This is a genomic window from Thioalkalicoccus limnaeus, assembly GCF_041197575.1.
Taxonomy (GTDB): domain Bacteria; phylum Pseudomonadota; class Gammaproteobacteria; order Chromatiales; family Chromatiaceae; genus Thioalkalicoccus; species Thioalkalicoccus limnaeus.
Window position 1 is genome coordinate 1 of sequence record NZ_JBDKXB010000021.1, and the last position, 54682, is coordinate 54682.

Below are 54682 nucleotides of genomic sequence, written 5' to 3' on the forward strand. Positions count from 1 at the left end.
ACGCGAGCGGGATCGCCACCAGGCCGGCCAGCCAACCGCCCAGCGTCGGCCCGAGACCGCCCCACAGCGAGGTGAGCCAGATCAGGAACGCAGCAAAGGGGACGATCAGCCAATAGCGCAGCAGCACCTGGACCCGCGTCGGGCGCTCGGTTGGCACCGCCAGGCGCGGCTCGATGAGGCCGACGATCAACCAGGGCAGGCAGGAGACGAAGAGCCCTAACGCGAAACCTTGAAGGAAGCCGAACATGGGTCTGGCAATGTGGCCTCGGTGACATCCGGCAATCGGCCGGATTCTATCGGCTCGCGGCGCGCGCGGCGAGACGGGGATTACGGGCGATCATGGTCAGCGTGCGTCGAGCCCGGCTTCGGCAAGCGCGACGGCACGAAAGATCGCGCGGCCCTTGTTCATCGTCTCCTTCCATTCGAGCGCCGGAACCGAGTCGGCAACGACGCCGGCACCGGCCTGTATGTGCAGCCGCCCGTCCTTGATCACGGCCGTTCGGATCGCGATCGCGGTGTCCATGTTGCCGTTCCAGGACAGATAGCCGATGGCGCCGGAATACACCCCGCGTTTGACCGGTTCGAGTTCGTCGATGATCTCCATCGCGCGGATCTTCGGGGCGCCCGAGACGGTCCCCGCCGGGAAGGTGGCGCTCAGCACGTCGATCGCCGTGAGACCGCTGTCGAGCTCACCGACGACGTTGGAGACGATATGCATCACATGCGAATAGCGTTCGACGATCATCCGGTCGGTGACCCGCACGGTGCCGGTGCGCGCGACGCGGCCGGCGTCGTTGCGGCCCAAGTCGATCAGCATCAGGTGCTCGGCGAGCTCCTTCGGATCGGCGAGCAGTTCGCGCTCCAGTGCGCGGTCTTCATCCTCGGTGTAGCCGCGGCGGCGGGTGCCGGCGATCGGGCGCACCGTGATCAGGTCATCTTCGAGCCGGGTCAGGATCTCGGGCGAGGAGCCGACGATTTGGAACTCGTCGAGTTCCAGGAAGTACATATAGGGCGACGGATTCAAGCCGCGCAGCGCGCGATAGAGATTCAGGGGGCGCGCGTGGAATGGGATCGACAGGCGCTGCGACAAGACGACCTGCATGCAGTCGCCGGCCAGGATGTAGTCTTTGATGCGGTCGACAGCCTGTTCGAACGCAACCTCGGTGAAGCCGGAGACGAAATCCTCTTCGGCGACCTGCCGTGGCGGCTCCAATGGGGGGCGCGGGGTGCCCTGCTGCATCCGGGCGACCAACTCGTCGAGCCGCGCCTGGCCATCCTCGAAGGTTTCGCCGGCGGTCGGATCCATATTGAGGATCAGGTACATGCGGCCCGTCAAATTGTCGAAGACGACGATCTCGTCGGAGACCATCAACAGGATGTCGGGCGCACCGATCGGGTCCGGATTGGGGCAATGGGCCAGTTTCGGTTCGATGTAACGGATGGTGTCGTAACCGAAGTAACCGACCAGGCCGCCGGTGAAGCGCGGCAGCCCGGGCCGCTCGGCGACCCGGAAACGGCGCTGAAAGGCTGCGATCCAGGCCAATGGATCCGCAACCTCGGCCTCTTCGACGACCTGGCCTCGGTGTTCGACGCGCACCGCGTGGCCGTGGATTCGCAGGCAGGTCCGGCAGGGCAGGCCGATCACCGAGTAACGGCCCCATTTTTCTCCGCCCTGCACCGATTCCAACAGGTACGAATAGGGCCCGTCGGCGAGCTTCAGATACACGCTCAAAGGGGTGTCGAGGTCGGCGAGGACCTCGCGGACCAGCGGGATGCGGTTGTAACCCTGGTCAGCCAGATCGCGGTAGGCTTCGGGTGTCATCGAGTGCTCCAAGCAGCGGGCCGGCTGTCGGTGACGGCGGCTTAACTATCTTCTATCGGCGGTTGCACTTGTCTCGACCAGCCAATCCTCGAGCTCGGCGAGCGAATCGATCACGCCATCGGGCTTGGCCTCTCGGATGTCACGGCCATGGTTGTACCCGTAACTGACGCAGATGATCGTGAAGCCGGCCGCTCGCGCGGCCGTCACATCGCTGATCGAATCGCCGATCATCAGCGCCTGGTGGGGATCTGCGCCGAAATAGTCGGCGGCATGCCGCAGCGGCAGCGGATGGGGCTTCTTGTGCGGCAGCGAATCCCCGCTGACGACGAGCGAGAAATAGCGGCGGATCCCGAGGTCGGCGAGCAGCGGTTCGGTGAATTGCGCGGCCTTGTTCGTGACGCAGCCGAGCGGATAGCCCGCGCCCTTGAGGAAGTCGAGCCCTTCGCGCACGCCCGGGTAGAGCCGCGAGCGGTTCGACGTATTGGCGCGGTAGAGCTCCAAGAAGAGCGGATAGGCCCGCTCGTAATCGGCCTCCGGTGGCTCGCCGTCCAACTGGCCGACGAGCGCTCGGCGCACCAGCCGTTCGACGCCGTTCCCGACCCAGTTGCGCACCGCGGCCTCGCCGTGCCGCGGTCGGCCGAGCTCATCCATCATCGCGTCGACGCAAAAGGCCAGATCGGGAACGCTGTCGATCAGGGTCCCGTCGAGGTCGATCAGGACCATCTTCGGGTGAAGGCGGGATCGGCTCACCGGTTGACACCGGCCAGCGCGGCACGCATCTGCTTGATGATCGTATCGTAGCGGTTCGGATCCTCGGCCCGGCGGTGCCCGAAGATCCCCGACCCGGAAACGAAGGTGTCGGCTCCGGCGGCCTTGATCTCGGCGATGTTGTCGACCTTGACGCCGCCATCGATCTCGAGGCGGATCTCGCGGCCCGATGCGTCGATCATCTGCCGCACTTGACGCAGCTTGTCGAGCGCCGATGGAATGAAGCTTTGTCCACCGAAGCCGGGGTTGACCGACATCAGGAGGATCATGTCCAGTTTGTCGATTACGTACTCGAGATAGGTCAGGGGGGTGGCTGGATTGAAAACCAGCCCGCCACGACAGCCCTCGTTGCGGATCAGTTGCAGCGTGCGGTCGATATGCTCGCTGGCCTCCGGGTGGAAGGTGATGTAGGTGGCGCCGGCGGCGGCGAAATCCGCGACGATGCGGTCGACCGGCTTGACCATCAGGTGCACGTCGATCGGTGCCGTGACACCGTGCTTGCGCAGCGCCTCGCACACCAGCGGCCCGATCGTAAGGTTCGGAACATAGTGATTGTCCATGACATCGAAGTGGACGATGTCGGCACCGGCCGCGAGCACATTGTCCACCTCCTCGCCAAGGCGGGCGAAGTCGGCGGACAGGATCGAAGGGGCGATGAGGTCTTGAGCCATGGGGTCTCTCCGGAGGTGACAGCGGCCCTCTGGCCGGATCAGTCCCTGGGTAGCAGTACCAAAAGATGAGCGGCCAATGTAACCGAATCGTTGGAGATTTTCACGCGCGCACGCGGGCGGTCAGCGTGGCCACCACCGGCCGGCCGAGGACCATCCAACGCGCCGATAGGCGGAGGGGGAAACATGCAACGCAGACGACTCGGAACCACCGATCTCGAAGTCAGCGTCCTGTGTCTCGGGACCATGACCTTTGGCGAGCAGAACAGCGAAGCCGAGGCACATCGGCAGCTGGACGCGGCGGTCGCGGCCGGCATCGATTTCATCGACACCGCCGAGATCTACCCGGTCCCGCCCCGCGCCGAGACCCAGGGCCTGACCGAATCCTTCATCGGCACCTGGCTCGCGCGACGCGGTCGGCGTGATGACCTGATTCTGGCGAGCAAGGTTGCCGGCCCCGGGGACTGGCTGCCCTACCTGCGCGGCGGTCGCAACCGGCTCGATCGGGCCAACATCGAGGCGGCGCTGAACGAGAGCCTCGAGCGTCTACGCACCGATTACCTGGATCTGTACCAACTGCACTGGCCTGATCGGCAGACCAATTTCTTCGGTCGGCTCGGCTATCGGCCGCCCGGCCATGACGACAGTGTGCCTTTGCTCGAGACGCTCGAGGTCTTGCGCGATCTGGTCGCCAGTGGCAAGGTGCGCCATGTCGGCGTGTCGAACGAGACCCCGTGGGGGCTGATGAGCGCATTGCAGCTGGCACGGACGCACGGCTTGCCTCGCCCGGTGAGCATCCAGAACCCCTATAGCCTGCTCAATCGGACGTTCGAGATCGGGCTTGCCGAGATCGCCATGCGCGAGCGATGCGGCCTGCTGGCCTATTCGCCGCTCGGCTTCGGAACCCTGACCGGCAAATACCTCGGCGGGGCGCGGCCAGCCACGGGCCGCCTGACCCGCTTCGAGCGCTTCAGCCGTTATTCGAACGGCGAGGCCGAGCGAGCGACCGCCGACTATGTCGAGCTGGCGCGGCGCCACGGTGTGAGGCCTGCGCAAATGGCGCTGGCCTATGTCACGAGCCGACCCTTCGTCACGGCCACGATCATCGGCGCGACAAATCTGGAGCAACTGAACGAAAATATCGCGAGCCACGACCTGACCTTGTCGGAAGACTTGGAGCGGGAGATCGACGCGATCCACACCCGGCAGCCGAACCCGGCGCCATGACCGAGTCGAGCCTCGGCCGACTTCTCTCAAACCCCATCAATGCCTGGAGAACCGATCGATGATTAGGCGCGTTTCCGTTGTGGCCTGTGTCCTGTTTTTCGCGATGGCCGCGCAGGCCGAAACACCCAATCCGAGGGTCGCCCTCGACATCAGTATCGGCGGGGAGCCGGCCGGGACCCTGGTCCTCGAACTGCGCGCGGATGTGGTGCCTCGCACCGCGGAGAACTTTCGCGCACTGTGCACGGGCGAGGCCGGCGTTGGACAATCCGGCAAGCCCTTGGCCTACGCCGGGACACCTTTTCACCGGATCATTCCCGGGTTCATGGTGCAAGGCGGGGATTTCACGCGGCATAACGGGACCGGAGGCGAGTCGATCTATGGCCCCCGATTCCCGGATGAGAATTTCGAGCTGAAGCATACCGGCTTTGGCATTCTATCGATGGCGAACGCCGGGCCTGACACCAACAGCTCTCAATTCTTCATCACAACGGCGAAAACCTCCTGGTTGGATGGGCGCCATGTCGTCTTCGGTGAACTGGTCGAGGGCCACGATGTGTTGCGGGAGATGGACAAACAGGGCAGTCGCAGCGGCCAGACGCGAACGGCCGTCGTGCTGGAGTCGTGTCAAGAGCTGTGAGGCAAGGTCCGGTGTCTAGGGTTGTCAGGGTCGCGCCGCCGGTTGTGCTGGTTGCACGACCCTCGCTTCCCTATACTGGGAAACCGAGCGGGGGAGGGTGCTGGGCACCCCCTTTTGGTACCCGATGCGAGCGATGGAGATTTCCATGAAGAAGGTTGAAGCGATCATCAAGCCATTCAAACTCGACGACGTGCGAGAGGCCTTGTCGGCGGCTGGGATCACCGGGATGACCGCGATCGAAGTCAAGGGTTTCGGCCGTCAGAAGGGCCACACGGAGCTCTATCGCGGCGCCGAGTATGTCGTGGATTTCCTGCCGAAGGTCAAGATCGAGCTGGTGCTCGCCGATGACCAGATCGATGCCTGTCTCGAGGCGATCACGAATGCTGCGCGGACCGGCAAGATCGGCGATGGGAAGATCTTCATCAGTGATGTCGAGCGCGTGGTGCGGATCCGCACCGGCGAGGAAAACGAGGCGGCTGTCTGACTGGCTAGCCCTCCGGCTGCGTCGGTCGAGCCCGGATCCCGATCCGGCGATCCGGGCTCGCTTGGCCGTGGGGATGGTCCTCGAACCCGCACCCGGCGGAGCAGTTTGTCGAGTGGACACGGATTAGTCGCCGACGAATCCTTCCCGCGGTGGAGCGGCTTGTTCGGGCAGTCACCTTAGTTTTCGTCGAGTCTGAGATAGTCCCAGACGCGCTGCGTGAGGCCGATCTGGTCGGGTGGCGGCGTGTCCTCGATGAAGCGGCCGGCTTCGCGATTCAGCGTCAGGACCCGTTCGGCCGTTGCGGCGAGTTCCTGTTCGCCGAGGGCCTTGTACGCCGCAACGAGGATCTCCAACGCCTCCTCGACCGCGCTCGTGCGCTGAAATCGTTCGATCACGTGATTTGCACGGCCTGCGGCCGCGATGTAGGCGCCCCGCCTCATATAGTATCGGGCGACATGGATCTCGTTCTTCGCCAAGTTGTTGCGCAGGTAGAGCATCCGTTGGCGGGCATCCTCGGCATAGCGGCTGTCGGGGAAGCGCTGCACGAGCACCGAGAAGTCGTTGAAGGCATCGAGCGCGGAACCGGGATCACGTTGAGATGGGTCGGTCGGGATGAAACGGTCGAGAAACCCGACGCTGCGGTTGTAGTTGACGATCCCCTTCAAATAATAGGCGTAGTCCACGAACGGGTTCTGTGGGTGCTGTTTGATGAAACGGTCGGCGGCCACGATCGCGGCCTCGGGCTCATCGTTCTTATAGTGGGCGTAGGCGATGTCGAGTTGGGCCTGCATCGCGTAGCGGCCGAAGGGATAACGGGTCTCCAGCTTCTCGTAATATTCGATGGCGCGTTGGTAGTTACCCGACCGCATCTCCCTGGCCCCGGCGTTGTAGAGTTGCGTGACGTCCCAGCCCTCCGTTTCGTCGGCTTGACGGTTCAACCAGGCGCACCCGGCCAGGGATAGAATCAGCAGGGCGCTGACGATGATTGAGAAGATTCTGACCATGCTACATTCAGCTCGCGGAGACACCTTGGCAGTATACAGCAAGGCCTTGCCGGTGCGATCGGGTCGCGGCTGGGTCGCCATCGCTGCGAGTCCGATCGGTGGCTGAGGTCGGCCCAGCGCCGCGTGAGTTGCGAGTCGGTATCGCGCAAGCGGGTCGGCGGCTCGATCAGGTGCTCGCCGAGGCCTTGCCCGAGTTCTCGCGCAGCCGCATTCAGCGTTGGATCGAGGCGGGCCAGGTTCAGGTCGAGGGCCGCGTTCGGCGGTGTCGTGATCGGGTCCAGGTCGGTGAACGGATCCTGTGCGTGCCGACGAGTGACCCGGTCGGTGATGATCGGGCCGAGGCGATCCCGCTGACGGTGGTCTTCGAGGATTCGGACCTCCTCGTCGTCGACAAGCCCGCCGATCTGGTCGTGCACCCCGCTGCCGGGAACCCTGATGGGACTCTGCTGAACGCCTTGCTGCACCACTGCCCGGCGTTGCGCCACCTGCCCCGCTCGGGACTCGTCCATCGGTTGGACAAGGACACCACCGGGTTGCTGGTCGTGGCCAAGACCCTCGCGGCGCACACGGCGCTGGTGCGCCAGTTGCAGGAGCGCTCGATGCATCGTGAATACCGGGCGTTGGTCAACGGTACGATGCGTGCCGGCGGGCGGATCGAGGCCCCGATCGGCCGCCATCCGGTCCAGCGCAAGAGGATGGCTGTCGTATCCAGCGGGCGCCCAGCGGTGACCCATTATCGGATCCTCGAGCGTTTTTCCGCCCAAACGCTGATCGGTGTCCGGCTCGAGACCGGGCGGACCCACCAGATCCGTGTGCATCTCGCCCATGTGCGCCACCCGCTCGTCGGCGATCCAGTCTACGGGGGACGTCCGCGACGGCCGAAGGGCGCGTCGTCGACCCTGATCGCTGCGTTGCAGGGGTTTCCGCGTCAAGCGCTGCACGCGGTGGCCCTTGGCCTGACGCATCCACGCGATCGAACCTCGTTGCATTTCGAGGTCCCTCTCGCCGCTGATTTGGCGGCCTTGATCGATACGCTGCGCAAGGAGCAGAACCTCGATGTGGATCGAACCGGATTGGCCGGCGCCGGCTAATGTCCGAGCCCTGTGCACGACCCGGCACGGCGGGGTCAGCACCGAGCCGTTCGCGTCGTTGAACCTCGCCGATCATGTCGGCGACGATCCCGATGCCGTCGCCCGCAATCGCGCGATCCTGCGCGAACGGACAGCGATCCCCGCCGATCCGATCTGGTTGCGGCAGGTCCATGGCACCCGGGTGACCGATGCGGCGAAAAACGGCGCCGACCGGGAGGCCGACGCGGCCTTCACCGACAGCGCTGGGATCGTCTGTGCGGTGCTGACCGCGGATTGCCTGCCGCTGTTGCTGTGCGACCGCAGTGGTCTCCGAATCGCCGCCGTGCATGCTGGTTGGCGGGGCCTCGCTGCGGGTGTCATCGAGGCGGCTATCGACCGGTTTCCGGTAGACCCTGGAGGACTTTTGGCCTGGATGGGTCCCGCCATCGGGCCGCGCGCCTTCGTGGTCGGGGGTGAGGTGCGCGAGCGATTCCTGCACCAGGACCCGGCGGCGGCGGCGGCCTTCGAGCCGGCCCAGGCGGACCGTTGGCATGCCGATCTCTACGCGCTGGCCCGACGGCGCCTCGCGCTGCGCGGTGTCCGAGCCGTCTGGGGCGGCCGTTTGTGTACCCATGCCGATCCGGGTCGTTTTTTCTCCTATCGCCGCGATGGTCGGTGCGGGCGGATCGCCACGCTGATCTGGTTGACCGGTGGTGACCGGGCACGCGAACCTGTCGGACCCTAGGCCCGGTCGGTCGTATCGCGTGATGCCGTGCTTGACGCCCGGACGCCCTTCGGGTAAACCCTTAAAAGCGACTGAGGATACTGGGCGATCGAGCTTTGTCGAGGTGCGTCTTGTCTGATTGGAACATGCTGACCTTGGTCGGCGAGGACCGGCCGGGGATCGTCGCGGCCGTGACCCGCGCACTCTTCGATGCCGGCTGTCATCTCGGCGAGGCATCGATGATTCGGCTCGGGGGAAATTTCACCATCATGCTGATGGTGCGTGACGCACGACCCGCGATCGGCCTCGAGGAGGCCTTGGCGCCGGTGGCGGCCGATCTCGGCTTGCGCTGTCACATCGATCCCGTGTCCGGGGGGCCGCACCGCCATCTGGTGCCGAATATTCAGGTTCGGGTCGTTGGTGCCGATCGCGCGGGGATCGTTGCCGAGGTAACCGAAGCCCTTGCGGCGACCGGCTTCAATATCCTCGAATTGGAGTCGGATGTGTGCGGTGATCCGGATCAGCCCGTCTACATCATGCATATTCAAGGTTGTTCGACCGAGCCCATCGAGGACTTGACCGAAGCGCTAGCTGGGCTTCGACAACGCGGCATCTCGGTCGAGATCTCGCCGGTCGAGACCTTGATCGGCTGAAGCCGATGGCCGTTCAGCCGATCCTGCGCCTGCCCGACGAGCGCCTGAAGCAGATTTCGGAGCCCGTTGCCGCCTTCGACAGCGAGTTGCGGTCGCGGGTTGCTGGTCTCGAGGAGACCCGTTTGGCCGGTCCCGCCGCCGTCGGCATCGCGGCCCCGCAGACCGGCTGGTTTCAGCGCGTCGTGATCCTCGATGTGTCGTCGAAGAAGGGGATCGCGCACCATGGCCATCTGGTTCTGGTGAATCCCGAGATCGTACATTGGGAGGGCTACGAAATCGGGCGCGAGGGTTGTCTTTCGGTGCCCGATTACACCGGCAACGTGATCCGCGCGACGCGCATCCGCCTCCTGGCCCAGGATCTGGATGGCGAACCGCGAGAGCTGGAGATGGAGGGGTTCGAGGCACGCGCCGCGCAGCACGAGATCGACCACCTCGATGGCCTGTTGTTCGTCGACCGGGTCGTCAGTCGTCGGACCGACCTCTTCCGGCGAAAAGTGTATCGGGCCGGAGGTGCGGGCGATGATCGACAGCCGACCTGATTCGCCGGTTCAGCGAGCGCTGTTTCATGGCAAGCTACCGAGGAGGTCGGGACCGATGCCGGTTCGGCCACGGCCAGTCCATTTTCGCTGTTCCGACCCCATCTCTGCCAGAGTCTAGCTTGAGTCGGCCGATCGGCCGCAACGAACGCGAGTACCCCGTCATGAGGCAAAGCATCCGTATTCTCGTCGCCTTGTTGCTGGCGCTTCTGCTGGCCGGTGCCAGCTGGGCCCGCCCGCAGGAGGTCGCCCTTTCGGAGCTCTTTCCGAACCAACAGCATGCCCGGACGATACAGGTCATCAACAGTGTTCTGGAACGCCATCATTACCGGAAATGGGCGCTCAACGAAGAGTTCACCGGCGAGGTCCTGAACAACTATCTGGCGGCGCTGGACGCCAATCGGTCCTTCTTTCTGGCGCGGGACGTCGAGCGGTTCGAGCGCAATCTGAGGCGACTGACGGAGGAACTCAGGCGCGGCGATGTGGCTGTCGCCTTCGATATCTTCCGCCTGTACCGAATGCGTGTCGAACACCGTGTCGACCAGGCGTTGGGCTTGATCGGTCAGCCGTTCGATTTCGAGCAGGATGAGTCCTACGAGTTCGATCGGTCCAAGTCTCCGTGGGTGGTCCGCGACGAGGACCTCGACGATCTTTGGCGGCGGCGCATCAAGAACGATGCCTTGAGCCTGCGCCTGGCGGGCCGTGACGATGATGCCATCCGCGAGCAGTTGCGCAAGCGCTACGAAGGCTTGGCGCGGCGCGTCCGCCAGTTCACTCAGGACGACGTCTTCGAGATGTTCGCCAACGCGCTGGGTCAGGCGCTCGAACCCCATACGAGCTTCATGTCGGCGGCCTCGTCGGAGAACTTCGACATCAGCATGCGTTTGTCGCTCGAGGGCATTGGCGCGGTGCTGCGCGGAGACAGCGATATGACCGTGGTGCAGCGGACCATACCGGGTGGGCCGGCCGCCGAGTCGGGGCTGATCCAGGCCGGCGATCGGATCGTCGGTGTCGGTCAGGGAGAGGAGGGTCAGATCGAGGACGTCGTCGGCTGGCGATTGCAGGACGTGGTCGATCGGATCCGCGGCCCGAAAGGGTCGGTCGTGCGTCTGCAGATCCTGCCGAGGACCCTCGGCGCGGACGGGCCGACGCGCGAGATCAGGCTCGAGCGCAATCAGATTCGCCTCGAGGACCAGGCCGCGAAGGCGCGGGTCCTCGATCAACTCGAGAACGCCCCGGGTCTGCGTATCGGCGTCATCGAGATCAGCGCCTTTTATCGCGATTTTCGCGCCGAATCGGAGGGGGTGAAGGATTTTCGCAGTTCCACGCGCGATGTTCGCGGGCTGGTCGAGGATCTGACCCGGCAAGGGATCGACGGACTGGTCATCGATCTGCGCGGAAACGGGGGTGGATCCCTGACCGAGGCGACAGCCCTGACCGGCCTCTTCATCGACCAGGGCCCCGTGGTCCAGGTCAAGGATTCGGCTGGCCGTATCGAGATCGAGCGCGATCCGAGCCCCGGTGCCATCTATACGGGGCCGTTGGCGATCCTCGTCGATCGAGACAGCGCATCGGCCTCGGAGATCTTTGCCGGCGCGATTCAGGATTATCGACGCGGTCTGGTCATCGGTGAGCCGACCTTCGGCAAGGGTACGGTCCAGACGCTGATCGACCTCAACCGTTATGTTCCCGGCGGAAGCACCGACCTCGGTCGTCTGCGTCTGACGATGGCGCAGTTTTATCGGGTGAGCGGCGGCAGTACGCAACTCAGGGGCGTGGAACCCGATATCCTGCTGCCGACGGCCGAGGATATCGACCGGCATGGTGAGCGGGCACTCGACAACGCGCTCCCCTGGACGCGGATCGACGCGGTCGACTTCCCTGGTGCCAGCAAGACCAGTTTGAGGGAGCTGCGTGAGCGCTCATCCGAACGGGTCGCGCGAGACCCTGGTTTCGAGATGCTGGTAGCCCGAAATCGCACGCTGCGCGAGATCAGCGAGCAACAGCGGGTCTCGTTGCGCGAGGCCGATCGGCGGGCCGAGACGACTCGTCGCGAGCAGATCCTCGAGGAACAGAAGAACGCCTTCCTGCGACGGCATGGGATGACACCCGTCCCGGCCGATGAGGAGTTTCCGGACGAACGGTTGTTGGAAAAGGAGCTCGAGGTCATCGCCCAGATCCAGCTTGATGAAGCGGCTCGGATCCTGGCCGATGCCATTCTGCTTCAAGGGACCACCAGGACTCGCTCCGCGATGCGCGATTGACGCACCTGGCGTATGACCGGCCGTTTTTCGCGTCGCCCGGTGCGAGGCCCGTTTCCGTGCACCCGTGGGGCCAGCCGATGACGGGTGCTTCCTTGTGAGCGATGCTTACGCCGTCTTCCGGCAGCGGTTACGACGCTTGTCGGCTGTCTCCGATGTGAACCGCCTATTGCGATTCCGAATTGGCCTGGAAAAGGAAGGTCTGCGGGTCGGCCCGGATCGGCGCATCGCGATGAGCCGCCATCCGGCGGTGCTGGGCTCACCCTTGACCCATCCTTATCTGACGACCGATTTTTCGGAGGCGCTCCTCGAGTTCGTGACGCCTCCGGCGCCGTCTGGTGCCGAGGCACTGGCGTTCCTAGGGGATCTGCATCGGTTCGTCTACCAGTACCTCGGCGATGAGGTGATTTGGGCGACCAGCATGCCCTGCGTCCTCGACGGAGGCGAGTCGATCCCGTTGGCGCGTTATGGCTGCTCGAATGCGGCCGAGATGAAGACCGTCTATCGCCGCGGACTCGGCAATCGGTATGGCCGCATCATGCAGGTCATTGCCGGCGTGCATTTCAATTTCTCCTTGTCCGATGAGTTCTGGCCGGTGTATCAGTCGTTGGAAGGCGATGACGGGGATCCGCGCGCGTTCCGCGACGAGTCCTATATGGCGATGATCCGCAATCTGCAACGGGTCGGCTGGCTCGTGCCGTACCTGTTCGGTGCGTCGCCGGCGGTCTCCAACAGTTTCATCGAGGGACGCCGGACGGCCTTGATCCCGTTCGACGGGCAGACCGCTTACGAGCCATTCGCGACCTCGCTGCGGATGGGGGATATCGGTTACCAGAACCGGCAGGAGGAGGGCACCGGGATGAAGGCTAGTTACGACAGTCTGGATGCCTACACCCGGAGCCTGACCTGGGCGATCGAGACACCTTGTCCGCATTACGAGCATATCGGCGTCAAGATCGGTGACCGTTACGAGCAGCTCAACGACCACGTGCTGCAGATCGAAAACGAATACTACAGTACGGTTCGGCCCAAGCAGATCACCGAGTGGATGGAACGCCCGACCTGGGCGCTGCGGCGACGTGGGATCGCCTATGTCGAGCTGCGTTCGTTGGATGTCTGCGCCGGCGAGCCACTTGGCGTCGGCGAGGAGCAGATCGATTTCTTGCGGGTCTTGGTGCTCCTCTGTCTGCTTCAGGAGAGTCCGCGGATCAAACCGCGGGAACGCCGTGCGATCGATGAGAATCAGGTGCGCACCGCTCATCGAGGCAGGGACCCGGCCTTGTGTCTGGATCGCGATGCGGAGCTCGTGCCTTTGCGCATGTGGGCGACCGAGTTGCTGGAGGTGATGCGCCCAATCGCTGAGCTGCTCGACGGCGGGGACGAGGGGCCATGCCAACGCAGCCTCGCGCGCCAGCGCGACAAGGTCGCGGATCCGGATCGCACGCCATCGGCCAAGATGCTTGCCGAGATGCGGGACCGCCATGAGTCCTTCAGCGATTTCGCTTACCGGATGAGCACGGAACACCGTGACTGGTTCCGCTCTCGGGCCTTGTCGCCGGAACGTTTGGCACTGTTCGAACGACTTGCCGCCGAATCCTTGGCCCGCCAGGCCGAGATCGAAGCCGCGGACGATGAGACCTTCGATCGTTTCCTCGAACGCTATAACCATGCCGAGTACCATTGATCAAGTCGACACCCGGGCCGTCGATCACGCGATCAATCGTGTGCTGGCCGCCGAAGAGGCCGGGCGAGCGGCCCTGAAGCAATGCACGGAGCAGGCCGCTGCGCTGGTCGCGGCAGCCGAGGCCCAGGCGGATCGGATCAGTCGGCGAACCGAACGACGTATTCAAACGGCGCACGCGATCGCCGATCGCCACCTCGAGCGAGTGCTGCTCGGCTTGGCCAAGACGGCCGCCGAGGAGGATCCGCACGACCTCCTGCCTCCGATCGGGGAGATCGACCGCGCGATCGAGCGTCTGATCGACGAGATGATCGGTCCGCCGGCGTGATCGCCGCACACCGCTACGCCTACGCTCAGGCCCGCCTTCAGGCCGCTCTGGCGGCCTTGCCCGATGAATCGACCTGGCAGCGGCTGGCGGCCAACCGAACTCTCGCTGCGTATCTCGAGGAGGCGCGCACCCTGCCTTGCGGTCCCTGGGTCCGCGGGTTCTCGGGCCACAACGGCCCGCACGAACTCGAACCGGGCTTGCGGGTCCTGTATCGCGATACGGTCGATGCGGTCGCGGCCTGGATGCCGCCGTCGTGGCGCGAGGCGGTAATCTGGACTCGCTGGTGGCCCTGCCTGCCGATGATCGCGCACTGGATGCATCGGGGCGAGGCGCCGATCTGGGTGCAACAGGATTACCTGCTGCGGCCGCTGCTCAACGAGCAGGGGCGTCTCACCTCGGCTGGCCTGATGCGTGCGGGGCCCGCGCCCCTGGTGACTGACGAGGAGGAGGACCTCCTAGCGGTTTGGGCGCGTATCTGGCGGGAATCCTGGCCGCGTACCAGTCGCGACGAGCGCGTGGCGCTGGAAACGCTGACCCGGCTGATCCTTCGGTATGGGACGGCCGTTCCGGGAGGCGACCGGGCCGACTCTGGCGCCGGGCGGTCGCGGCTGCGCGGGCGGCTGCATCGGTTCTTTCACCGTTCTCTGCTCCAGCCAGCGAGCGCCTTCACCTTTCTCGCGATCGTCGGCCTGGATTTGGAGCGGCTGCGCGGCGAGCTGGTGACGCGCGCGCTGTTCGCCGCGGAGGCCGTCTAATGCTATCGCCGGTGCCGGCGCGTTGGTTCGAGGTCTTGTGCAGTCGTGGCGAGGCTGTACACACATCGGCGGTATTGGCTGCAACCGGCGCCGTCGAGATCGAGGTGCGCCCAAACCTGGTGACCGATGTCCTGTTGCGCGAGCTCGCAACCGGCCTGGCCGACTTCGAGCAGCGGCAGACCCGGTATGGGCGCTATTGGGCGCGCGGCAACTTGCGCCCAGCACCGATGACGGGTGCTCCCGAGGTGGTATTGGCGCGCGCCCTCGATCGGCTGAGCGCGTGGCAGCGCGACGCCGATCGCCTGATCGATGCGCTACAGGCTTGCGAGGAGGAATCCACGAGGCTCAAGTGGCTCGGCGAGGTCGTGGCCCGTCTGATCGGCGGGTCCTTGGATTTCGATCTGGTCGCACGGTCCGGCCCGGTGCTCGGCACCTTCTGCGTTCTTCTGCCAAGTGACGCCGAGCCTCGGTTTCCCGATTGGGTGATCGCCCGCGGCGTCTCTTGGGAGGGGCACCAGTGTTTCCTGATCGTCGGGCCTGCCGAACGCCTCGAGGACGTCAAGGTGCCGCTGCGCGCCCGCAAGGGACGCATCATCGAGCGGCCGGCGTGGTTGTGCGGCCGGGCCGACGAGGCCCATGCCGCGATCCTCGCGCGCCGCCGCCAACTGTCGACGCGCATCGTGCACCTGTATGCCGAGCTCGATAGCCTCTACGAAGACCATCGGCTCGGCGATGTACTGGCCCAATTGGTCTGGTTGGCCTGGTTCGCCCGGCAGGTCGGCGGGCTCGAACGGGCTAGCGATCACCTGGTCTGGATCACCGGCTGGAGCAACGACCTGACGGGGAGATCCTTGGCCGCGGCGCTCGAAGGAACCGAGAGTCGCGCGCTGCTGCGTTTCCGGCCGCCTCCGCCGGGAATCGAACCGCCGCAGATCCTCGACAACCCGCGTTGGATGCGGCCCTTCGAACTGTTTGCCCGGGCCTTTGGTGTGCCGGGGGCCGACGAGGCGGATCCGACGCCAGTCCTCGCGCTCGTGGTACCGCTGATCTTCGGTTACATGTTCGGCGATCTCGGGCAAGGGCTGGTGCTGGCCGCCGCCGGCTGGTGGCTGCGCGATCGGTTCGAACCGGCCCGCCTTTTGATGTACTGCGGCCTGTCGGCGATGGCCTTCGGCCTCGTCTTCGGCAGCCTGTTCGGCCGCGAGGATCTGATTCCCGCGCTGTGGCTCCACCCGCTCGACGCACCGCTAGTGGTAATTTTGGTCCCGCTGATCTTCGCCGTCGGCCTGCTGGTCGTAGGCCAGATGCTGGCCGCCGTGGGCGCGCGACAGCGCGGCGATCTGGCTTCTTGGTGGCGCGTCGATGCCGGTTTCCTCCTGTTCTATCTGGGGCTGCTGGGCTGGCTTGCCGATCCGGCCGCGGCCTGGCTCGCCGCGCTCGGGCTGGCCTGGTATCTGATCGGCGCCATCGTCACCTCCGATCGGTGGCTGGGGGTCCTGGCAGCTGTTGGGCGCTTGCTTGAGAACGGCCTGCAGATCCTCGTCAATACGCTGTCGTTCGCGCGGGTCGGGGCCTTTGCGCTGGCCCACGCGGCGCTGTCGTTGGCCGTCGTGACCATGGCCGACGCTGCGCCGCTACTTTGGAGTATGCTGATCCTGATCCTCGGCAACCTGGTCATCATCGCCCTCGAGGGGTTGGTTGTCTCGATTCAGACGACGCGCCTGATGCTGTTCGAGTTCTTCAACCGTTTCCTGCGGGGGACCGGGCGGGTCTTCCGGCCCTTGCCGCCGCCGTTGGCGGGTGTGGTTCGAGCAGGTCCCGGCGCGTCACCCACGCCGACAGGCTGAACGGAGACTGTGATGTCACGACAAGCTTCATCGATCCTCTGGGTGCTCCTGGGTTTGACCCTGGTGACCGGGCTCGCGACGCTGGTCCTCTGGTATGCGCCGACCGTCGTGGCCGAGGATGCCGCCGTTGGGCTGGCTGCCACCGCGGTCGATCCTGGCGTGCTTCGCTGGGGCTTCATCGCCGCCGCGTTGGCGACCGGGCTGGCCGCACTGGGCGCCGCGTATGCGGTGGCCGTGATCGGCGCGGCGGCGGTCGGCGCGCTGACCGAGAAGCCGGAACTCTTCGGGCGGGTCATCATCCTGGTCGGGTTGGCGGAGGGAATCGCGATCTACGGGGTCATCGTTTCGGTCCTGATCCTCAATCGGCTCGGCTGACATGGCCCGGTTCGCCTTTCTCGGGGACGAGGTGAGCGCGGCCGGATTCCGCTTGACCGGCGTTGCGACCCATGTCCCGCGCCCGGACGAGATCCCGGCCCTGGTGCGGCGACTTGGCGAGGAGGTCGAGGTGATCCTGCTGACCGCCGAGGTCGCCGCGCAGCTGCCGAAGGGTTGGCTGGACGAGACCCACGCCGCCGATTGGCCGCTGGTGTGCGTGATGCCGGATATCCGCGGTCACCAGGAACCGCCGGACTTCGCCGGCCCGATTCGCGGGCAGTTGGGGATCGGCTGATGCGCATCGAGGAACGCGAACAGGGTTTGATCAACCTGGTCACGGCCTATCGGGACCAGTCCTGTCGTCGGCTCTTGGACGAGGCGCAAGGCGAGGCGCGGGACCTGATCCGGCGGACCTATGGTCGCGAACGTGCCCACCTGCATGCGCAGATCGTCGCCGAGCGCCAGCGTGCGCGGAGCCGGATCGAGGCCGCGTTGGCGGATCGTGATACCCGCGAGCGGCGCCGCGGCGAACGCGCGACGGCGCGGCTGCTGGAGGCTGCTTGGCCGCGGTTGCAGACCGCACTCGTCGCGCGCTGGCAATCGCCGGGCGGACGACGCCAGTGGGCCGAACGGGCGCTGGAGCTGGCTCGACAGAGCTTCCCAGCGGGTGACCGCGACGGACGCTGGATGATCCAGCATGCGCCGGAATGGGTCGACGACGAGCGTCGCGAGCTGATCGTCGCGATGGCCCTCGGCTTGAGCTACCAGCCGCGTTGCTACAGCGATGGTCAGATGGTTGCCGGGTTGAAGATCACGGGACAGGGCGCGGTCCTGGATGCGAGCCTCGCCGGCTTGCTGCAGGATCGTCGACGCTTGGAGGCTCGCCTGCTCGCGCTGCTGGCGGCCGACAGCGGCGCACCGCCGGTTGCCAAACGGACGACGCGATGACCACGGCGACCACGACCTGGATCAGCGGACCCGTGCTGAAGGCGCGGCCCGATGGCGCCTTCCGGTTGCGCGAGGCCGTCACGATCGGACCGGAGCAACTGCTCGGCGAGGTCATTCGGATCGCGCGCGACGAGATCGTCGTTCAGGTCTACGAAGACACCAGCGGCTTGCGCCCCGGCACGTCGGTGACCGGCCGTGGCCAGCTTTTGTCGGTGCGTCTCGGGCCTGGGCTGCTCGGTCGGATCTTCGATGGTCTGCTGCGCCCGATCGGGGATCCGCAGGACCCCTATGTGACCCCTGGCCTGAAGGTCGATCTGGCGCAGGTGGCCTATTTCCGGCCGCTGTGCGTGCCCGGTGACCGCGTGCAGGCGGGACAGCCGATCGGCGAGATCGGTGTGTTCGAGGGCGCGATCCTGCGCTGCCTCGTGCCGCCGGATCAGGCCCCGGGCGTGATCGTCGAGATCGCCGCGGCCGGCGAGTATCGCGACGACGAGGTCATCGGTCGGCTGCGCACCGACGACGGTCGCCTGCAGGCCCTGACCATGTGTCACGACTGGCCGGTGCGGGTCCCGCGGCCGGTCATGGTGCGGCTGCCGTCCGATGAGCCGATGGTGACCGGCCAGCGCATCATCGACTGCCTGTTTCCGATCGCCCGCGGCGGAACCGGTGCGATCCCCGGCGGCTTCGGCACCGGCAAGACCGTCTTGCTCGAGACGGTCGCCAAATGGTGCGATGCCGACGTCATCGTCTACGTCGGCTGTGGTGAACGCGGCAACGAACTGGCCGGGCTCCTGAGCGAGTTCGCCGAGTTGGTCGATCCTCGTAGCGGCCGGCCGCTGCTCGAACGCACGGTGGTGATCGCGAACACCTCGAACATGCCGGTCTCGGCGCGCGAGGCGAGCATCTACACGGGCATCACGGTGGCCGAGTACTTCCGCGATCAGGGGCTCAATGTGACCTTGATGGCCGACTCGACGAGCCGCTGGGCCGAGGCCCTGCGCGAGGTCTCTGGGCGCCTGGGCGAGCTGCCGGGCGAGGCTGGGCATCCGGCCTATCTCAGCAGTCGACTGGCCGACTTCTACGAACGCGCGGCCAAGGTCCGCACCTTGAACGGCGAGCTGGGCGCGGTCACGCTGCTGGGTGCCGTGAGTCCTCCATCCGGGGACTTCTCGGAGCCGGTGACCAATCACACGAAGCGCTATGTCGGGTGTCTCTGGACGCTCGATGCGCGGCGCGCGCAGGCACGTTTCTACCCGGCCATCCACCCGCTCCAGTCTTACAGCCTCGTCGCCGCCGCCCTGGCCCGCTGGTGGCACAATCAGGGCTGCACCCGCTGGGAGACGCTGCGCCGTCGCTTCCTGACGCTGCTGGAGGAGGAGGCGCGGCTGGAACGGATGGCGCGCATCATCGGCCGCGATGCGATGCCGGCGGCGCAACGGTTGACGCTGCTGTGCGCGCAGCTCGTCAATCAGGCGTTCCTGCGCCAATCGGCCTTTTCGCCGGTCGACCGCTATGCGACGCCCGCGCGTCAGGCCGTCATGATGCGGCTGATTGGTCGTTTCGTCGAGGGGAGCGAGGAGCTGCTCGAGCGTGGCGTGACACCGGAGCAGATCGCCGCGACACCGCTGTTCCGCGGCCTCATGCGCATGAGCGAGGAGATCGCCGAGGGTGATTGGGAGGGGTTTTCGTCGCTCGACCGGGAGCTGACGAACACCTTTCGGCGCCTCGTCGAGGCCGGGCGGGAACCGGATGAGGCGCCGGGACCGGCGGCCGCCCAGCCATGAGGTGAGGTCATGTACGCGAGACTGATCGGCGAGGACATCGCCGAACGCGCCGAGGGACCCTTGTTGTTCCTGCGCCGGCAGGTCGACGTCGGCCTCAACGAGGCCGTCGAGGTCGAAGGGGCCGACGGCCGGGTCCGGCTCGGACGCATCGCGGCCCTCGACGAGGCGCTCGTGACCATCGAGATGCTCGACGACACCGCCGGCCTGGCGCTGGCCGGGACCCGGGTGCGTTTCCTCGGCGAACCCTTGCGCTTTGATGTCGGGCCGGGCCTGCTCGGGCGAATCTTCAATGGCGTGGGCCAACCGATCGACGGCGGGCCGCCGCTGGCCGCCGCCCGCGCGATGCGCGTCGACGGGCTGGCGATCAAACCGTCGGCGCGCTTGGCGCCGGCCGAGTATCTCGAAACCGGGTTCACGGCCATCGACCTGATGAACAGCCTGGTCCGCGGTCAGAAGCTGCCGCTCTTTTCCGGCGGAGGTCTGCCGCACGACCGGATCGCCGTCGACATCGCCTGCCGTGCCCGGCTGCCTGGCGGCCGCGACGGCGGCGAGGGCTTCGCGATCGTCTTCGCCGGGATCGGGATCCCGCACGACAGCGCCGAGTATTTTCGCGCTGAGATGGAACGCAGCGGGGCGCTGGCCCGCACGGTCCTGTTTCTGAACCTGGCGAGCGACGCGAGCGCCCAGCGCCTGTTGACGCCGCGTTTCGCGCTGACGGCCGCCGAATACCTGGCCTTCACCGAAGGCAAGCATGTCCTGGTCATCCTGACCGATCTGACCAACTACTGCGAGGCGCTGCGCGAGGTCTCGGCGAGCCGTGGCGAGGTGCCGAGCCGCAAAGGGTATCCGGGCTATATGTATTCCGACCTGGCGACCCTCTACGAGCGGGCGGGTCGGCTGCGCGGCCGTCCCGGATCCGTGACCCAGATGCCGGTGCTGACGATGCCGAACGACGACATCACGCATCCGATCCCGGACCTGACCGGCTACATCACCGAGGGTCAGATCGTGCTCGATCGCGACCTCCATCGACGGGACATCTATCCGCCGATCCGCGTGTTGCCGAGTCTATCGCGACTGATGAAGGATGGCACCGGCCGCGGCCTGACCCATGCCGATCACCCGGCCCTCGCCGCGCAACTCTATGCGGCCTACGCGCAGGCTCAGCAGACCCGGTTGCTCGCCAGTGTCGTCGGCGAGGACGGTCTTGCGTCCGTTGATCGTCACTACCTGGCCTTCGGCGAGGTCTTCGAGCGGGACCTGCTTCACCAGACCGAGGGCCGGTCTCTGGAGCAGGGGATGGCCGCGGGTTGGCAGGCGTTGCGAACCCTGCCTCGGGGCGAGCTGCATCGACTCAGCGATGCGCAGATCCAGGCCCATCTGGAGGATTGACGATGGCGGTCCGCGATGTCACGGCGACCCACAGTGCGCGCCTGGCGCTGCAAGAGGAACGGGCCGGGATGCAGGAGGGCTACCGCTTTCTCGATGAGAAGCGCCTGATCCTCGCCGCCGAGCTCCTGGCGCAACTGCATCGTTACGAGCGCGATCGTGACCGGCTACGCGAACTCGAGCAGACGGCGCGCGAGGCCCTGATCGCGGCTATCCGGCGCCATGGGCTCGAGGGTTTGAGTCTCCATCCGGCGCCGTCGGAGCTGACCGGCAATCTGGACATGCGATCACGCTCGGTGCTGGGCGTGTCGCTGCGCGAGGTCGAGGGGCTCCGGTGGCACGCAGCGACGCCGGCGCCGCCGGCCATCGACCCGAGTCCCGAGGCCGAGGCGTGCCGGACGGCCTTCGCGGCGCTGCTGCCGGTCGCCGCCGAGCTGGCCGCCACGGGCCGCAACCTCCGGCGACTGCATCGCGAGTATGCCCGGACCGCGCGCCGTGCCCGGGCGCCCGAGGATGTGTTGCTGCCGGAGGTCGATGAGACCCTGCGCGCGGTCGACACCGCGCTCGAGGAGCACGAACGCGAAGAGGCGATCCGCGCGCGTCGGCTGCGTGCCTGAGGCCCGCCGGTGATGCTGGCCGCGATCGAGTCGGCCGACCGATCACACCTGAATCGGTACCGGCTCGACCTTCCAGATCCGCTCGCCGTATTCGCGGATCGCGCGGTCCGACGAGAAGTGGCCGATCCGCGCGACGTTGAGGATCGACATCCGGGTCCAGCGGGCCGAATCCTGAAAGACCTCGTCGATCAGGGTCTGGCAGCTGACATAGGCGCGGAAGTCCGCGAGGACCATGAAGGGATCATGGCGGAGCAGGTTTTCGGTCAACGGACGAAACAGCGTCTTGTCGCCATGAGCGAATAGCCCGGAGTCGATCAGGTCGATGATCGTCGCGAGCTCCGGATCGCCATGATAGATGTCCGACGGCCGATACCCGTCGGCTTGGCGCTGCCGGACCTCGGCCTCGGTCAGACCGAACAGGAAGAAGTTCTCGGGCCCGACCGCGTCGCGGATCTCGATGTTGGCGCCGTCGAGGGTCCCGATGGTCAGGGCGCCGTTCATCGCGAACTTCATGTTACCGGTCCCGGAGGCCTCCTTCCCGGCCAACGAGATCTGCTCGGACAGATCGGCGGCTGGGTACAGCAGCTGTCCGGTCGTCACGTTGAAATCGGGCACGAACACCACGCGAATATGGCCGTTGACCTGCGGGTCGCCATTGACGACCTCGGCCACCGCGTTGATCAGCTTGATGATCAGTTTGGCCATCGCGTAGCTCGGTGCGGCCTTGCCGCCGAACAGGAAAGTCCGCGGTGGCGGCCGGAACTGGGCGTCCTGCTTGATCCGTTGGTAGAGACCGACGATGTGCAACAGATTCAGATGCTGGCGCTTGTATTCGTGAATCCGTTTGGCCTGGACATCGAACAGCGTTTGCGGATCGATCCGCACGCCGGTCTTGGCCGCGAGCCAACGCGCCAGTTGATCCTTGGCGGCCAGCTTGACGCGGCGCCAGTCCTCGTGAAAGCCCTGATCCTCAGCGAGCGATTCCAGCCGGCGCAGCGCGGTCAGATCGCGCATCCAGTCCTCGTTGCCGCAGACGCTGGTGAGCAGGCGCGCCAACCGCCGGTTGCTGACGACGATGAAGCGTCGCGGCGAGACGCCATTCGTCACATTGTGGAAGCGATCCGGCCACAGTTCATGGAAGTCGCGCATGACCGTCGTCTTCAGCAGATCCGTATGCAAGGCCGCGACACCGTTGATCGCAAAGCTGCCGACCGCAGCCAGATGTGCCATACGGACGCGTCGCGTTTCGCCTTCGGCGATCAACGACAAACGGGCGATCCGCGCCTCGTCGGCGAGATACCGCACTCGCACCTCGTCGAGAAAGCGACGGTTGATCTCGTAGATGATCTCGAGCAGCCGCGGCAGCAGTCGCTCGAATAGCTCGATGGGCCAGGTCTCGAGAGCTTCCGGTAACAGCGTGTGATTCGTGAAGGCGAAGGTCCGGTGGGTGATGTCCCAAGCCGGTTCCCAAGCGAGTCCGTGCTCGTCGAGCAGGATCCGCATCAACTCGGCCACGGCGAGGGCCGGGTGGGTGTCATTGAGCTGCGCGACGAACTTGTCGGCGAAGGTGTCGAGCGGCCCGACAGTCGCCAGGTGCAGGCGGACCATGTCCTGGATCGAGCAGGAGACGAAGAAATACTGCTGCTTGAGGCGCAATTCCTTGCCCACCGCCGGTTCGTCATTCGGGTAGAGGACCTTCGAGATGGTCTCCGCCTCGATCTTGGCCTGCACAGCGCGATAGTAGTCGCCGGTGCTGAAGGCCTGGAAGTCGAACGACTCGGTGGCCTGCGCCTTCCACAGCCGCAACAGGTTGGCGTTCGCGACGCCGTAACCGAGGATCGGCGTGTCGTGGGCGACGCCCTCGACGACCAGCCCAGGTATCCAGCGGATCCGTAAACGGCCCTGTTCGTCCTGATAGGGCTCCGTGTGGCCGAAGTAGCGCACCGGGAAGGTGATCTTGGGGCGGGGGATCTCCCAGGGGTTGCCGTTCTTGAGCCAGGTGTCGCTCTTCTCGACCTGCCAGCCATTCTCGATCGCCTGGTCGAAGATGCCGAACTCGTACCGGATGCCGTAGCCGATCGCCGGGATCTGGCCTGTCGCGAGCGAGTCCATGAAGCAGGCGGCCAAACGCCCGAGGCCGCCGTTACCGAGCCCGGGCTCTTCCTCGGTCGCCAGGATCTCACCGAGATCGAGGCCCAATTCCTCGCCGGCCTCGCGTGCCGTCTCGAGGATCCCGAGATTGATCAGGTTGTTGATCAGGTGTGGCCCGAGCAGGTATTCCGCCGATAGATAGCAGAGGGTACGGGCGCCGCTCTCCTTGAAATGCTGGGCGCTTTTCAGCCAGCGTGCCAACAGGCGGTCGCGGACCGTGAAGGCCGCGGCCATGTAGATGTCGTTGGCCGTGGCCACGTCTCGGAAACGGCCCTGAATGTAGAAGAGGTTGTCGACGAAGGCCTGCTTCAGGGCCTCCTTGGTCAGACCGATCCGTGTCGGATCGGTGACCGGCTGACTCGTCTCGGCAGTGACCATCATGACAACCCCTTCCTTCGGTCGCAGTCGTTGCTTCAGTGTGGCCAGGTCCAGTTCGCGAGGTCGGGCGCATCGGTGCCATGTTCGTGCGCATACTGGCGGCACGCGATCTTGTGGTCCTTCAAGCGTTCCTTGACATGGGCGCCGGACACCTGCAACCGCGGCACCCGATTGATCACATCGATCGCCAGGCTGAAGCGATCGATCTCGTTTTCGATCGCCAGCTCGAGCGGCGTATTGATATGGCCTTTCTCCTTGTAGCCGCGCACATGCAGGTTCTTGTGGTTCGTGCGCCGGTAGGCGAGCCGATGGATCAGCCACGGATAGCCATGGAAATTGAAGATGATCGGCTTGTCGACGGTGAACAGGCTGTCGAAATCCCGATCCGATAGGCCGTGCGGGTGTTCACCCTCCGGCTGCATCCGAAACAGATCGACGACGTTGATGAACCGGATGCGCAGATCCGGGAAATACTCGCGCAGCAGCGCCGTCGCCGCAAGCGCCTCCTTGGTCGGGATGTCGCCGCAGCCGACCATGACGACATCGGGTTCACCGCCCTGGTCGTTGCTCGCCCAGTCCCAGATACCGACGCCCTTGGTGCAATGCGTGATCGCCTGGTCCATGTCGAGGTACTGCAGATGCATCTGCTTGTCGGCGACGATCACATTGATGTCGTTGCGGCTGCGCAGGCAGTGGTCGGCGGTGAACAGCAGGCAGTTGACGTCCGGCGGCAGATAGATCCGCGTGACCTCGGGGTTCTTGTTGACGACGACGTCGAGGAAGCCCGGGTCCTGGTGCGTGAAGCCATTGTGGTCCTGGCGCCAGACGGTCGAGGTGATCAACAGGTTGATCGACGAGACCGGCGCGCGCCACGGGATCTCCTCGGAGATCGCGAGCCACTTCGCGTGCTGGTTGTACATCGAGTCGATGACGTGGACGAAGGCCTCGTAGGTCGCGAAGAAGCCGTGGCGGCCGGTCAGCACATAGCCCTCGTACCAACCTTCCAGCGTGTGCTCGGAGAGCATCTCGAGCACGCGGCCGTCGGGGGCGAGCTCGCCGCCATCGGCGTCCTCGGGCAGGTAGTCGGCGAGCCACAACTTCTTGCTCACGGCGTAGATGGCATCGAGTTTGTTCGAGGTGTTCTCGTCGGGGCCGAAGACGCGAAAATTGTCCATGTTCTTGGCCATCACGTCGCGCAAGAAGGCACCGAGCGGCTTGGTGTTCATCGCGCTGACCCGTCCCGGCTGCGCGACGGTCTGCGCGTGCTGGCGGTAGTCTGGCATCCGCAAGGCCCGCCGCAGCAGGCCCCCGTTCGCATGGGGGCTCGCGCTCATCCGCATCAGGCCCTTCGGCGCCAGCGCCTTGAGTTCCGGGATCAGGCGTCCGGCGCGATCGAACAGCTCGTCGGGTCGGTAGCTGCGCAGCCAGTCCTCGAGTTGTCGGATCCGGTCCGGATTGGCGTCGAGATCGGACAGCGGTACCTGGTGGCTGCGCCACGAACCCTCGACCTGCTTGCCACCGACCTCGCGCGGACCGGTCCAGCCCTTCGGCGTCCGCAGCACGATCATCGGCCAATGCGCGCGCGTCGCCTGGCCGCTGGTCCGTGCCCGTTGCTGGATCTCGCGGATCTGGTCGAGACAGCGATCGAGGGTCGCGGCCATCTGCTGATGCATCGCCGCTGGGTCATCGCCTTCGACGAAGTGCGGAACCCAGCCGTACCCCCGCATCAAAGCGGCAAGCTCGTCGCGTGGGATCCGCGCGAGCAAGGTCGGGTTGTTGATCTTGTACCCGTTCAGATGCAGGATCGGCAGCACCGCACCATCGCGGATCGGATTCAGGAACTTGTTCGAATGCCACGAGGTCGCGAGCGGGCCAGTCTCGGCCTCGCCGTCACCGACGACGACGGCGACCAGCAGGCGCGGGTTGTCGAAGGCGGCGCCGAATGCGTGTGAGATCGAATAGCCGAGCTCGCCGCCTTCGTGTATCGACCCCGGCGTCTCGGGCGTGCAGTGACTGCCGATCCCGCCCGGGAACGAGAACTGCTTGAAGAAGGACGTGAGCCCGTCCTCATCCTCGCTCGTGTTCGGGTAGATCTCCGAATAGGTCCCCTCCAGATAGACGGGCGCGAGCACGCCCGGTGCGCCATGGCCCGGACCGGCGATGAAGATGGCCTCTTGGTGGCGCTCGGTGATGATCCGGTTCAGATGGACATAGGCGAAGGACAGGCCGGGGCTGGCCCCCCAGTGGCCGAGCAGGCGCTGCTTGATGTGCTCGCGTCGCAGGGGCTCGCGCAACAGCGGGTTGTCGCGCAGATAGATCATGCCGGCGGCCAGGTAGTTGCAGGCCCGCCAGTAGGCGTCCATCGCGGCGATTCGTTCGGAGGACAGCGGGGTGCGGTTGTCCGCGGACAGGGAGAGGGCGTTATCCATGGTGTCTCCTCCAATGGTTGGTGGTACGGTACCCGACGCCGGAACCAGCTACCAGGCCTCGCGCGAAAGCCGGCTGGCTCGCATCCATCGTCTGTTCCTGCCCCTTTCTGAGGCCCACCTCGTCCCATGGTTCCGACGCCGACGGGTCACTCGGCTTGGCGTGCCGCGATTCTTCGTCGATCTTGGTGTGCGGCCCGCTCGATCGCCCACACGCGGGTGGCCATCTCGAGGAACTCGGCCGGATTGGCCGGCGCCGTTTCCAGTGGCGGCTGACCGAGGAACCGCCAGGCGCGCAGCAGGGCCGGGAGCGGATCGCGCGGATCCAGCGGGTGAGCGGCGTCGGATTTGCTCAGTTTTCGCCCAGTTGCATCGAGCACGAGCGGCAGATGGGCATAGCGGGGGGAGGGCGCGCCCAACAGATGTTGGAGATGGATCTGCCGCGGCGTCGAGGCGATCAGGTCGGCCCCGCGCACGATATCGGTGATGCCCTGCCAGGCGTCGTCGACGACGACCGCCAATTGATACGCATGCACCCCGTCAGCGCGGCGCACGACGAAGTCACCGACGGCGGTCGCGATCCTCTGCGCACGATGTCCTTGAACCCGATCGACGAAGGCGACCTCGTCGTTGTCGGTACCCACGCGCCAGGCGCGCGCCGTTCGCCCCGGCGGCAGGCCAGCGCGGCAGGTGCCGGGGTAGACCGGTCCTTCGATGCCGGCGAGCCCGTGCGCCGCGATCTCCTTGCGGCTGCACGCACAGGGGTAGGCCAGACCCTGCTCGATCAACCGATCGAGCGCTGCGGCATAGGCCGCGGTGCGCTGGCTCTGGTAGTGGACCGAGCCATCCCAATGCAGGCCGCAGGCATCGAGCGCCGAGAGGATCGCATCGGCGACGCCGGACACCGTGCGCAGCGGGTCGAGATCCTCGATGCGCACCAGCCATTCGCCGCCCCGGCTTCGCGCGTCCAGAAAGCTGCCCAAGGCAGCGACGAGCGAACCGAGATGCAGCAGCCCCGTCGGCGACGGGGCGAACCGGCCGCGATACCGGGGCGGGGCGTCAGCCGCGCTGCCGCTCCCGGATCTCGTCGAGGGTTTTGCAATCGATGCACAGGGTAGCCGTTGGCCTGGCCTCGAGTCGGCGGATACCGATCTCGACGCCGCACCCCTCGCAATAACCGTAGTCATGGGTCTCGAGCCGGTCGAGGGCCTCGTCGATCTTCTTGATCAGCTTGCGCTCGCGATCCCGGGCGCGCAACTCCAGACTGAACTCGGATTCCTGCGTTGCACGATCGTTCGGGTCCGGGAAATTGGTCGCGTCATCCTGCATGTGGTGTACGGTGCGATCGACCTCCTCCATCAGGCTGAGCTTCCAGGCCAGCAGGATCTGACGGAAATGCTCCTCCTGTCGTGGATTCATGTAGTCCTCGTCTGGGGTCGCCCCGTAGGGCGCGAAACCGAACGCCTTGGCGCCTTGCCTGTCCGTTGCCACCATCGCTGTCCTCCCGCATGGCTCTGTTAAGTGTCTGCCGGACCCCGTTCGGGGCGGGCGATCGTCAAGGGCAGCGCTTCTTACCAGATGCCTCGCGGATCGGCAACCCTTTTCGCGTATCCGGCATCGGCGATCCATCGAACTTCGGATCCGGGGCCGGGGCCGGGGGCGCTGGCGCCCAGCTTGCGGGAGGCGCCGGACTCCCGCGTCCGGCACGCCTCGACGATCGTGTCCTGTCGGCGCTGCGCGATCGCTATCCGGTCCGTACGGCGATCGAGGCATGGACCGCCTGTGGTCGTGGCTGGTGGCGGCTCCCGCGCGGATCACCGACGCGGTTTCGGCGGCGCCCGTGGGTCGGCGACGGAGAGGGGTGCCCGAGGCCGTCGTCGACCGAGGCGGTCGAGCGCCGCTAGCAAGGATGCGATGGCTCGGTTACCCTGGTTCGGTCGTGGCGCCCCTGATCGAGGGAACGGGTCCGCCTCTCGGACTGCGTGAGCCTTGGGTCCGATGGCCGGTTCCGGGTCGCCTTGTCACGGACCCGCCGGGCACGCGTTCACGCCAGCCGGCTTATCATCTCGAGCCTTCGATCGGCCGGTCGGGAGTCGACCGTCGGCGCCTGCCGTGACCGTCATGCCTTCATCTGACTTAAGGACAGGACACCCGTGGACCCGAGCTTCGTTCATCTTCATCTGCACTCCGAGTACTCGCTGGTCGATGGCCTGATCCGGATCAAGCCCCTGGTCAAGGCCGCAGCGCAGGCCGGGATGCCGGCGGTGGCGGTGACGGATCAGGGCAATCTGTTTGCGCTGGTGCGCTTCTACCGCGCGGCGGTCGCCGCCGGCGTGAAGCCGATCGCCGGGGCGGAGCTGTGGCTGCGCAACGCCTCGGACCCGCAGCAGCCGCATCGGCTGGTCCTGCTGGTCAAGGACCGAACGGGGTATCGCAACCTGATGCGGCTGGTCTCGCGTGGCTATCTGGAGGGGCAGCACCTCGGCCTCCCGCAGGTCGAGCCGGACTGGGTGGCGCAGGTCAACGAGGGCCTGATCGCGCTGTCGGGCGGCGTCGAGGGGGACATCGCGCGGGCGGCGCTGGCCGGGCAACAGCGGGAGGCCGAGCGGCTGCTCGAGCAATGGCTGGCGATCTTCGGCGACCGCTTCTATCTGGAACTGACGCGCACCGGCCGCGACGGCGAGCCCGAGTGGATGCTGTCCGGCACCGAACTGGCTGCGGCCAAGGGGGTGCCCGTCGTTGCGACGAACGATGTACGGTTTCTCCAACCTAACGACTTCGAGGCCCACGAGGCGCGTGTCTGTATCCACGACGGGCGCACACTCAACGATCCGCGCCGGCCGCGCCGTTACAGCCCCGAACAGTATCTGCGTGCGCCCTCGGAGATGGCCGAGCTCTTCGCCGACCTCCCGGAGGCGCTCGACAATGCCGTCGAAATCGCCAAGCGCTGCAATCTCGAATTGGAGTTGGGCCGCAGCGTCCTACCGGCCTTTCCGGTCCCGACGGGTCAGACCCTCGACGAGGTCTTCGCGGAGCGCTCGCGCGCCGGGCTTCAGTGGCGCCTGTCACGTTTCCTCGACCCGGCGGCACCGGATGCCGCCGCGCGCCGGCGCCTCTACGACGAGCGGCTCGAACTCGAGTTGCGCGTGATCACGCAGATGGGCTTTCCCGGTTACTTCCTGATCGTTGCCGACTTCATCCAGTGGGCGAAGGACAATGGGATCCCGGTCGGTCCCGGGCGTGGCTCCGGCGCCGGTTCGCTGGTCGCTTATGCACTCAAGATCACGGACCTGGATCCGCTCGAGCACGATCTGCTGTTCGAACGCTTCTTGAACCCGGAGCGGGTGTCGATGCCCGACTTCGATGTCGATTTCTGCATGGAGGGCCGCGACCGCGTCATCGACTATGTCGCCCAGCGCTACGGGCGCCACGCCGTGTCGCAGATCATCACGTTCGGCACCATGGCGGCGAAGGCCGTGGTCCGCGACGTCGGCCGGGTCCTCGGGCACCCGTACGGTTTCGTCGACAAGGTCGCGAAGATGGTGCCCTTCGAGCTGGGCATGACGCTGGAGAAGGCGCTGGCCGAGAGCGATGACCTGAAACGGGCCTACGCGGATGACGAGGAGATACGCGGCTTGATCGACCTGGCGCGCAAGCTCGAGGGTCTGGCCCGCAACGCCGGCAAACACGCGGGTGGCGTCGTGATCGCGCCGACGGACCTGACCGATTTCGCACCGCTCTACTGCGAGCCGGGCGGCGTCAACCTGGTGACCCAGTACGATAAGGACGACGTCGAACAGGTCGGGCTGGTCAAGTTCGATTTCCTCGGCCTTCGCACGCTGACCATCATCGACTGGACCCTGAAGACGATCAACGCCGGGCGTCTCGCGCGCGGCGAGGCGCCGATCGAGATCGATCGGATCGATGCGAGCGATGCGAAGGCCTTCGCGCTGCTCAAGCGCTGCGAGACGACGGCCGTGTTCCAGCTCGAATCGCGCGGCATGAAGGAGCTGATCAAGAAGCTCAAGCCCGACAGTTTCGACGACATGACGGCCCTGGTCGCGCTCTTTCGTCCGGGGCCGCTGCAATCCGGCATGGTCGACGACTTCATCGCCCGCAAGCATGGCGAGGCGGAGGTCGTCTATCCGCACCCGGCACTGGAACCGATCCTCAAGCCGACTTATGGCGTGATCCTGTATCAGGAGCAGGTGATGCAGATCGCCCAGGTCCTGGCCGGCTATTCACTCGGCGGAGCCGACCTTCTGCGCCGCGCGATGGGCAAGAAGAAGGCCGAGGAGATGGACAAGCAACGGACCGTCTTCGAGCAGGGCGCCGTGGCCCGCGGGGTCCCGGCCGCGATCGCGACGCACATCTTCGATCTGATGGCGAAGTTCGCCGGCTATGGCTTCAACAAGTCGCACTCGGCCGCCTATGCGCTGGTCTCCTACCAGACCCTGTGGCTCAAGGCCCATTACCCGGCCGCCTTCATGGCTGCGGTCTTGAGCGCCGACATGGACAATACCGACAAGGTCGTCGCCCTGATCGACGAATGCCGCGCGATGGGCTTGGCCGTCGTGCCGCCCAGCATCAATGGCTCGGCCTACCGTTTTACCATTGCTGATGAGCGAACCGTCGTTTATGGGCTCGGTGCGATCAAGGGCGTCGGCGAAGCGGCGATCGACGCGCTGCTTGCCGCACGCCATGACCAGGAACCGTTCGCGGACATCTGGGATCTGTGTCGGCGCATCGAGCTGCAGAAGGTCAACCGGCGGGTGCTCGAAGCGCTGATCCGTGCCGGAGCCCTCGATGGCCTGGGGCCGAATCGGGCGACCCTGATGGCGCAACTGCCGCTGGCGTTGAAGCTCGCCGAGCAGTACCACGCAACCCGGGCGGCTGGCCAGGTCGATCTGTTCGGGGCCGTCGAGGTGAGTCAGGCACCGGGGCCCGATCCGCAGTTGTTGCAGAATCAAGAAGAAGAATGGGAGGAGGAGCAGGTCCTGCTGGGCGAGAAGGAGACCCTGGGCCTGTACCTGACGGGCCACCCGATAGACCGCTACGAGGCCGAGATCAAGGCGATCTGCCGCCGCCGCATCGCTGCGTTGCTCGAGCTCGATCGGCAGCGTAACGACCGGGAACGCCGGACCGTCGTCGGGCTGGTGGTCAGTGTGCGCCAAGGCAAGAGCGTGCGCGGCCGGCTCGGATCGGTTCTGCTCGACGATCGCACCGGGCGGATCGAGGTGACCTGCTTCTCCGAGCTGTTCGAGCGCGTGCGTGAACGTCTGGTGCCCGATGCGATCCTCGCGGTGACCGGGACACTGAGCTTCGATGACTATCGGGACAGCTGGTCGCTACGCGCCGACGAGGTCCAGACCCTCGAAGAGGCGCGTGCATCGCTTGCCGATCATCTTGCGTTGACGCTCGACCTGTCGGATGCGCAGGCCCACGATGGAGGGCCGGCGACCATCGATCGACTCCACGAGATCCTGGCGACCTACCGCGGAGACGGGTTGCCGATCCGTTTGACCTATCGCTGCCCAACGGCCGAAGGGGCCCTGCGGTTCGCCGAGGATTGGCGTGTCCAACCGACCGACGCGTTGCTCAAAAGGCTGCGTCAACTGCTCGGAGCCGATGGCGTCCGGGTCATCTATGACCGCGCGCCGGTGGCCCACATGCCCAACACGGGGGCACGCCCCGCTTTCGCCGCGGCCTCGTCGTGATCCTGGTGCCATGGCCAGGGCCGGGCGAGGCGACTCGGCCGCGCCGGGCGGCTGACGGCGCGGCTCGATCTCGTCAACGCCCCGCGACCTGATCCTCGCTGGCCTGACGGAACCAACCCAGCACCTGGTCGAGATGGCCGTGGCCATAGGTTTGCACGAAGCGCCGCGTCTCTTCTTGGTTCCGGTCACCGAGCACGCGGATGCGCTCTTCGATGAAGTCGCGGGTCAAAGGAATGCCGCACTTTTTTTCGATGCAGTACCGCCAGCTTGGATAATCAGACGGCAGTAGCTCGGCGGCGTAACGGTCGATGGGATTCTTCATGGTCTCAGTGCGCCTCGGCATCACGCGTCCAAATTGGGAAGGGGTCAGGGTAGTGGCGCCAGGTATCCGGCCCGGCGCGCCATTCGTCGTCATCGAGCAGGCAGGCATCGAGTCGGGTACGGATCGCCTCGGGCTCGAGAAACTGGCCGATGAACACGATCTCCTGGCGGCGATCGCCATAGGGTCCGACCATCTCGGACTCGATCCTCTCTCGCGCCTCCGAATCGGTCGGCCAGTGTGCCTCGGGGACGGCCGACCACCACCATCCGGCTGGCCCGTGGTAAACGAGCCCGCCGGCTTGCGACCATTGACCGGCGAGGTCGTGGCGGGACGCAAGCCAGAAGAAACCCTTGGAGCGCAAAACGTCGCCCGGCCAATCCTGTTGCATCGCCGCGAGAAAACGCTGTGGATGGAAGGGCCGCCGGGCGCGATAGACAAAGCTCGAGATGCCGTACTCCTCGGTCTCCGGCGTCGCCTGGCCCCGCAGCGTCTGGAGCCAGCCCGGCGCCTGCGCGGCGCGCGAGAAATCGAACAATCCCGTGTTCAGGACCGCGTCGACCGGCACCTGTCCGTACCGCGCCGGAACGATCCGGGCCGTGCGATTGAGCTGGCGGATCGCATGGGTCAAGCGTTCGCGTTCGGCGGTCGTGACCAAATCGAGCTTGTTCAGAATGATCACATCGGCGAATTCGACCTGATCGACGAGCAACTCGGCGACCGACCTGTGATCGCCTTCGCCGAGAGATTCACCGCGGTCGGCGAGGGCCTCCGCCTCGGCGAGATCCTTCGGGAAGTTCACCGCGTCCACGACCGTGACCATGGTGTCCAAGCGCGCGAGATCCGACAAGCTGACCCCGTCCTCGTCGCGGAAGGTGAAGGTCTCGGCCACCGGCAGAGGCTCCGAGATGCCGGTGGATTCGATCACCAGATAATCGAAGCGCCCGGCGCGCGCCAGATCCGCGACCTCGGACAAGAGGTCCTCGCGCAGCGTGCAGCAGATACAGCCGTTCGACATCGTGACCAGCTTTTCCTCGGCGCGGTTCAGTGCGACCTCCTTGTCGATCAGATCGGCATCGATATTGACCTCGGACATGTCGTTGACGATCACCGCGACGCGTTTCCCGTCACGGTTGTTCAGCAGATGGTTCAGCAGGGTCGTCTTGCCGGCCCCGAGGAAACCGGAGATCACGGTGACTGGCAGCGACTGTGGCTGAGGTTCGGCGGTTGACATGGCGAGACTCCTGACCTTGTGCGATCGACCTCGGCGGCGAGCATCGCGGCCAAACGAAGCACGCATCGCGTGAATCGAATGAACGAACGTTACGTTATAACGTTATGGCGACGCCGTTGGCGAAACCAAGAGTCGACCTCTTCAGCGGGGCACCTGGGGTGGCGTGAAAGCGTCTCGCCGGGCCGAACAAGCTGGCGCCGCGTCGCGCGCGAGGTGCCAAACCCGCACCTAACGCCTATCCTTTGCGTCCTCCTGTTGCAATGCCCGCAGGCAGAACAGGCACAGGCAGTCGTCGTACTGGTGGGCGATCAGGTCGGCGACCCGTTCGCTCAGAGACACGGTCATGCATTCGCAGTGCATCACGCGGTTGGCCATGCAGACGAAAAGGCGCCCGCACCGGGGGCACTGCTTGGTCTCGTGCTTCGGGATCCAGGCGTCGGGCATCATGATTCAGTCTGCCGGGCGGATGCCGGCAAGGCTGCGAAGCGCCGTTCGGCGTGCCGTCTCGATGAAGTCGTCGAGATACGGGAAACCCTGGGTTTCCGCGCGTCGCGCCGCGAACAGCGTGGTCCAGACACCGTCGCGTCCAAGGGCCGCTGTCGCGATCTGTTTGTTGTCGACGGCCGATGCCATGACCCAGTTCGGCAAGGCCGCGACGCCCCGGCCGCTTTTGATCAATTCCAGGATCATCAGCGACAGCTCTGTCGTTCGCACGCCGGCCGGCATGATCCCGGCCGGGGTCAGGAAGCGGCTGAATACGTCCAGGCGAGTGGGTGCGACCGGGTAGGTGATCAGGCATTCGTCCCGAAGGTCCGCCGGTTCGAGGTGCGCTCGGCCGGCCAGCGGATGAGACAGGTGGAGCGCCGCGCGCACCTCGTAGCGAAACAAAGGTTCGAACAGGAGCGCGGTATCGGCGATCGGATCGGAGGTGATGACCAGATCCACACGACCTTCGACAACGGCGGGCAGCGCATCGAAACGCATGCTCAAATCCAGCTCGACCTCCGGCCAATCCCGGCGGTAGCCGTCGATCGCCGGGAGCAGCCAATCGAAGCAGCTATGGCACTCGAGCGCGATGTGCAGGCGACCGGCCGCGCCCGTCGCGAGTCGCATCAGCTCGGACTCGACGCGCGCGACCTCCGGTAGGACCTGCCGCGCCAACGCCAGCAGGCGCACCCCGGCCGGGGTCAGGTGCAGCGGCCGGCTCTTGCGCTCGAAGAGCACCAGGCCGAAATGCCGTTCGATCGAGCGTATCTGGTGTGACAGCGCCGATTGGGTCAAATGCAAACGGGCGGCGGCGTTCGTCAGTGAACCAGTCTCGCACAGTTCGGCGAGGGTTCGCAGGTGTTTGATCTCGAGAAACATGAATTTTCTTCACGATCACCTGAAAAAACATCCATTTCTTGATAAAACAGCATAGGGCGATAATCGCCGCGACACAAACGAAAGATCTCGGGAGTCGCCATGACGATCGCTCACAACCTTGGTTTTCCGCGGATCGGCGTCGGCCGCGAATTGAAATGGGCCTTGGAGTCGTACTGGGCGGGGAAGACCACGCAAGCTGATCTGCTGACCACAGCGGCCAACCTACGCGCCCAGCACTGGCAGCTCCAGCGCGCAGCCGGTCTGGAGCAGGTCCCGGTCGGGGAATTCTCGTTCTACGATCAAGTGCTCGATCACAGCCTGATGTTCGGTGTCGTGCCGCCCCGTTTCGGCGAATCGAGCGAGCGCATCGGTTTGGACACCTACTTCAGGATGGCCCGGGGCCGCGCCCCGTCCGGCGAACCGGCGGCGGCGTGCGAGATGACCAAGTGGTTCGATACCAATTACCACTACATCGTGCCCGAGCTGCAACCGGACCAGCGATTTCGTCTCGCGAGCGACAAGCTCTTCGCCGAGGTCGCCGAGGCCCAGGCGCAGGGGTTCTCGCCGCGCCCGGTCTTGATCGGACCCCTGACTTACCTCTGGTTGGCCAAGACCAAGGGGGGCGACTTCGATCGACTGAAGCTGCTCGATCCCTTGGTCGGGGTCTATCAGGAAATCCTGGCGAGATTGAACGAGCAAGGCGTCGACTGGGTCCAGATCGACGAGCCGATTCTGGTGTTGGATCTGCCGACCGAGTGGCTCCGGATGTTCGAAGGGTCCTATGGCCGCCTGGCAGGGAACCGACCCCGGCTGTTACTGACGACCTATTTCGGCGCGCTGGAGGGCAGTCTGCATGTCGCCTGTCATCTGCCGGTCGATGGTCTCCATGTCGACTTGGTTCGCGCCCCCGGACAGCTCGAGCCGGTGCTCGCCAAGCTACCGGGTCATAAAGTCCTGTCGGTCGGCGTCGTCGATGGCCGCAACATCTGGCGCACCGACCTGACCCAAGAGCTTGATCGGCTCGAACCGCTGCGCGAGCGCCTCGGCGAGCGCCTGTGGGTCGCCCCGTCCTGTTCGTTGCTGCATGTGCCCGTCGATCTGGCGCGCGAGGAGCGTTTGGACAGGGGCATCCGTTCCTGGTTGGCGTTCGCGGCGCAGAAGGTCGCCGAGGTCGCCGTGCTATGCCGAGCGCTCGATCAAGGCCGTGACGCGGTGGCCGAGGTCCTCGCCGACAGCGATCGGGCCGCGCAGTCTCGCCGTACCTCGCCGGACATCAACCGGGCCGAGGTGCGCAAGCGGGTATCCGAGCTTGGCGCCGACGCGGCTCGCCGGCGCAGCTCGTATTCGGAGCGGGCCAAGGCCCAGCGCGAACGTTACCCTCTGCCGCTGTACCCGACGACGACCATCGGTTCCTTTCCGCAAACGGCCGAGCTGCGAGTTGCCCGACGTGATTTCAAAAATGGTCGCTTGGACGCCGCTTCCTACGAAACCGTCCTGCGCGAGCGCATTGCCCACGACGTGCAGGTGCAGGAGCGCTGGGGACTCGACGTACTGGTGCATGGGGAGGCCGAGCGCAACGACATGGTCGAGTATTTCGGCGAGCAACTCGATGGCTTCGCGTTCAGCCGTAACGGTTGGGTCCAGTCCTACGGCTCGCGTTGCGTGAAGCCGCCGATCATCTACGGTGACGTGGCCCGCCCCGGACCCATGACGGTCGCCTGGACGACCTATGCCCAGTCCTTGACCGAGCGTCCGATGAAAGGGATGCTGACCGGCCCGGTGACCATGCTCCAATGGTCCTTTGCTCGGGATGACCTCGACCGCGACGAGATTGCGATGCAGATTGCGCTGGCGTTGCGCGACGAGGTCATCGACCTCGAGAAGGCCGGCATCGGGATCATCCAGATCGACGAACCGGCCTTCCGCGAGGGCTTGCCGCTGCGCCGCGCCGCGTGGCGGGATTACCTCGACTGGGCGACACGGGCGTTTCGCGTCTCCGCGGGCGGGGTCGCCGACAGCACGCAGATACACACGCACATGTGTTACTCCGAATTCAACGACATCATGACCGCGATCGCCGAGCTCGATGCCGACGTGATCACGATCGAGACGGCCCGCTCCGACATGGAGCTGCTGGAGGCCTTCTCGGACTTCGACTATCCGAACGAGATCGGGCCGGGGGTCTATGACATCCATTCGCCGAACGTTCCAGCCACCGAAGAGATCGTGGGGCGAGTCGTCAAGGCGACGCGAAGCATCCCGGCCGAACGGCTGTGGATCAATCCGGACTGCGGGCTCAAGACGCGTGGTTGGAAGGAGGTCGAGGCCTCGCTGCGCAACATGGTCGGCGCCGCGCGGCTGTTGCGGGACGCGAGCGGTCAACCGCGAGAAACAGCCGATGCCGAAAGGACTCCGCACTCACCCGTGCCGATGGACAGGCCCATCGTCTCTTTAACCGCCGACGGGTAGGGCGATCGGATGACGAGTGTCCCGCGGCAAGGCCAGTCGGGTCACCCGCCCGACGAGCGTGGTTGCATCGGGATCCTGGTTGCGCTCGGCCTCGAGGCCGGGGCGCTGCGCGACCGATTGGCCGATGTCCGGCGCAGTCGCCGCATGGGTCTGCGGGTCGATCAGGGGTGGCTCTCGGGGCGGCAGCTGGTCGTCTTGCACGGGGGTGTCGGCCGCGAGGCGGCTCGCCGCGGAGCGGAGGTCTTGCTCGCCGAGTATCGCCCCGATTGGCTGATCTCGGCGGGTGTCGCCGGGGGGCTGCGCGAGGGTCTGGTCCGAGGGGATCTGGTTCTCGCGGACGCCGTCGTCGGCGGTGGTATCGAGATCCCGCTGCCTGGCCTGCGCGATGCGTCGCGCGCGGCCCTCGTGGCCGCCGGTTCGACGATGCATCGTGGCAAACTGTTGACGATGGATCGGCCGATCGGCTGCCCGGCGGAGAAGCGCGCGCTGGGCGCCGAGCACGACGCCTTGGCGGTCGATATGGAGACCCTGGCCGTCGCGCAGGTCTGCGCCCGCGAACAGGTGCCCCTGCTGTCGCTGCGTGCGATCAGCGACGCCGTCGACGAGGCGTTGCCGGCCGAGATCCTGGCGCTGTTCGATCCCGAGTCCGGTGCGATGCGGGTGAGGACCGCGCTGGCCGCGGTGCTCGCTCGTCCCCGCTGCGTGCTGGACCTCTATCGGCTCGGACAAAAGGTGCGTGCGGCATCGGAACACCTGGCGGGTGGGCTCGAGTGCCTGATCGGGGAGTTGGATCGTCAGGAAAGCGCAGAAGGATTCGGCGCTTCTACGGCTCCCTAATCGCCCCCGAGCCGCGCCTCGCGTTTGGCTGCACAGAGCCCCTGGTTCCGCTGGTGCGGAGGGGTTCTGACATGGTGCCCGTCGGCTGTGCGCCGGTAGCCCAGCGCGCCGGCCGTCATCATCCGCAGTCACCGATCCAACCGCAGGCGCGGCAGCGCTGACAGCCGTCGATTCGAACCACGGCGAGGGCGCCACACTCGGGGCAGCGGCTGCCGAACACCAGCCCCGGTGCGGATGTCAGGACGGGTACCTGCTGGGGCTTTTCGATGACGCCGATCGAAGCGACCGGATAGCCGTCGTCGTCCAACAGACCCAGGGTTCGGTAGCGGTGGATCATCAGGGTCGCGATGTAGGCCACCGTTGACGGATAGCGGCGCTGCCGGCGATCGCCGGGGGCCGGTGCCAGGAAATCGCCCTGGGGTTCCTCGAAGTTCAGTAGCTTGCGCAGTTTGCGGCCGATCCACGCCGTATCGATCACACGCATGTCGTAGGACAGGGATTTGCACAGGCCGTCGAGGACGCGCGGGTACTCGCCAGACAGCCAGACCGAGTAGGGGCGCCGCTGCCCGTCCGGCAGCACCAGTTCCTTCAGGAACAGCACGGCATCGTCGCCGGTCGCCGGGTTCTCGATATCGACGGTCCAGGACAGGGTGCCGTCCGGGCCGGTCTTGGGCTCCTTCGGCGAGAAGAGCGCGTCCTTTACCGGGCTTCCGTCCAGCGCATCGAAGGTGCCGAGGGCCTCGCACCGGTAATGGACCAGACGCGCGAAGCCGCTGACGATGCTCGGCACCGGCACCAGCTCCCCATCCGGCGGCATCGGCAGCGCGAAGGCGTCATCGCCACTGGTGCGCATCAGGGCCAACAGCTTGAGCTTCAGCCAGGCGCGGTCGCTCGAATACATGTCATGCGACAGCGTCTTCGCCAGCGCCGCCAGGCCGCGCGGCGGTTCGCCGGTGACCCAGACCTCGAAGGGGTAGGGGGTCTCGTTCTCGAGATGGCCGACGAAGACCGCGAAGCGACTCCCGCCGGGGTGGCGGACCATGAAGGTCCAGGCCGGATTGCCGGCGGTCAAGCGCGGGCGCGATGGCCAGCGGACGCTGTTCAGCGTGATCTCCGGCAGCCGTTCGAGGCGCACGCGCCGATCCGGGTCCGATTGGACCAGGTCCTCGACCGCATCCGCCGGAATCTCCGGGCTCGGTTTGGCCGCGGACAGCAGGCTGCCGGTGATCGGATTCGGCCGGAAGGTTGCCAGCGACTTGACCCCGGCGCGCCAGGCGTCGAGGTATAGGTCCTTGAAATCGGCGAACGGGTAATCGGTCGGGATGTTGACGGTCTTCGAGATCGCGGCATCGACATAGGGCTGGATGGCCGCGACCATCAGCGCGTGATCCTGGGCCGAGATCTCCAGCGCGGAGACGAAGGCGGTCGGCAGCCGCGTGACCGTCTCGTCGGCGGGTTGGTCGGTCAGGTCATGGAGCGCGCGGTAGCAGCGAAAGGCATGGTCTTCGACCTGGTGCGTGGTCCAGCCGCCGTCACGCTCGCGCACACGGCGCTGGTAGAACCAGCTGTAGGCCGGTTCGATGCCGTTGGAGGCATTGTCGGCGAAGGCCAGCGAGATGGTTCCGGTCGGGGCCACCGACAGCAGATGCGAGTTGCGAATCCCGTCACGGCGGATCGCATCGCGGATCTCGTCGGGTAGGCGCGACGCGAAACCGCTGGCCAGATAGGGTTCCGCATCGAACAGCGGAAACGGGCCGCGTTCACGGGCCAGCGCGATGCTCGCACGATAGGCCGTATCGCGCATCCTGCGCGCGATCGCGGCGGCCAGCTCGCGGGCCGCCGGGCTGTCGTAGCGCAGGCCAAGCATGATCAGCGCATCGCCAAGGCCAAGGAGGCCGAGACCGATCCGGCGTTTCGAGCGGGCCTCGGCGGCCTGCTCCGGGATCGGCCAGGGTGTCGCCTCGAGCACATCGTCGAGCATCCGCACGCCGACCTCGACCAATCGGCCCAGGCCGTCCCAGTCGAACGCGGCGTGCGCGGTGAACGGCGCCTCGACCAGGGCCGCCAAGTTGATGCTCGCCAGGCAGCAACAGCCGTACGGCGGGAGCGGTTCCTCGGCGCAGGGGTTGGTGGCGGCGATCGTCTCGCAATAGGCCAGGTTGTTGTCGGCGTTCACGCGATCGACGAAGAAGACGCCGGGCTCGCCGTGGTCGTACGTCGAGGCCATGATCGCATCCCACAGGCGGCGTGCCGGCAGCGTCCGATAGACCCACAGGCCATCGGCGCGTTGAAAGGCGTCGAGCGAGCGGGCCAAGGCCGGGGTCGGTGGTTGCCGATGCACGAGCGCGAAGTCCTGATCGTCGATCACCGCCTCGATCAGCGAGTCGGTCACGGCCACCGACAGGTTGAAATGGGTCAATTCGCCGGCCTGATCCTTGGCCTGGATGAAGTCGAGGATGTCCGGATGGTCGCAACGCAGGATCGCCATCTGGGCCCCGCGGCGGGCACCAGCAGAGACCACGGTCGCACAGGAGCGATCGAAGACCCGCATATAGGAGACGGGGCCGGAGGCCTCGGCGCCGGTTCCCCCGACCAACGCCCCGCGCGGGCGCAGCCGCGAGAAGTCGTAGCCGACGCCGCCGCCGAGGCGCATGGTTTCGGTCGCTTGCTGAAGCGCCACATAGATTCCTGGGACCCCGTCGGCGTCATGACCCGAGACGCTGTCACCGACCGGTTGCACGAAGCAATTGATCCAGGTGCTGCGCCGCTCGGTGCCGGCCGCGGCATTGATCCGACCGGCCATGATCAGGCCTCGTTCCTGCGCGGCGAGAAAGACCGGTGTCCAGGTGGCCGGGTCGGATTCGACGCGCGCGAGCGCGCGCGCGACGCGCTCGCGGATCGCGTGCGGCGCTCGTTCGTCACCGCGCGCGTACTTCTCGAGCAGAATCCGCTCGGAGATGGGTTGCAGGAGTTGATCGACCCGGTCAGTGGTGCTCATCACTAGGGTAATGTGTTGTTAGATGGCAACAGTCGCATTGCGGTCACGAAGAGCGGCGCTATTTCCGTCAAATACTTATCGTATTCTGAGGTGTGAGCCGCGATGGGCTACGTTGCGAATTTACCGGAAAAGACAGAAAAGGTTGCACCGACTTTGGCAACATACGTTACACTATGGGGCGGGTAAACCCTTCATCACAGGCGGCTGGAACATGTGGTCCTGGGTGCCTGAGCCTGCGTAGATGACTCTCGGGAGGGGGTTGGTCAGTCTTCCGCCTTGCTGCGAGGGGCGATGCATCGGGTTGCCGTGTCTTGACCGCATTTTGTTAATACTGATCGAGGAACACATCATGTTGAAAGTTATCTCAGCTCTCCGCGCCGCGCGCCTTGCTGCACCCGCGTTGGTCTCGGTCGCCTTGGTCGCCCCCATCGCGGTCAAGGCCGATATGATGGAGCATTTCTGGTCTGCCCAGCCGACTGGCACCGCTTGGGTGACCGGCTACGGCGAGTGCTGGAACAGTGCCGGCGGCCCAACGGATCTCGAGCCGTGCGTGAAGCCAGCCGCGGTTGTGCCGAAAGAATTCGTGGTGCGGCTGAACTTCGAATTCGACAAGTACCGCTTGGAGAACATCGTCAACGACCAAGAACTGGCCCGGCTCAATGACTACATCGAAACGGTCAAGCGTTCGACGGCCGGCGAATTCCTGACCGTGGTCGGTCACACGGATGCCAAAGGCTCGTACGAGTATAACGACGCTTTGGGTCTGCGTCGCGCTAACACGGTTCGTGACTATATGATCTCTCGCGGCGTTCCGGAGCGGCAGATCGGACCGTCCCAGAGCATGGGCAAGCGGGACCTGCTGCCTAACTTCGACCCCTTCGCGTTGCAACAGCGCCGCGTCGTGATCAAGTCCGAGGGCTAACTCGGACGTGCATCCGCCACGAGGGGCGAGCCGACAGGGCTCGTCTGCCGTGTGGCGGCTGGCCCGGCGGGTATTCGAACACCCGCCGGGCTTTTCGTGATCTGGAAACCCTCCCTGGCATCGATGGAGACGGCCGAGCAGTTCCTGCTCGCCCTGCGATAGCCTGAGCCGGATGTCACCCCATTGACTCCTCTGCGGCCTTCGCGTCGGCAGATGGGACTTTCTCGAGAACCCGCCGGTGGCAGGAACTCCTTCTCGCGCCGGGCATCTCTAATCTCAAGATCAAGCCCGATTGACGGGATGAATCACGAGATCCGTGCCCTCATGGTCAAGCTGTTGATTAGCCGGGGTCTCAGGGCGCATCGGTGGGCGCGTCCGCGGCTCGATGCGGCGGCGTCTCCACGACGCTGGAGCGAGGCCCGTACCACCTTCACGCGGTCCGCCGGCCTCTGTGCCGTCCTGCTGTTCGGATCGGTACCTGTGATGCCGTTTGCGGATGCCGCCGGGTCCGGTCAGGTCGCGCAGGATGCGGGGTGGCTTCAGTTGCGACATGACCAGCGGGTGTATCGGGAGCGCGTCGGTCCCTTATCGGGTTATGCAGACCAGAACCTGCGGCGGATCGAGCAGCGCCAGCAGACGGATTGGCGTGCGACCGAATTCGACCGAGGGTCGGTTGGACGGCCGATCTCCGGGTTGGAGGAAACGGCCGGTGGGCTCGGCCGTCGTCAACTCGAACAGCGTCGGATCGACCAGCAACGCCTCGGCGGCCGGATCGAACGCGAGACGCTGAACCACCATCGCCGCTGATCAGGCGATGCCTTGCCAGGCTGCACTATCCCGACTCATCGATCGAGCCAGTCGCGGCGACGAGATCAGCATCGCCAAGGCCGGTGGCCCGGTCGCGCGTTTGACCGGCATCCCGCCGGTGCGCTCGGGAGGCCGATGCGGTGCCCTAGCGTTGCGCCGCGGGGCCAACGCGAGGGCCAAGGCTCAGTCGAAGAGCGACAGTTGGGGTCCGCGCGGCGGTCTGAAACGGTCGGTCTCGAATCGCCAGCCATCCGGGTCGGTTGCAAGCCCCGCGCGGCGTGCCGCGAGCAGAAAGCGTTGCCGCAGCAGGTCGGCGATCGGCCCCTGGCCGCGGTGGCGCGCGACGAATGCCGGGTCATTGAGCCGGCCGCCGCGGCACTGGCGGATCAAGCCGAGGACCTTCGCGGCGCGTTGCGGATAGTGGGTGGCGAGCCACTGCGTGAACAGCTCGCCGACCTCGTGCGGCAGGCGAATCAGTTGACTGCACGCCCGGATCGCGCCGGCCGTGGCTGCCTGGTCGAGGATACGCTCGAGATCGGCATCCGTGAGGGCCGGGATCACGGGTGCGACCAGGACCCCCACCGGCACCCCGGCCTTGGCCAGTGCCTCGATCACGGCGAGCCGTCGCGTGGGCGTCGCGGCCCGGGGTTCGAGCCGGCGTGCGAGGTCCAGGTCGAGCGTCGTCAGCGAGATCATCACCGCCGCGCACCCCTCGGCGGCCATCTCGGCGAGAATTTCTCGGTCGCGCAAGACCAGCGCCGACTTGGTCGTCACCACGACCGGGTGGCGGCAATCGGCCAGGACCCGCAGGATCGCTCGGGTCAGTGTCAGTCGGCGCTCGATCGGCTGATAGGGATCCGTGTTCGCACCGAGTGCCAACGTCGCCGGCCGATAGCGCGGTGCCGCGAGCGCGCGCTCGAGCTGTGCGGCCGCATCGGGCTTCTGAAACAGGCGGGTCTCGAAGTCCAGCCCCGGCGAGAGTCCGAGCCAGGCGTGCGACGGCCGCGCGTAGCAGTAGATGCAGCCGTGCTCGCAGCCGCGATAGGGATTCACCGAACGGTCGAACGGGATATCCGGCGAATCGTTGTAACTGATGATCTCGCGGCTGTGATCGATGTCGACCGATGTGGCGATCGGACTCGGCGCATCGGCCCCCCAGCCATCATCGATCGCCTCGCGCCGATGTTCGGCGTACCGGAGAATCTCGTTCGTCACGGCTCCGCGGCCACGCGTCGCCGGCCTCTGGTTCTGCGTCATGGTGCCCAACCCGATTTGCCCGGACCCTTGCTGAGCTTCCGCGCGAGCGGCTGGTGAATGCGATCCTCGTGCATCCCGCGTTGTCCTTGGCGCTCGGCCCCTGGCCGATGGCTTCGCCGCGTCGCTATCGCCGCCATGGCCATTGGCGGCCGTCTCAGGCCTCGATCAGCCGCAAGCCTCTCTTGTAGCGCATCTTGCGGCCATCGTCGATCCAGCCGTCGAAGTAGCGCTGCTCAAGACCCGGGTGGTGGCCGTCGGCGACCTGCCTCAGGGCAGGGCCGTATGGGCGCCAGGGGCGAGGCCGCTGTCGGCGGGGTCGGCGAGGGCGGGCATTGCGATCAGGTGGACATGATTGGGCATGAGGCAGTAGCCCCAGATTTCCTTCTCGGCCTCAAGCGCCGCTTCGCTCAGAACATCAAGGTACAACGCATAGTCTCTATAGTGGACCCCGAAAATCGGACAATAGTCTAAGCTGGTCCCCAACCGATAAGGGGCAGAGAGATGATGGGCGAATCGAAGCGCAAGAGTTACACGGGGGCCTTCAAAGCGAAGGTCGCGCTGGCGGCGATCCTGCTTTGGCTGATCGGTACCGCCGCCGAGCGCTGCGGCCTGCACGAGCGTCTGCGACCTGGCACTCGCAAGCGTCGCGCCTACTCGCGTCTGTTCTTGGCCCGGCTGCTGCTGACGCTGGAGGATTGCCGCACGAGCATCGCCGAGCTGGTCGATGGGATCGGGTCGCCGGATCAATGGGTCGCGAGGGACCATGATGCGCTGCTCGCTGTATGACCGCGGGGCGGTCAGATTTGTGGGGATACCTCAGGGTCTGTCCCCATTTTTCCCGCTATTGACCCCGCTCTATTCTTGCTTGTTCGCCTTCTTCATGCAACGCGATAGATCACGGGACGGTATTCTGGTGGCGGAACTGGCTTGCCGTTCGCCGCTGCGGATGCCAACCAGCTCTCTTTAGCTTTCAAAACCTCAGCGAAAGCTTCGTTAGGCGTTTCGCCGAATGCAGAACACGCTTTCAAATCCGGAATGTCAGCAATGTAGCCTTCATCTTCATCGCTATAGAAGATGTTAACGTGGTAATCCTTCATGATTCGTCTTCCAGTTGCAGGTTGTGAATCTCCGCCAATTGGAGCAATTGCTTGACTTGATAGGGTTTAGCCTTGCCTTTCAAATCCTGCAAATTCAACAATTCCGGAATCTTCGGATGAACGAAAATATGATGGCTTCCGTTCACTCTGTCCAATCGGAAGCCGAAAGCCTCAGCTATCGCTACTGCTTCCGAAAACCGCACATTCTAGGAGCCGGTGAGAAGTTTGAGGAGAAGCTTGCGCTTTTTCTACCCGTTTTCTGGACGCGGCTTCCGCCCCTCTGATCCGATCAGTACGCGGCCAGGTTGCCGTTATTGTTCGGTGATTTCGTTTCTGTACGCCATTGCTTTTCGACTGATTTCTTCGAGACTCAGATCTTCGTCCATGTCTTGGCGCCAGCTGGTGTAATCAAAAGGCTCTCGCTGGATTAAGGCGATAAAGCGCTCTGCTTCGACATTCCCTAAGTGCTTTGCAAGCACCTTAAAGCCTTTGATTTTGATTTCTGTATCGGTGATCACGTCAACACCTCTTTGATAAACCCAATTGGATCCGTAATCTTTACTTCTTGAAAAAGTGTCGCCTTTTTCAAAATTCCATCATCTGTTGTTAGAAAGTAATCTGAGTGAGCCTCGATGGCGCAAGCTATATGCAGCGAATCGATTTTCTTGATCCCTTGTTCTTGTAACATCGTCGCCATAACAAGAATCTCTTTACTTTCAGCGACATCCTGAGCAGCGTATTTTCTCCATTCTGCGATCTGCTCTCTTCTTTCCTTGAATGGGTTTTTGCTGTTCTCGTAATCCAATATGTAAGACCAGATGAGTTCATATACTCCATTTCGTGTTTCTTCTTGAATCTTCAATTTTGCTTCCGCCTCAAGTCGTATCCGAAGATGCGACTGATCATCATACGGTCGGTTGAAACAGCAATTATCAAGATAGACCTTCATTATGACTTCGCAGTGATGTATGTGGAGCCCTTCTAACCGAACGCTACGCTCAGCCGGGGCGGTTGAGCGAGAGCGAAACCGGCTGCGGCTGCAGCACCCTGTTGGACGAATCTAACATAGCGTGGAAACGGGGTCTGACCCCGGTTTCCCCATCACCTCCTGAAAATGGCGGAGGCATGTTAATAATCAACTGTGCGTTTGTTCGGCGAAGTCCTGCCGGAAACGCTATGCAGCTTGTTCCGGAAGAGGAAGTTGGAATCTTCCGGCGACTACACCCTGAACAGTTAGATCCTCGTCAAGTTCTTCCCATCGAAGAGCATAGCCGTTTACCTCAACGCTCACTTTTTTCAGCTTCTCCTCGGGGGCTGCTCTTAGAATTTTAAAGCGATCCGCAGGGAAGCCAACGATACGTCCATCTGTGAGTTCGAGGTAGATCATTCGGCCCTCGGCCCAAGCACGTAGGGCGCAAGGCTCATTTTCAATCCACATGGTATTCATAAAATTTCTCCAGAAAAAACCGTTGATTTTCGTAGACGATTCTCTCGATTTCCCTGATCCTATGCGCGGGCATACCCCTGTTCCGCGCTAGCGATATCGGTGACAACCAGAACTTACACTCACCCTCGGCGCTGCGAATATGAATATGAGCAGGCTCCGTGCCTTCGTCAGAGTAAAAGTGAAATCTCAAGCCTCTGACTCTTAGAACAGTGGGCATGTCATTCTCTGTCTAGAGCCGAACGCCACGCTCAGCAGAGCTGGTTAAGCGAGAGCGAAACCGGCTGCGGTTGGAGCACCCTGTTGGACGAATCTAACATAGTGTGTCCTGGTTCAGATCTTAAGCTTAACATGGCGATCGACCGGCATAATTGGTGCATTTAGTAAAGTGTCACCGTAATTCCCTAGTCGGGCGGTGCTGGATTGCAAGACCCCGTCTGTGCCCCAGGGAGCGGGGATTTTTCGCATGCGAAAGTCCCGGGCGCCGCCGCCTTCGACACCTGCCTAACCGAAGGCCAGCGCCGCATGGCAAGACTTGCCAACCCTTGGCGACCGTGCCAACCTAAGGGCAAATGGAGGTGCCCGATGCAGACCATGAACATTTCGCTGCCCGATCCGCTCAAGGCGTTCGTTGACGGGCAGGTGGCCCAGGGGCGCTACAGCAGCGCGAGCGAGTATGTGCGCGAGCTGATTCGTGCTGACGAGCGGCGCAAGGCTCAGGAGGCACTGGAGACGGCGCTCCTCGAAGGGCTGAACAGTCCCGAGGCGCCGCTGGCCGCGGAGGACTGGACGGCGCTCCGCGCGGAGGCCACGAACCGTATGGCCGCGCGCAAGCAACAAGGCTGATGGGCCGGGTCTATCGGTGTTGGCCGGGTATGGCCCTACACCACCTACCCGGCCCAGTTCTCGCGCGAGTCGATGGGAGTCCCGACCGCCACGGTGGGTCGGTGTCCGCTTCCTGCGGACTGGCCATGCCCTCCTCGCGTCGATCGCTGACCGCTATGCGTCCAAACCTCCCGCCCAGGTCTGCGTACTGAGCGCCATCAGTGGGTCGTAAGCAGATGGTCGAGGGGGCCGGGCCCAGTGGCGAAAACGCGGCGAGCTAGGCGTATCTTTGGCTGACACCGCCGTCTCTCAGCGAGGGCACGGCAGAGTTACTATGAAAGATCCGGAGTGAGAGGGCAGACCGATCCCCTGCCGGAAGCCGGCCTTAAAAAAAAGATCGGGGGCAAAGCACGGGCAAAGGGGCCAGGTCTTGCATTCAAGCACCTTGCTTGCTTGAGGTTGCCGGCGCGTTGCAGTCTGGTGCGGCCTTGAGGCGTCGTACGGCGCGGCTCACGGTCGAGTAATGCACGCCGAAGAACGCTGCGATCTCCTGCATCGTGTAGACGCCGGTGGCGAAGGCTCGAGCCATGGCCTCGTCACGGTGGGGATACCGGCGCGCGAAGCCGGCGAGCGGCTCCGCCAACGGCCGGCGCTGCGCGCGTGGGACCTCGCGCAGCCGTTCCAAGGGCTTGGTCGTCGCGCGATGGCGCTCGGCGAAATCCTCACTACCGAGAAAGACCTGATGACGCAGACCTTCCCAGATGCTCGCACCGCCGACCCCTTGGCGAACGAAATCCGCATACCCGGCCTGCGCGACGCCGCGTTCCTCGCCGAACTGCCCGAGCAGCCAATCCGTCTCCAACCACGCCGGCGCCGACGCCCGCCCGACCATCGCCCGGTAGCGGCTCCATGCCCACCCTTCCGCCGCCGGTACCATTCCCGCGCGCACGGGATTCAGCACGACGTAGCGCACGAGCTCCAACAGGTAGGCATCGCGTTCCACCAAGATGGCTTTGAAGCGTCCCTGGAACAGGTGTCCGACCAGCCCGTGGCGCCGGTTGCTCCTTTGGGTGTAGACACCGTTCAGCTGGCGCATACCCTTGGACAGGTTGGCTTCAGGTGTCTCGACGACGACGTGGTAATGGTTCGTCATCTGGCAGTAGGCGTGGCACCGCCAGTGGAACCGCTCACAGACATCGCCTAAGAGCTCCAGCCAAGCGCTGCGGTCCGCATCGTCACGATAGATGGCCTCACGCCGATCGCCGCGCGAGGTAACGTGGTAGAGCCCGCCGGCTAGCTCGATACGAAGGGGTCTGGTCATGCGCTAAAAAGAAGTGTAGTCGGGCGGTGCTGGATTGCAAGACCTGACCCCGTCTGGGGCAACTTGGGTTATGGTATAAAATGCCATAATTGAATGTGGCAAGCAGTTTCATGAAGGCGCGTCAGCTCTTCCGTTACAAGGCCCGCCAGGGCGATCTCATCTGCGAGATGGTGATCTGGGCGTTGCCAGCCACGACAGCGGGTCGACCCCACGGCCTGAAATACCGGCTGTTCTGCGGTCGTACCGGGACCTGTGTGGTGCGCTACGACAACGAGGCGGGAAAGGGCGATCATCGCCACTACGGAGAGCGCGAGGAGCCCTATGGGTTCCTGTCGGTGGAGCAACTGCTGGCTGATTTCAGAGACGACTGCGTGCGGCTCGCTGGCTGGAGGTGGGAATGAACCGAATCGAGATCAGTGTATTGAGACCGCAGGCGGCCTTGCAGGCCTTCGCAGATACCTGGAAGCAGGCTGGGGCCGGCGAGGAAATCAGGCATCGGCTCGCCTTTGGCAGCCTTCGGGAGCTGTTCTCGGTGATTACCGAGAAGCGGTTGGATCTGTTGCGCCACGTGGCGTCGCACGAGGGGCTCAATGTACGCCAGCTCGCCCAATCGCTGGGGCGTGACTACAAAAACGTGCATACGGATGTCACCGAGCTGGTCGAGCTTGGACTCCTGGAGCGCGGCAACGATGGCGTGCTGGTCGCGCCTTATGACGAAATCCTGATCCATGCTGGCCTCCGCGATGCGGCCTGATGTCAGGCGCGTGCTGACCACTCACGCTCGACGCTGACGGTGTAGCTGAACATACCGGACACTGGAGCAATAGCGACGAGGGACGCGAACGATGTAAACGGGGTCTGACCCCGGTTTACCCCTCGTCGAAGAACACTGCGGGGAGATTGATCCCTCGTACTGGACAACGGGCGACAACAATCCGGGCGCGTCTGGGCACGATAGATGGCCTCACGCCGATCGCCGCGCGAGGTAACGTGGTAGAGCCCGCCGGCTAGCTCGATACGAAGGGGTCTGGCCATGCGCTAAAAAGAAGTGTAGTCGGGCGGTGCTGGATTGCAAGACCTGACCCCGTCTCCCTTAGCTGGCGTGTGATGTGGGACGGCGGTCCGTAAGAGGATCTTTCTTCATCGGCGTAGAAGTCCATGATTTTTCGGAAGAGGCCGCTTACCTCTAGCTGAAACACTCCCGCAGCAGTTGCCAATAAGCCGGTGGAAGCGAGCCATTTCCCAGCTGTGGCTGCGCCGACGCTGAGAGAATAGAAGCTAGCTATTAACGCCGCCAACGTTGCCGCTAGCAGAATTGCGAGGGCAATGCGCTCAAATGTCTTAAATGCCATTGCCGATTCTCAGGCCCAACGTTCAGGCTGGCCCGACCGCCCGTTGACGCGCTGGAGCGCAGCGACGGCGAGGCAACGGGCGGTCGGGCCGAGCCGCTTGTTGGGCGGACTTATGCCGCAACCTCCACTGTTTCAAAGACGCTGTTTGGCGGGGGAATCTCCTCACCACGTTCTCTGAGATCCTCCACGTGGAGCTCGATTGCTTCAGCTATGAGTTCCAGCGCCTCTGCCTTTGTTTCGCCCGCAGCAATGCATCCTGGAAGGTCTGGCACATATGCGCCAACGCTTGATGGGCCTTGCTCAAGAATCACGGTAAAGCGCACTTCGACGTACCTCAAGTTTTCAGCCCGGCCTGTTTGAGGGCATTGTTCAAAGTCCCTGGCGGGACGTCTACGCTGGGCTTACCTGCAACGGTAACAGTGCCCGGCTTCATAGGATGACGGAACTGCCGGTGACTGCCGCGCACACGTACTAAGAACCAGCCGTCGTCTTCCAGCATTCTGATCAGTTCTTTGACTTTCACGGTGGGGCGAGATGCTTCTTCTTCGGAACCGATGACGCGTCCTGCTCCAGCCGCTGCGTTGTTTCACGCCCAACGTTTGGCTCAGGCGATCCAATGCCGCCCCGCATTGAGTAGAACTTAGCACAGAACCCGCGGCGCGGCATTGGGTCGCCTGCAGCCTCATGTTAGGCGAATCATCCGATCTTCGAGAGTAAGTCAAAAGGGAAGACCCGACTCCTCCCCTCGATAGATGGCCCCATGCCGATCGCCGCGCGAGGTAACGTGGTAGAGCCCGCCGGCTAGCTCGATACGAAGGGGTCTGGCCATGGGCGAAATAAGTGTAGTCGGGCGGTGCTGGATTGCAAGACCTGACCCCGTTCACGCGTGGACAGGTTGGCTTCAGGTGTCTCGACGACGACGTGGTAATGGTTCGTCATCTGGCAGTAGGCGTGGCACCGCCAGTGGAACCGCTCGCAGACATCGCCTAAGAGATCCAGTCAAGCGCTGCGGTCCGCATCGTCACGATAGATGGCCTCACGCCGATCGCCGCGCGAGGTCACGTGGTAGAGCCCGCCGGCTAACTCGATACGAAGAGGTCTGGCCATGGCCAAAGTAAGTGTAGTCGGGCGGTGCTGGATTACAAGACCTGACCCCGTCTGTGGGGCATGACCCCGTCTGGGGCAACTTGGGTTATGGTATAAAATGCCATAATTAGATGTGGCAAGCAGTTTCATGAAGGCGCGTCAGCTCTTCCGTTACAAGGCCCGCCAGGGTGATCTCATCTGCGAGATGGTGATCTGGACGTTGCCAGCCACGACAGCGGGTCGACCCCACGGCCTGAAATACCGGCTGTTCTGCGGTCGTACCGGGACCTGTGTGGTGCGCTACGACAACGAGGCGGGAAAGGGCGATCATCGCCACTACGGCGAGCGCGAGGAGCCCTATGGGTTCCTGTCGGTGGAGCAACTGCTGGCTGATTTCAGAGACGACTGCGTGCGGCTCGCTGGCTGGAGGTGGGAATGAACCGAATCGAGATCAGTGTATTGAGACCGCAAGCGGCCTTGCAGGCCTTCGCAGATACCTGGCAGCAGGCTGGGGCCGGCGAGGAAATCAGGCATCGGCTCGCCTTTGGCAGCCTTCGGGAGCTGTTCTCGGCGATTACCGAGAAGCGGTTGGATCTCTTGCGCCACGTGGCGTCGCACGAGGGGCTCAATGTGCGCCAGCTCGCCCAATCGCTGGGGCGTGACTACAAAAACGTGCATACGGATGTCACCGAGCTGGTCGAGCTTGGACTCCTGGAGCGCGGCAACGATGGCGTGCTGGTCGCGCCTTATGACGAAATCCTGATCCATGCTGGCCTCCGCGATGCGGCCTGATGTCAGGCGCGTGCTGACCACTCACGCTCGACGCTGACGGTATAGCTGAACATACCGGACACTGGAGCAATAGCGACGAGGGACGCGAACGATGTAAACGGGGTCTGACCCCGGTTTACCCCTCGTCGAAGAACACTGCGGGGAGATTGATCCCTCGTACTGGACAACGGGCGACAACAATCCGGGCGCGTCTGGGCACGATAGATGGCCTCACGCCGATCGCCGCGCGAGGTCACGTGGTAGAGCCCGCCGGCTAGCTCGATACGAAGGGGTCTGGCCATGGGCAAAGTGTAGTCGGGCGGTGCTGGATTGCAAGACCTGACCCCGTCTGCGCTGACCAGCCCGTGGCGTCGGTTGCTCCTTTGGGTGTAGACACCGTTCAGCTGGCGCATACCCTTGGACAGGTTGGCTTCAGGTGTCTCGACGACGACGTGGTAATGGTTCGTCATCTGGCAGTAGGCGTGGCACCGCCAGTGGAACCGCTCACAGACATCGCCTAAGAGCGCCAGCCAAGCGCTGCGGTCCGCCTCGTCACGATAGATGGCCTCACGCCGATCGCCGCGTGAGGTCACGTGGTAGAGCCCGCCGGCTAGCTCGATACGAAGGGGTCTGGCCATGGGCTCAGTGTAGTCGGGCGGTGCTGGATTGCAAGACCTGACCCCGTCTCCCTGTGCGGGAGGCGAAGCGACGGTGCGGCATCGGGCGGTTGGGCCGAGCCACTCGTTGGGCGGTCTGGGTCGCCCCGGCTCCCCGCCACCCAGATAGGATCACATGCCATTCGGCGCAAGCACAACACGGCCATCGACCGGCGTAATTGGTGTATTTAGTAAACTGTCACCGTAAGTCTTACGTTGTCACGTTCCCCGTTCGAACTATTCTTCATCCCAGAAATCAAGGTCCACCTTGGGGATGGCGATGGATTCATGACGCACCCCGACCTGATATCTGATCATCAGGCGAGCTAACTCCATCCCATCAACGAGCCGTAGGCTCAGTGCTCGGACTTCGCTGGCCGCCTTAGCGGCGCCTGATGTGAAGTGACTGGTGGTAATGAATACGCCCTTATTCGCGCCCTTTAGGTGCAGAGCGCCAATAAACCCATGGATTGCCTCCTTGTTAACAGCTCGGCCCTCCGGCAAGGAGGGTGTCAGGTCTTGTCTTTTGCCCGTTTCGGGTTACGCTTGATCCATGGCTCGCCCCCTCAGACTCGAATTTCCCGGCGCTTTGTCCCACATCTCCTCGCGCGGAGATGCGCGCAAGGACATCGATTCCCTGGGCCTGCACGCCGATCGAAACCAGGGCATAGCAGCAGCCTACGCCGGCGGCGGGTACACGATCAAAGCCATCGGGGACGATTTGGTCTTCATTACGCACGGATCAGCCGCGTCGTTCACGCCGCCGAAAAGGCAAAACGCGAGACCTGACACCATCCGCGCATCCGCGCGTTGCAGTAGCTCCAGAGCTTCTGGGCCGGGGGGGTGTGCTCAGCGGTCAGGCGAGGATCTGCTCGGCCAGCGACCGCGGCGAGTGGATGGCGACATCGCCGAACACCCGTCCATAGCCGGCGCCGAAGTGCGTGCGGTCGCCAGTGACGAGCGCGTCGCAGCCCAGGCGTATCGCCGCCGCCAGCACTGGACGGTCCTTCTCCGGCAACCAGGCCAGCTCGTCGCCCCGACCCACGAGGGTCCTAGCGAGGGTCCTAGGGTCAGGTTTTGCAATCCAGCACCGCCCGACTACAACACTTAGCCCATGGCCAGACCTCTTCGTATCGAGCTAGCCGGCGGGCTCTACCACGTGACCTCGCGCGGCGATCGGCGTGAGGCCATCTATCGTGACGATGCGGGCGGCAGAAAGAAAGCGGGGTCTGACCCCGTTTTCATGTGCCGTTTTCATGTGGTTGCGGTAGCCGTTGGGCGATTTGCGTTGCCGCGGCGGGAGCCGGATCGCCCCCGAGCGCTCCAAGCGCAAGAGCAGGCTGCGGCAGGCCATATCTTTGAGTCGACCATTGGCGGCGCGCCAGTTCCACTGCTCGCAGAGCGCCACCGAAAGTCGGCTTCGCCCCCAGTCGGGGTGCTCTGCGAGCAGGCGCTCGATGACACTGATGTCAGGCGTGCAGCGCCGGCCTTGGATCGTGACCATGATCGGGTGCATGGTCCCGACAGTAGCCGGTTCTGGCTTCTGAGTCCAGCCCCAACAGGGTTCGCTGCTGCTGGCTCATGAGCCCGTGAACGGTTACCAGATGACTACAACAAGCGGCTGAGAATCTGCGGACCGAACGCTAAGAACGCTGGAAAGAAAAACGCCGTA

57 protein-coding genes and 6 pseudogenes (1 of these 63 cut by a window edge) are annotated in these 54682 nt (G+C 64.7%); 31 read left to right on the forward strand and 32 right to left on the reverse strand.

What is annotated here, in order from left to right:
• The 4 genes and pseudogenes from ABC977_RS13495 to rpe form a co-directional block, all read right to left on the reverse strand.
• A pseudogene (locus tag ABC977_RS13495) lies at nt 1-247 on the reverse strand (cobyrinic acid a,c-diamide synthase); the annotation flags it as partial.
• Nucleotides 248-343: 96 nt separating this feature from the next.
• Nucleotides 344-1822: an anthranilate synthase component I gene (trpE, locus tag ABC977_RS13500; protein WP_369667792.1), complete on the reverse strand. Its 1479-nt coding sequence runs from the start codon at nt 1820-1822 to the stop codon at nt 344-346.
• A 45-nt stretch (nt 1823-1867) separates the two neighbouring features.
• Entirely contained in the window at nt 1868-2545 is a 678-nt protein-coding gene (locus ABC977_RS13505; protein WP_369667845.1) for a phosphoglycolate phosphatase, read from the reverse strand.
• A gap of 23 nt (nt 2546-2568) precedes the next feature.
• Entirely contained in the window at nt 2569-3261 is a 693-nt protein-coding gene (gene rpe, locus ABC977_RS13510; protein ID WP_369667793.1) for a ribulose-phosphate 3-epimerase, read from the reverse strand.
• A gap of 183 nt (nt 3262-3444) precedes the next feature.
• On the opposite strand from rpe, the gene ABC977_RS13515 reads away from it, so the two are divergent.
• The 3 genes from ABC977_RS13515 (at nt 3445) to ABC977_RS13525 (ending at nt 5606) form a co-directional block, all read left to right on the forward strand.
• A complete protein-coding gene (locus ABC977_RS13515; RefSeq protein ID WP_369667794.1) occupies nt 3445-4485 on the forward strand; it encodes an NADP(H)-dependent aldo-keto reductase in 1041 nt (346 codons plus the stop codon).
• Nucleotides 4486-4543: 58 nt separating this feature from the next.
• Nucleotides 4544-5122: a peptidylprolyl isomerase gene (locus ABC977_RS13520; protein ID WP_439849190.1), complete on the forward strand. Its 579-nt coding sequence runs from the start codon at nt 4544-4546 to the stop codon at nt 5120-5122.
• Between the two features lie 145 nt (nt 5123-5267).
• On the forward strand, nt 5268-5606 hold the full coding sequence (locus ABC977_RS13525) for a P-II family nitrogen regulator (protein WP_369667795.1): 339 nt from the start codon (nt 5268-5270) through the stop codon (nt 5604-5606).
• 176 nt (nt 5607-5782) lie between these two features.
• Here ABC977_RS13525 and ABC977_RS13530 read toward each other — a convergent pair whose 3' ends face one another.
• Nucleotides 5783-6610 (reverse strand): outer membrane protein assembly factor BamD, encoded by an 828-nt coding sequence (locus ABC977_RS13530; RefSeq protein ID WP_369667796.1) that lies wholly within the window; start codon nt 6608-6610, stop codon nt 5783-5785.
• Between the two features lie 98 nt (nt 6611-6708).
• Here ABC977_RS13530 and rluD point away from each other — a divergent pair, with 98 nt between their 5' ends.
• The 15 genes from rluD (at nt 6709) to ABC977_RS13605 (ending at nt 21578) form a co-directional block, all read left to right on the forward strand.
• The gene (rluD, locus tag ABC977_RS13535; protein WP_369667797.1) at nt 6709-7701 is read left to right on the forward strand and encodes a 23S rRNA pseudouridine(1911/1915/1917) synthase RluD; all 993 of its coding nucleotides are present in this window, start codon (nt 6709-6711) and stop codon (nt 7699-7701) included.
• Nucleotides 7667-8425 (forward strand): peptidoglycan editing factor PgeF, encoded by a 759-nt coding sequence (gene pgeF / locus ABC977_RS13540; RefSeq protein WP_369667798.1) that lies wholly within the window; start codon nt 7667-7669, stop codon nt 8423-8425. The genes rluD and pgeF overlap by 35 nt, the downstream gene beginning before the upstream one ends.
• Before the next feature lie 110 nt (nt 8426-8535).
• Complete coding sequence (locus ABC977_RS13545) at nt 8536-9057, forward strand: glycine cleavage system transcriptional repressor (protein ID WP_369667799.1); 522 nt, start codon at nt 8536-8538, stop codon at nt 9055-9057.
• Between the two features lie 5 nt (nt 9058-9062).
• Nucleotides 9063-9596, forward strand: coding sequence for a peptide deformylase (gene def, locus ABC977_RS13550; RefSeq protein WP_369667800.1), 534 nt, complete (start codon nt 9063-9065; stop codon nt 9594-9596).
• 161 nt (nt 9597-9757) lie between these two features.
• Complete coding sequence (locus tag ABC977_RS13555) at nt 9758-11857, forward strand: carboxy terminal-processing peptidase (protein ID WP_369667801.1); 2100 nt, start codon at nt 9758-9760, stop codon at nt 11855-11857.
• Between the two features lie 94 nt (nt 11858-11951).
• Nucleotides 11952-13538 (forward strand): glutamate--cysteine ligase, encoded by a 1587-nt coding sequence (gene gshA / locus ABC977_RS13560; RefSeq protein ID WP_369667802.1) that lies wholly within the window; start codon nt 11952-11954, stop codon nt 13536-13538.
• Nucleotides 13522-13863: a hypothetical protein gene (locus ABC977_RS13565; protein ID WP_369667803.1), complete on the forward strand. Its 342-nt coding sequence runs from the start codon at nt 13522-13524 to the stop codon at nt 13861-13863. Before gshA ends, ABC977_RS13565 begins: the two co-directional genes overlap by 17 nt.
• Entirely contained in the window at nt 13860-14618 is a 759-nt protein-coding gene (locus ABC977_RS13570) for a hypothetical protein (RefSeq protein WP_369667804.1), read from the forward strand. The genes ABC977_RS13565 and ABC977_RS13570 overlap by 4 nt, the downstream gene beginning before the upstream one ends.
• Complete coding sequence (locus tag ABC977_RS13575; RefSeq protein WP_369667805.1) at nt 14618-16465, forward strand: V-type ATP synthase subunit I; 1848 nt, start codon at nt 14618-14620, stop codon at nt 16463-16465. The genes ABC977_RS13570 and ABC977_RS13575 overlap by 1 nt, the downstream gene beginning before the upstream one ends.
• Before the next feature lie 12 nt (nt 16466-16477).
• A complete protein-coding gene (locus tag ABC977_RS13580; protein WP_369667806.1) occupies nt 16478-16840 on the forward strand; it encodes an ATP synthase subunit C in 363 nt (120 codons plus the stop codon).
• Between the two features lies 1 nt (nt 16841).
• Nucleotides 16842-17135, forward strand: a complete 294-nt coding sequence (locus ABC977_RS13585; RefSeq protein ID WP_369667807.1) for a V-type ATP synthase subunit F — start codon at nt 16842-16844, stop codon at nt 17133-17135.
• Nucleotides 17135-17788, forward strand: coding sequence for a hypothetical protein (locus tag ABC977_RS13590; protein WP_369667808.1), 654 nt, complete (start codon nt 17135-17137; stop codon nt 17786-17788). Before ABC977_RS13585 ends, ABC977_RS13590 begins: the two co-directional genes overlap by 1 nt.
• Entirely contained in the window at nt 17785-19572 is a 1788-nt protein-coding gene (locus ABC977_RS13595; protein WP_369667809.1) for a V-type ATP synthase subunit A, read from the forward strand. The genes ABC977_RS13590 and ABC977_RS13595 overlap by 4 nt, the downstream gene beginning before the upstream one ends.
• A gap of 9 nt (nt 19573-19581) precedes the next feature.
• Nucleotides 19582-20964 (forward strand): V-type ATP synthase subunit B, encoded by a 1383-nt coding sequence (locus tag ABC977_RS13600; RefSeq protein WP_369667810.1) that lies wholly within the window; start codon nt 19582-19584, stop codon nt 20962-20964.
• Between the two features lie 2 nt (nt 20965-20966).
• Nucleotides 20967-21578 (forward strand): V-type ATP synthase subunit D, encoded by a 612-nt coding sequence (locus ABC977_RS13605; protein ID WP_369667811.1) that lies wholly within the window; start codon nt 20967-20969, stop codon nt 21576-21578.
• A 42-nt stretch (nt 21579-21620) separates the two neighbouring features.
• Here ABC977_RS13605 and ABC977_RS13610 read toward each other — a convergent pair whose 3' ends face one another.
• From ABC977_RS13610 to dksA, 4 genes are all read right to left on the reverse strand, one after another.
• Nucleotides 21621-24107 carry a glycogen/starch/alpha-glucan phosphorylase gene (locus ABC977_RS13610; RefSeq protein ID WP_369667847.1) on the reverse strand — a complete coding sequence of 829 codons (2487 nt, stop codon included), beginning with the start codon at nt 24105-24107 and terminating at the stop codon, nt 21621-21623.
• A 35-nt stretch (nt 24108-24142) separates the two neighbouring features.
• Nucleotides 24143-26536, reverse strand: a complete 2394-nt coding sequence (locus tag ABC977_RS13615) for a phosphoketolase family protein (protein ID WP_369667812.1) — start codon at nt 26534-26536, stop codon at nt 24143-24145.
• 146 nt (nt 26537-26682) lie between these two features.
• Nucleotides 26683-27708 (reverse strand): tRNA glutamyl-Q(34) synthetase GluQRS, encoded by a 1026-nt coding sequence (gluQRS, locus tag ABC977_RS13620; RefSeq protein WP_439849192.1) that lies wholly within the window; start codon nt 27706-27708, stop codon nt 26683-26685.
• On the reverse strand, nt 27593-28027 hold the full coding sequence (gene dksA, locus ABC977_RS13625) for an RNA polymerase-binding protein DksA (protein WP_369667813.1): 435 nt from the start codon (nt 28025-28027) through the stop codon (nt 27593-27595). The genes gluQRS and dksA overlap by 116 nt, the downstream gene beginning before the upstream one ends.
• Before the next feature lie 14 nt (nt 28028-28041).
• Here dksA and ABC977_RS13630 point away from each other — a divergent pair, with 14 nt between their 5' ends.
• Both ABC977_RS13630 and dnaE read left to right on the forward strand, forming a co-directional pair.
• The gene (locus ABC977_RS13630) at nt 28042-28437 is read left to right on the forward strand and encodes a hypothetical protein (protein ID WP_369667814.1); all 396 of its coding nucleotides are present in this window, start codon (nt 28042-28044) and stop codon (nt 28435-28437) included.
• Between the two features lie 249 nt (nt 28438-28686).
• Nucleotides 28687-32250: a DNA polymerase III subunit alpha gene (dnaE, locus tag ABC977_RS13635; RefSeq protein WP_369667815.1), complete on the forward strand. Its 3564-nt coding sequence runs from the start codon at nt 28687-28689 to the stop codon at nt 32248-32250.
• 73 nt (nt 32251-32323) lie between these two features.
• Here the strand turns inward: dnaE and ABC977_RS13640 are convergent, their stop codons facing one another.
• The 4 genes from ABC977_RS13640 to ABC977_RS13655 all read right to left on the reverse strand — a co-directional run bounded on the left by ABC977_RS13640 (nt 32324) and on the right by ABC977_RS13655 (nt 35168).
• The gene (locus ABC977_RS13640; RefSeq protein WP_369667816.1) at nt 32324-32572 is read right to left on the reverse strand and encodes a hypothetical protein; all 249 of its coding nucleotides are present in this window, start codon (nt 32570-32572) and stop codon (nt 32324-32326) included.
• A 4-nt stretch (nt 32573-32576) separates the two neighbouring features.
• Nucleotides 32577-33803, reverse strand: a complete 1227-nt coding sequence (zigA, locus tag ABC977_RS13645) for a zinc metallochaperone GTPase ZigA (RefSeq protein ID WP_369667817.1) — start codon at nt 33801-33803, stop codon at nt 32577-32579.
• Between the two features lie 228 nt (nt 33804-34031).
• A complete protein-coding gene (locus ABC977_RS13650; RefSeq protein ID WP_369667818.1) occupies nt 34032-34250 on the reverse strand; it encodes a cysteine-rich CWC family protein in 219 nt (72 codons plus the stop codon).
• Nucleotides 34251-34253: 3 nt separating this feature from the next.
• Nucleotides 34254-35168: a LysR family transcriptional regulator gene (locus ABC977_RS13655; protein WP_369667819.1), complete on the reverse strand. Its 915-nt coding sequence runs from the start codon at nt 35166-35168 to the stop codon at nt 34254-34256.
• 99 nt (nt 35169-35267) lie between these two features.
• On the opposite strand from ABC977_RS13655, the gene metE reads away from it, so the two are divergent.
• Entirely contained in the window at nt 35268-37637 is a 2370-nt protein-coding gene (gene metE / locus ABC977_RS13660; protein WP_369667820.1) for a 5-methyltetrahydropteroyltriglutamate--homocysteine S-methyltransferase, read from the forward strand.
• A 9-nt stretch (nt 37638-37646) separates the two neighbouring features.
• A complete protein-coding gene (locus ABC977_RS13665; RefSeq protein ID WP_369667821.1) occupies nt 37647-38474 on the forward strand; it encodes a phosphorylase family protein in 828 nt (275 codons plus the stop codon).
• 118 nt (nt 38475-38592) lie between these two features.
• Here ABC977_RS13665 and ABC977_RS13670 read toward each other — a convergent pair whose 3' ends face one another.
• Complete coding sequence (locus ABC977_RS13670) at nt 38593-41472, reverse strand: adenosylcobalamin-dependent ribonucleoside-diphosphate reductase (RefSeq protein WP_369667822.1); 2880 nt, start codon at nt 41470-41472, stop codon at nt 38593-38595.
• Nucleotides 41473-41773: 301 nt separating this feature from the next.
• On the opposite strand from ABC977_RS13670, the gene ABC977_RS13675 reads away from it, so the two are divergent.
• Nucleotides 41774-42394: an OmpA family protein gene (locus ABC977_RS13675; RefSeq protein WP_369667823.1), complete on the forward strand. Its 621-nt coding sequence runs from the start codon at nt 41774-41776 to the stop codon at nt 42392-42394.
• 300 nt (nt 42395-42694) lie between these two features.
• Nucleotides 42695-43201: a hypothetical protein gene (locus tag ABC977_RS13680; protein WP_369667824.1), complete on the forward strand. Its 507-nt coding sequence runs from the start codon at nt 42695-42697 to the stop codon at nt 43199-43201.
• A gap of 183 nt (nt 43202-43384) precedes the next feature.
• On the opposite strand, the gene ABC977_RS13685 is transcribed toward ABC977_RS13680, so the two are convergent.
• Complete coding sequence (locus ABC977_RS13685; protein WP_369667825.1) at nt 43385-44458, reverse strand: PA0069 family radical SAM protein; 1074 nt, start codon at nt 44456-44458, stop codon at nt 43385-43387.
• Between the two features lie 267 nt (nt 44459-44725).
• Nucleotides 44726-44884 carry a hypothetical protein gene (locus tag ABC977_RS13690; protein WP_369667826.1) on the reverse strand — a complete coding sequence of 53 codons (159 nt, stop codon included), beginning with the start codon at nt 44882-44884 and terminating at the stop codon, nt 44726-44728.
• A gap of 75 nt (nt 44885-44959) precedes the next feature.
• Here ABC977_RS13690 and ABC977_RS13695 point away from each other — a divergent pair, with 75 nt between their 5' ends.
• Nucleotides 44960-45244 (forward strand): hypothetical protein, encoded by a 285-nt coding sequence (locus tag ABC977_RS13695; protein ID WP_369667827.1) that lies wholly within the window; start codon nt 44960-44962, stop codon nt 45242-45244.
• Between the two features lie 92 nt (nt 45245-45336).
• Here ABC977_RS13695 and ABC977_RS13700 read toward each other — a convergent pair whose 3' ends face one another.
• From ABC977_RS13700 to ABC977_RS13725, 6 genes are all read right to left on the reverse strand, one after another.
• Nucleotides 45337-45555 carry a type II toxin-antitoxin system HicB family antitoxin gene (locus tag ABC977_RS13700; protein WP_369667828.1) on the reverse strand — a complete coding sequence of 73 codons (219 nt, stop codon included), beginning with the start codon at nt 45553-45555 and terminating at the stop codon, nt 45337-45339.
• Nucleotides 45552-45758 carry a type II toxin-antitoxin system HicA family toxin gene (locus ABC977_RS13705; RefSeq protein WP_369667829.1) on the reverse strand — a complete coding sequence of 69 codons (207 nt, stop codon included), beginning with the start codon at nt 45756-45758 and terminating at the stop codon, nt 45552-45554. The genes ABC977_RS13700 and ABC977_RS13705 overlap by 4 nt, the downstream gene beginning before the upstream one ends.
• A 108-nt stretch (nt 45759-45866) precedes the next feature.
• The gene (locus tag ABC977_RS13710) at nt 45867-46073 is read right to left on the reverse strand and encodes a hypothetical protein (RefSeq protein ID WP_369667830.1); all 207 of its coding nucleotides are present in this window, start codon (nt 46071-46073) and stop codon (nt 45867-45869) included.
• Nucleotides 46070-46504 (reverse strand): PIN domain protein, encoded by a 435-nt coding sequence (locus ABC977_RS13715; RefSeq protein WP_369667831.1) that lies wholly within the window; start codon nt 46502-46504, stop codon nt 46070-46072. Before ABC977_RS13715 ends, ABC977_RS13710 begins: the two co-directional genes overlap by 4 nt.
• Nucleotides 46505-46729: 225 nt before the next feature.
• The gene (locus ABC977_RS13720) at nt 46730-46942 is read right to left on the reverse strand and encodes a DUF2442 domain-containing protein (protein ID WP_439849191.1); all 213 of its coding nucleotides are present in this window, start codon (nt 46940-46942) and stop codon (nt 46730-46732) included.
• Between the two features lie 40 nt (nt 46943-46982).
• Nucleotides 46983-47219, reverse strand: a complete 237-nt coding sequence (locus tag ABC977_RS13725; protein WP_369667833.1) for a DUF4160 domain-containing protein — start codon at nt 47217-47219, stop codon at nt 46983-46985.
• Nucleotides 47220-47584: 365 nt separating this feature from the next.
• On the opposite strand from ABC977_RS13725, the gene ABC977_RS13730 reads away from it, so the two are divergent.
• A complete protein-coding gene (locus ABC977_RS13730) occupies nt 47585-47845 on the forward strand; it encodes a type II toxin-antitoxin system ParD family antitoxin (RefSeq protein WP_369667834.1) in 261 nt (86 codons plus the stop codon).
• A gap of 415 nt (nt 47846-48260) precedes the next feature.
• Here the strand turns inward: ABC977_RS13730 and ABC977_RS13735 are convergent, their stop codons facing one another.
• A complete protein-coding gene (locus ABC977_RS13735) occupies nt 48261-49145 on the reverse strand; it encodes a transposase (RefSeq protein WP_369667835.1) in 885 nt (294 codons plus the stop codon).
• A 110-nt stretch (nt 49146-49255) separates the two neighbouring features.
• Here ABC977_RS13735 and ABC977_RS13740 point away from each other — a divergent pair, with 110 nt between their 5' ends.
• Both ABC977_RS13740 and ABC977_RS13745 read left to right on the forward strand, forming a co-directional pair.
• Complete coding sequence (locus tag ABC977_RS13740; protein ID WP_369667836.1) at nt 49256-49546, forward strand: toxin-antitoxin system TumE family protein; 291 nt, start codon at nt 49256-49258, stop codon at nt 49544-49546.
• Entirely contained in the window at nt 49543-49899 is a 357-nt protein-coding gene (locus ABC977_RS13745) for an HVO_A0114 family putative DNA-binding protein (RefSeq protein ID WP_369667837.1), read from the forward strand. The genes ABC977_RS13740 and ABC977_RS13745 overlap by 4 nt, the downstream gene beginning before the upstream one ends.
• A gap of 200 nt (nt 49900-50099) precedes the next feature.
• Here the strand turns inward: ABC977_RS13745 and ABC977_RS18310 are convergent.
• From ABC977_RS18310 to ABC977_RS13760, 4 genes and pseudogenes are all read right to left on the reverse strand, one after another.
• Nucleotides 50100-50180: pseudogene (locus ABC977_RS18310) on the reverse strand (transposase); the annotation flags it as partial.
• Between the two features lie 427 nt (nt 50181-50607).
• The gene (locus ABC977_RS13750; protein ID WP_369667838.1) at nt 50608-50835 is read right to left on the reverse strand and encodes a type II toxin-antitoxin system HicB family antitoxin; all 228 of its coding nucleotides are present in this window, start codon (nt 50833-50835) and stop codon (nt 50608-50610) included.
• Entirely contained in the window at nt 50832-51020 is a 189-nt protein-coding gene (locus ABC977_RS13755; RefSeq protein ID WP_369667839.1) for a type II toxin-antitoxin system HicA family toxin, read from the reverse strand. Before ABC977_RS13755 ends, ABC977_RS13750 begins: the two co-directional genes overlap by 4 nt.
• A 365-nt stretch (nt 51021-51385) precedes the next feature.
• Nucleotides 51386-51604, reverse strand: a pseudogene (locus tag ABC977_RS13760) (transposase); the annotation flags it as partial.
• 127 nt (nt 51605-51731) lie between these two features.
• Between ABC977_RS13760 and ABC977_RS13765 the strand changes: the two are divergent.
• Both ABC977_RS13765 and ABC977_RS13770 read left to right on the forward strand, forming a co-directional pair.
• On the forward strand, nt 51732-52022 hold the full coding sequence (locus tag ABC977_RS13765) for a toxin-antitoxin system TumE family protein (RefSeq protein ID WP_369667840.1): 291 nt from the start codon (nt 51732-51734) through the stop codon (nt 52020-52022).
• Nucleotides 52019-52375, forward strand: coding sequence for an HVO_A0114 family putative DNA-binding protein (locus ABC977_RS13770; protein ID WP_369667841.1), 357 nt, complete (start codon nt 52019-52021; stop codon nt 52373-52375). The genes ABC977_RS13765 and ABC977_RS13770 overlap by 4 nt, the downstream gene beginning before the upstream one ends.
• Nucleotides 52376-52575: 200 nt before the next feature.
• On the opposite strand, the pseudogene ABC977_RS18315 reads toward ABC977_RS13770, so the two are convergent.
• The 4 genes and pseudogenes from ABC977_RS18315 to ABC977_RS13785 form a co-directional block, all read right to left on the reverse strand.
• A pseudogene (locus tag ABC977_RS18315) lies at nt 52576-52656 on the reverse strand (transposase); the annotation flags it as partial.
• A gap of 60 nt (nt 52657-52716) precedes the next feature.
• A pseudogene (locus ABC977_RS13775) lies at nt 52717-52992 on the reverse strand (transposase); the annotation flags it as partial.
• Nucleotides 52993-53247: 255 nt separating this feature from the next.
• Nucleotides 53248-53514, reverse strand: coding sequence for a restriction endonuclease (locus tag ABC977_RS13780; RefSeq protein WP_369667842.1), 267 nt, complete (start codon nt 53512-53514; stop codon nt 53248-53250).
• A 352-nt stretch (nt 53515-53866) separates the two neighbouring features.
• A complete protein-coding gene (locus tag ABC977_RS13785) occupies nt 53867-54055 on the reverse strand; it encodes a hypothetical protein (RefSeq protein WP_369667843.1) in 189 nt (62 codons plus the stop codon).
• A gap of 69 nt (nt 54056-54124) precedes the next feature.
• On the opposite strand from ABC977_RS13785, the pseudogene ABC977_RS13790 reads away from it, so the two are divergent.
• A pseudogene (locus ABC977_RS13790) lies at nt 54125-54214 on the forward strand (addiction module toxin RelE); the annotation flags it as partial.
• Between the two features lie 404 nt (nt 54215-54618).
• On the opposite strand, the gene ABC977_RS13795 reads toward ABC977_RS13790, so the two are convergent.
• Nucleotides 54619-54682: the end of a hypothetical protein gene (locus tag ABC977_RS13795; RefSeq protein ID WP_369667844.1), read on the reverse strand. Its footprint extends 749 nt past the window's final position; only the last 64 of its 813 coding nucleotides appear in the window; its start codon lies beyond the right edge, outside the window; it ends in the stop codon at nt 54619-54621.

What these genes read in the sequence shown, in the direction of transcription:
- ABC977_RS13655 (WP_369667819.1), bottom strand. Translation starts at nt 35,168, where the DNA reads ATGTTTCTCGAGATCAAACACCTGCGAACCCTCGCCGAACTGTGCGAG.
- dksA (WP_369667813.1), bottom strand. Translation starts at nt 28,027, where the DNA reads ATGGTGGCAACGGACAGGCAAGGCGCCAAGGCGTTCGGTTTCGCGCCC.
- ABC977_RS13515 (WP_369667794.1), top strand. Translation starts at nt 3,445, where the DNA reads ATGCAACGCAGACGACTCGGAACCACCGATCTCGAAGTCAGCGTCCTG.
- ABC977_RS13565 (WP_369667803.1), top strand. Translation starts at nt 13,522, where the DNA reads ATGCCGAGTACCATTGATCAAGTCGACACCCGGGCCGTCGATCACGCG.
- ABC977_RS13720 (WP_439849191.1), bottom strand. Translation starts at nt 46,942, where the DNA reads ATGATCTACCTCGAACTCACAGATGGACGTATCGTTGGCTTCCCTGCG.
- ABC977_RS13740 (WP_369667836.1), top strand. Translation starts at nt 49,256, where the DNA reads ATGAAGGCGCGTCAGCTCTTCCGTTACAAGGCCCGCCAGGGCGATCTC.
- ABC977_RS13605 (WP_369667811.1), top strand. Translation starts at nt 20,967, where the DNA reads ATGGCGGTCCGCGATGTCACGGCGACCCACAGTGCGCGCCTGGCGCTG.
- ABC977_RS13610 (WP_369667847.1), bottom strand. Translation starts at nt 24,107, where the DNA reads ATGGTCACTGCCGAGACGAGTCAGCCGGTCACCGATCCGACACGGATC.
- ABC977_RS13685 (WP_369667825.1), bottom strand. Translation starts at nt 44,458, where the DNA reads ATGACGCAGAACCAGAGGCCGGCGACGCGTGGCCGCGGAGCCGTGACG.
- ABC977_RS13585 (WP_369667807.1), top strand. Translation starts at nt 16,842, where the DNA reads ATGGCCCGGTTCGCCTTTCTCGGGGACGAGGTGAGCGCGGCCGGATTC.
- pgeF (WP_369667798.1), top strand. Translation starts at nt 7,667, where the DNA reads ATGTGGATCGAACCGGATTGGCCGGCGCCGGCTAATGTCCGAGCCCTG.
- ABC977_RS13770 (WP_369667841.1), top strand. Translation starts at nt 52,019, where the DNA reads ATGAACCGAATCGAGATCAGTGTATTGAGACCGCAAGCGGCCTTGCAG.
- ABC977_RS13715 (WP_369667831.1), bottom strand. Translation starts at nt 46,504, where the DNA reads ATGAAGGTCTATCTTGATAATTGCTGTTTCAACCGACCGTATGATGAT.
- ABC977_RS13590 (WP_369667808.1), top strand. Translation starts at nt 17,135, where the DNA reads ATGCGCATCGAGGAACGCGAACAGGGTTTGATCAACCTGGTCACGGCC.
- ABC977_RS13765 (WP_369667840.1), top strand. Translation starts at nt 51,732, where the DNA reads ATGAAGGCGCGTCAGCTCTTCCGTTACAAGGCCCGCCAGGGTGATCTC.
- ABC977_RS13695 (WP_369667827.1), top strand. Translation starts at nt 44,960, where the DNA reads ATGATGGGCGAATCGAAGCGCAAGAGTTACACGGGGGCCTTCAAAGCG.
- ABC977_RS13530 (WP_369667796.1), bottom strand. Translation starts at nt 6,610, where the DNA reads ATGGTCAGAATCTTCTCAATCATCGTCAGCGCCCTGCTGATTCTATCC.
- ABC977_RS13580 (WP_369667806.1), top strand. Translation starts at nt 16,478, where the DNA reads ATGTCACGACAAGCTTCATCGATCCTCTGGGTGCTCCTGGGTTTGACC.
- ABC977_RS13730 (WP_369667834.1), top strand. Translation starts at nt 47,585, where the DNA reads ATGCAGACCATGAACATTTCGCTGCCCGATCCGCTCAAGGCGTTCGTT.
- ABC977_RS13600 (WP_369667810.1), top strand. Translation starts at nt 19,582, where the DNA reads ATGTACGCGAGACTGATCGGCGAGGACATCGCCGAACGCGCCGAGGGA.
- zigA (WP_369667817.1), bottom strand. Translation starts at nt 33,803, where the DNA reads ATGTCAACCGCCGAACCTCAGCCACAGTCGCTGCCAGTCACCGTGATC.
- ABC977_RS13595 (WP_369667809.1), top strand. Translation starts at nt 17,785, where the DNA reads ATGACCACGGCGACCACGACCTGGATCAGCGGACCCGTGCTGAAGGCG.
- ABC977_RS13640 (WP_369667816.1), bottom strand. Translation starts at nt 32,572, where the DNA reads ATGAAGAATCCCATCGACCGTTACGCCGCCGAGCTACTGCCGTCTGAT.
- ABC977_RS13555 (WP_369667801.1), top strand. Translation starts at nt 9,758, where the DNA reads ATGAGGCAAAGCATCCGTATTCTCGTCGCCTTGTTGCTGGCGCTTCTG.
- def (WP_369667800.1), top strand. Translation starts at nt 9,063, where the DNA reads ATGGCCGTTCAGCCGATCCTGCGCCTGCCCGACGAGCGCCTGAAGCAG.
- ABC977_RS13650 (WP_369667818.1), bottom strand. Translation starts at nt 34,250, where the DNA reads ATGATGCCCGACGCCTGGATCCCGAAGCACGAGACCAAGCAGTGCCCC.
- ABC977_RS13505 (WP_369667845.1), bottom strand. Translation starts at nt 2,545, where the DNA reads ATGGTCCTGATCGACCTCGACGGGACCCTGATCGACAGCGTTCCCGAT.
- trpE (WP_369667792.1), bottom strand. Translation starts at nt 1,822, where the DNA reads ATGACACCCGAAGCCTACCGCGATCTGGCTGACCAGGGTTACAACCGC.
- ABC977_RS13700 (WP_369667828.1), bottom strand. Translation starts at nt 45,555, where the DNA reads ATGAAGGATTACCACGTTAACATCTTCTATAGCGATGAAGATGAAGGC.
- ABC977_RS13725 (WP_369667833.1), bottom strand. Translation starts at nt 47,219, where the DNA reads ATGCCCACTGTTCTAAGAGTCAGAGGCTTGAGATTTCACTTTTACTCT.
- ABC977_RS13665 (WP_369667821.1), top strand. Translation starts at nt 37,647, where the DNA reads ATGACGAGTGTCCCGCGGCAAGGCCAGTCGGGTCACCCGCCCGACGAG.
- ABC977_RS13745 (WP_369667837.1), top strand. Translation starts at nt 49,543, where the DNA reads ATGAACCGAATCGAGATCAGTGTATTGAGACCGCAGGCGGCCTTGCAG.
- ABC977_RS13615 (WP_369667812.1), bottom strand. Translation starts at nt 26,536, where the DNA reads ATGGATAACGCCCTCTCCCTGTCCGCGGACAACCGCACCCCGCTGTCC.
- ABC977_RS13575 (WP_369667805.1), top strand. Translation starts at nt 14,618, where the DNA reads ATGCTATCGCCGGTGCCGGCGCGTTGGTTCGAGGTCTTGTGCAGTCGT.
- metE (WP_369667820.1), top strand. Translation starts at nt 35,268, where the DNA reads ATGACGATCGCTCACAACCTTGGTTTTCCGCGGATCGGCGTCGGCCGC.
- rpe (WP_369667793.1), bottom strand. Translation starts at nt 3,261, where the DNA reads ATGGCTCAAGACCTCATCGCCCCTTCGATCCTGTCCGCCGACTTCGCC.
- ABC977_RS13520 (WP_439849190.1), top strand. Translation starts at nt 4,544, where the DNA reads ATGATTAGGCGCGTTTCCGTTGTGGCCTGTGTCCTGTTTTTCGCGATG.
- ABC977_RS13680 (WP_369667824.1), top strand. Translation starts at nt 42,695, where the DNA reads ATGAATCACGAGATCCGTGCCCTCATGGTCAAGCTGTTGATTAGCCGG.
- ABC977_RS13525 (WP_369667795.1), top strand. Translation starts at nt 5,268, where the DNA reads ATGAAGAAGGTTGAAGCGATCATCAAGCCATTCAAACTCGACGACGTG.
- ABC977_RS13735 (WP_369667835.1), bottom strand. Translation starts at nt 49,145, where the DNA reads ATGACCAGACCCCTTCGTATCGAGCTAGCCGGCGGGCTCTACCACGTT.
- ABC977_RS13630 (WP_369667814.1), top strand. Translation starts at nt 28,042, where the DNA reads ATGGCTCTGTTAAGTGTCTGCCGGACCCCGTTCGGGGCGGGCGATCGT.
- ABC977_RS13670 (WP_369667822.1), bottom strand. Translation starts at nt 41,472, where the DNA reads ATGAGCACCACTGACCGGGTCGATCAACTCCTGCAACCCATCTCCGAG.